Here is a 54,949-nt window from a genome sequence, read left to right as displayed (position 1 = left end):
CCGCTGCTGTTTTGCACCGGCGCGGTGGTCTTCGCGACGCTTTGCATCCTACCGGTCCTCTATCTTCGCGGCGAATTGCCGAATCTCGTGGACCGCCGATTCCGCGGACGGCTCGCGCAGATGTCGCTATCGGGCACCGTCGCGACCAGCCTGACGCTGACCTACGGGCTGACGCAAATCGGCGCAGTCGCCGGCGTCCTGCTGATGCAATCGGAGCCGATCTATTCGCTGGTGCTCGCGACGATATTCGTCGGCGAACGGGCCTCGATCCGCCAGATCCTTGCGACCACGCTGATCTTGGCGGGAATCGGCTCGGTGTTCGAGGCCGGCGGTGCTTTCTCGCCGCTATGGGCCGCGGCGCTGGTCTTCGTCACGCCGCTCTTCTGGCAGATTTCGCATATCGTCGGGCTCACGCTGATGCCGCCGCTGACGCCGCCGTGCGTGGTCGGCGGTAGATTTCTCTACGCCTCGATCTTCTTGAGCGCCCTGCTGCTGATTTTTCGTCCGGCCTCGCTCGCCCAATTGTCCGATCTCAACGCGGTCGGCGTGATCGCGATTACCGGGTTCTTCATCTACTTTTTGAGCGCGCTCAGTTGGTATGGCGCGATCAGCCGATTGTCGCTGGCGTGGACCACGGCGCTCGTCGTTCCCGGCGTTCCGCTGTTATCGATCCTGTTCGCGGTGCTTTTCCTTGGCGAGCACGCCACCACTCGCGAGGCGATCGGAATCCTCATCGCGGTGGGCGGCGTGATCGCGCTGGTGCTCGGCGCCGACGCGCATCGCAAGTTGCCCAACGCCGCAGTGATCGAGGCGGTTCACGAACCGCTGATCTGATCGGTTGATGGCGTGATCGACGATCTTGATTGACTATCTCGATGGCCTGGATTTAAGTGGCGCTAGCGGCGGCAGCACAATGCCGGCGCAAATCAACGCGAGGAATTGCAATGGCGCGAATCGTAAAGCTCGACAAACAATCTCCCTACGAAATTGCCCAAGGAACCGAATTGCCGGTTTACATCTGCGCTTGCGGACTCTCGAAGAACAAACCGTTCTGCGACGGCTCCCACAAGAAAACGCGCGACGAGAATCCGGCCGATACTTACCAGTACGACGACAGCGGCCGCGCGCTGGTCAAAAGCTAAGGCGCGTCCTCGATCGCGACGAGTGCCGCGTTTCACCGGTACGCGATTATTTCCTATCGTAGGTTTTGGCGGCGGCCCATTTACTAACAGCGCGTAGCGCGCATCTTAATGCCCCAGGAAGCCCGAAACGCGTGAGGGGTTTCGGATTCTTCTCTCCTCCGATTACGAGTCTCGCCGAGGGTGGCAAAGCGGCGGCCAACTGTACTAGCTTCGACAGGTAGTAGAGAACCAGCATCGACAGTCCCCACACAAAGACTTGGAACCGAGATGCTGCCTAATCGAAAAGGAGTGCTGATGCGATGAGTGCAGGCGTAACGGAAGCAGAATCGAAAAGAATTCCCACTCCTGAAGAGTTGGGCTTCGACCCGGCCAAACTACGTCGGAAATATGCGGCGGAGCGCGAGAAGCGCCTGCGCGTGGACGGGAACAATCAATACCGGGAGATCACCGGCGCGCTCGAGCATTACAACTCGGATCCTTATGTCGATCCCGGCTTCACTCGCCCCGCTTTGAATGAAGAGCTCGAAGCGGTGATCGTCGGCGGCGGCTTTGGCGGCCTCCTGGCCGCGGCCCGGCTGCAGAAAAAGGGCATCACCAACATTCGCATCATCGAGAAGGCAGGCGATTTCGGCGGCACCTGGTACTGGAATCGCTACCCGGGCGCTCAGTGCGATATCGAGTCCTACGTGTATCTGCCGCTGCTCGAAGAGACCGGATATCTGCCGCAGGAAAAGTATTCCTTCGCGCCGGAAATTTTCGAGCACGCTCAGCGGATCGGAAAGCATTTCAATTTGTATGAGCGGGCCTGCTTCCAGACCCAAGTCAAGGAAGCGCGCTGGGACGATGGGGAAGGGCGCTGGATCGTCAAGACCGATCGCGGCGACGTCTTCAAAGCCCGTTTCGTGATCATGTCCAGCGGCCCTTTGAATCGCCCCAAGCTACCGGCGATTCCGGGAATCGAAAAGTTCAAAGGGCATACGTTCCACACCAGCCGCTGGGACTACAGCTATACCGGGGGTGATACCAACGGCGGATTGCACAAACTGAGCGACAAGCGCGTAGGTATCGTCGGTACCGGCGCGACCGCGATCCAAAGCGTCTCGCATCTCGGCCAGCACGCGAAGCAACTCTACGTGTTCCAGCGCACACCGTCGTCGGTGGACGAGCGCGGCAACAAGCCCACCGATCCGGAATGGGCCAGTACGCTCACCCCCGGATGGCAGGCGTATCGCAACCACAACTTCTGCTCGATCCTGTCGGGAATCCCGATCGAGGAAGATCTCGTCGGCGACAAGTGGACGAGCCTGTTCAAGAATCTGGCCAAACTGATGTCGGGTAAGGATGCAAACGTTTCCGGCGAAGAGATGGCGCTGATGTCGGAAATCGCCGACTACCAGAAGATGAACGAGATTCGCGATCGCGTCTCCTCGACGGTCAGCGATCCGCAGACCGCCGATGCGCTCAAGCCGTGGTACGGTCAATGGTGCAAGCGCCCCACCTTCAACGACGAATACCTGCCCACCTTCAACCGGCCCAACGTTAAGCTGGTGGACACCAAAGGCAAGGGCGTCGAGCGCGTGACCGAGAACGCGGTGATCGTGGACGGCGTCGAGTACGAAGTGGACTGTCTGATCTTCGCCACCGGCTTTGAGGTCGGCACGGCCTACACCCGCCGCTCTGAATTTGAAGTGTACGGCCGCGGCGGCCTGCCGCTATCCGACTATTGGGCGAATGGAATGAAGACTCATCACGGCTTTATGAGTCATGGCTTCCCGAACTGTTTTCATATGGGTCTCACCCAGACCGGCCTCGCGCCGAACTTCACTTACATGCTGGAAGGACAGGCGACTCACATCGCCCACGTCATCAAGGCAGTGAAGGATCGTGAAGGAAGGTCAGTGGAACCGACCCCCGAGGCCGAGGCTGAATGGGTAAAGATAGTGACGGCCCCGAGCATGATCACTGAATACCAGAACACCTGCACGCCGGGTTACTACAATGGCGAGGGGAAAAGCGCGAAGCAGGGTTTCCTCGGCAGCCAGTATCCGGACGGCGCGGTGCGCTTTTACGAGATGCTTGCGCGATGGCGCGAGCAGGGTGACTTCGAAGGCCTCTTGGTCGAGTAGAAAGAACCATGGGCGGGCTCTGCCTGAGTCCGCCCATGATTTAGTCTCGAACTTGGAACGCGAATCCTATCGGGAATCCATTTTCTAACAGCGCGTAGCGCGCATCTTGATGCCCCAGGAAGCGGCCCCTTCGAGGCTCAGGGTAAACTCCACCCGTGAGGGGTTTCGGAAAATTTTCTCTTCTCTGCTCTCCGCCCTCGCTTTCGCTTCCGCGCCGCGAGCGCTAGTGCACTTCGACGCCGCCGCAGATATTCAGCGCCTGTCCTGTCATGTAGCCGCCGTCCGCCGACGCCAAAAACGCGACCACGTTCGCGACGTCGTCGCCGCTCTCCATGCGCCCCATCGGCACCTGCGCGATAAACGTCTCCAGCACTGCCTCGCGATTCAGGTTGCGCGTCGAGCCGACCATGTTGATCAAGCCCTCGAACAGTTGCGTCTCGACAAAGCCGGGGCATACCGCGTTGACGGTGATATTGTATGCGCCGAGTTCGAGCGCGAGGCTCCGCGTGAGTCCGATCACGCCGTGCTTGGCCGCGCAGTAGGCCGCCATCATCGGACCGCCGCGCTTGCCGGCAATTGACGCGGTATTGATGATGCGCCCGCCGTGCTTGCCTTCAATGATTTTAGGCGCGACGTGCTTGGCGCATAGAAACGTGCCGGTCAGATTTATCGCGACGGTGCGATTCCACGAATCGAGCGTTTGATCGACGACGAATCCGCCGCCGACGCCGCCGCCTGCGTTGTTGCACAGGATGTCGATATGCCCGAATTCCCTCATCGCCGTCGCCGCCATCACCGCCACTTCGGCCTCGTCGGTTACATCGACCTTGACCGCGATAGCGCGGCGGCCGAGTTTGCGCAGCTCGGCGGTGACGCCCTCGAGTTCTTCCATCTGGCCGAACTTCACGTCTGGATAGCCGGGCATCGAGCGGCAGTAATCCGCCGCGACGATATCGGCGCCGTCATTCGCGAGACGCATCGCGATCGCGCGTCCGATTCCCCGTTCGCGGCCGCATCCTGTAACGATTGCCACTTTGCCTTCGAGTTTCATATTTTCGCGGGGACCCCCTGCTTATTTCGATTTGGTGCCGGTATGTTAGTCCGAGACCGTCGCGAGACAAAGCGCGCGGCCCCAACAAAGTTTGCAGATGCCAGAGCGCGGCGAGAATACAGAGACGGTTGAAGTGCCGGCGATCGATCCTTCGATCACGCATACGATCGCGAGCGAAGATGCACGTCCGAGTTCAATCGACGCGCCGCGATGGCTCAGCTTCATCGCCGACCGCCGCCACGCAATTTCGATCCTGCTAATCGTCGGCGTCGCGCTCTATCTCGTTAATCTCGGCGGCTACCCGCTCTACACCAAGGGCGAGCCGCGCGAGGCGGTGACCGTCTTCAACATTGTGCACGGCGGCGGCGTGATCCTGCCGCAGCGCGCGGGTATCGAGGTGCCGTCGAAGCCGCTGCTGATGCATTGGCTGGCGGCGCTCGCATCGTTCGTCGCGGGCGGGGTCAATGAATTCGCGGTGCGGCTGCCGTCCGCGGCGCTCGCGATCGCCGGCGTGATCGTTTGCTACCTGTACGTGCGCCGGCTGTTCGACGACATCGTCGCGTTACTCGCGGCGCTGATGATGGCGACCACGTTTCAATATTTGCAGGCAGCCACCGGCGCGCGCGTCGATATGACATTGACCTTCTTCATGGAGGTCGCGTTCTTCGAGTTCATCCTGTTCGCCGAGGGACTCACGACTCGCACGACCCTGATGTACGTCGCGCTCGCGCTCGCGGTCCTGACCAAGGGACCGATCGGATTGATGCTGCCGGCACTGGTCGCGTTCATCTGGATCGCGCTGGAGCGGCGATGGAGTCTCATCACGCAGATGAATCTGATTCGCGGCGCGATCATCGTGCTCGCGATCGCGGGCAGTTGGTACGTCGCGGCCTTGATCGAAGGTGGCCCGGCATTTTTCCGCAAACAGATCCTCTCGGAAAATTTGCTGCGGCTCGCGGGCGGCCAGGATTTCCACGAAGGCCATATCCATCGCTTCTACTACACCGAGTTGGCGCTGCTGGCCGGCTTTATGCCGTGGACGATCCTGCTGCCGATCGTCGCGATTCAGGCGACGTGGCAGCCGCGCGCCGTCGATTCGCGCCTGCGTTACATGATGGTGTGGTTCGCCGCGGTGCTGGTCTTTTACAACATCCCGCAGAGCAAGCGCGGCGTTTACCTGCTCTGCATGTATCCGGCATTCGCGACATTGATCGCGCTTTACCTCCGCGACGCGATCGCGCACCGCGAACTATCCGAGCGATGGGTGCGGCGCCTGACGCGGGCCTCGGGCGCGGCATTTGTGACGATAGGGACCGCAGCGTTGATATCGCTCGCGATGCTTATCGCAAGGCCGGATGCTCTCGACTCGATTCTGCACCCGATGCAGATTCGCGCGACCGGATTCAACGCCGCGCTGATTGCCGCGATCAGGGAGCATTGGCTCGCGGCGGCGATTCTGCCGGTGGCCCTCGAACTGACCGGCGTTTTTTTGCTCCGCACGCGCGCTCGAATCGAGCGCCTGGTGGTCGCGGGCGCAGCCGGCATGGTGTTCATCGCGATGGCGGTCAACATCGTGGTGGTGCCAGCGATCGCGAACACGCTCTCGCTCGCGAACTTCACCGACCATGCGATGAAGGCGATCGATGGCAGGCGGGCCGGCTACCTCGGCGCGATCAATTACGGCATCGCATTCTACAGCCAGCGAACGATTCCGATCGTTTCGCTGAAAGAGCCGAACTTGCCTGAGTACCTGTTCACGTGGCGCGCCAACTACGACATCCTTTCGCGAGCGCAGCGCAGCCGCTTCGACGTGGTGATGATCAGCAACCCGACCTCGCTCGACGGCAGCGATCGGATGATGCTGTTGCATCTGCGCGAGCCCGGCGCCGCGCCGCCGCCGAATCCGGATTATATCGATCCGAAGAATCTGATCCCGGCGCGATACTTACGACAGTGACGCTTTGCGAATCGCGCCAATCGCGCTGACCAATCGCGGCAGCACCTCGGCGGCGCCGCCGCGCAGGCTCACATCGCAGATGCGCGTGATTTCCGAATCGTAAAGATTGACTTCGATCAGCGTTCCGCCGCGCTGCTTCACCTCGAGCGCAAAGCCCGCCGCCGGATAGACCGTCGCCGACGTTCCCGCCACGATCACCAGGTCGGCGCGTGCGGAATGCTCGGCGCATTGATTGAGCACGTCGGTCGGAATCGGCTCGCCGAACGATACCGTGTCGGCCTTCAGCATCCCGCCGCATCGCGGACACACCGGCGGCAGCACTTCGAGGCTGATCGCGTCGGCGTGAAAACGCTTGGTGCAATCGAGGCATCGGATCAGCGTCCAGTTGCCGTGAATCTCCGCGAGCGATTGCTGCCCGGCCTGCCGATGCAAGTCATCGACGTTCTGCGTAATCACGAATCGCAGTATGCCGAGTTGCTCGAGTTCCGCCAGCGCGTGATGACCGGGGTTCGGCCGCGCGACGCTGAGCGGTTTGAACAGTTCGTCGTTGCGCTTGCTGAGCCGCTCTTCCCACGCCTTTTTCGGATCCGCGAGGAAGCGCTGAAATCCATTCATCGGCGGCTCGCCGTACTTGGTCCAGAGTCCGCCCGGCCCGCGAAACGGCGGAATCCCGCTCTCGACCGACATCCCCGCGCCCGTCAGCGCGATCGGATAGCGAGCCTCGAGAACCATTTCCGCAGCGATCCGTATTTCCTCGTCGGTTGCGCGCTGCTCTTGCTCGGCCATCGTCAGTCCCCTCTCCGTTTTCGCTCGATCTCACGCCACCGCGCACGAAATAAAAGTGAACGCGTACACCGAAAGGCCCGCCTGCTCCGCGCGCAGCACGATCGATCCCGACACGACCGAGTCGTTGGCGACCAGGCTGTACATCCGCGGCCGATCGACCGTGACCAATCCGCGATTGCCTTCGAACTTCACGTCCTCGCCCGGTTTCTGTGAGCCTTCAACCTTGATCTCGACGCGAACGCTCGCGTCGGCCGGCGGCGCCATCACCAGGTTCACATCTTTGGCTGTGTATCTGAGCGAAATCGCGGCACCGGCAATCTCGGCAATCGCCGCCTCGCTTTCGACGCGCCATCGGCCTGCAAGATAAGTCATGCCCTCGACGTGCGGACCGATATCGCGATAATCGTGGGGACGATCGCGCGTCACGCCTTCGGGATTTCCGAACTGTCCGCGCGCGTGTCCGAGGTAAAGCTCTGGCGTCACGCGGTAACAGACCACGCCCGGCCGGTCCATGTCGCGCATCGGTTCGATCGGCGGCGGCAGGCTGGCCGTGGGATTCAACTCGCGGAGCGCAGTTTGAATCGCGACTTCGCTCTCCTGATACGAGCCCTCGCCAAAGTGGTAGTAGCGGATGCGCCCTTTCGAATCGACGAGATACTTGGCCGGCCAGCAGCGATTCGAGTACGCGCGCCAGATTGCATATTCATTGTCGAGCACGATTGGATACTCGAGGCCGAAACGTTTGGCCGCCTCGGCGACGTGCGATCCTTCACGCGCGAAACTGAACTCGGGCGCGTGCACGCCGACCACGACCAGCCCGCGGTCGGCGTATCGCCGATGCCATCCCGCGACGTACGGCAGCGTCCTGATGCAATTGACGCAGGTGTAATCCCAAAAATCGACCAGCACGACCGCCTTGCCGCGCAGCGCTTTCAGGCCGACCGGTCCGTGCTGAATCCATTGGCCGCGCTCCAACTCAGGCGCGTAGATGGTTTCCGAAATCTGCGGCATCGTGGTCTCCCGGCGGCATCGCGAAGGCCGATGGACAGTCGCTCGCTGGCAGCCTACCACAGGCTCGCGATTTGGCACCAAGCCGATTTGACGAATCGTCGATGCGCGCGATACTCCAATTTTTGTGGCAGAGAACTGGCGCATAAAAGTGATCGCGATCGAATCACCTGACGACCTGCAACGGGCGTTCGCTATTCGGCGTCGGGTATTTATCGAAGAGCAGCAGGTGCCCGGGGAAATCGAACTCGATGCCGACGACGCGCACGCGTTCCACGCGCTCGCGCTTATCGACGGCGAGGCGGTGGGAACCGGCCGGATGCTCGAGCACGGTGCCGATGAAGTAAAGATTGGCCGGATGGCGGTGCTGAAGAATCTGCGCGAGCGCGGGATCGGCCAACGCATCCTGCGCTTCCTGATGGAGCATGCGCGATCCCGCGGGCGTACCAAGGCGGTGCTGCACGCGCAGATTTCCGCCGAGGGCTTCTACCTCAAGGAAGGCTACGTTCCGATTGGCGAGGTGTTCGACGAAGCCGGCATCCCGCATCGCACGATGGAGCGCGCACTTTAGGCCCAACCAACATTTTTGGCGAAGGTTTCGAGCACCTGCGCCACCGCGGCCGGATTCTCGAGTAGCACGTGATGATGCGCACCGAGAATCGTCACCAACTCCGCCAATGGATTCGAGGCCTCTGCCTCGCGCGCCGCTTCGTCGGTCATGATCCGGCTATGTTCCGCGCGCACCAACAATGTCGGAACTTGAATTTTCTTCATCGCCTCCAGCACCGCGAGGCCGTCACTGCCGAAAAAACTCTCGCGATCAAATTTAAGCGTCCAGCGGCCGTCTTCGGTGCGCGCGATACTCTTCTCGGCGATCTCGCGCAAAATGCCCGCGTCGATGCTGCCTTCGTCGGGCATCAGGCGAAAGCGCGCCGTCGCAGTCTCGAGATCGGGATACGTCACGACTGGCAGCGACTTGAGCCGCCGCAGATAGCGATCGCGCCCGCGGCTCGACGTGACTGCCACATCGATCGCGACGATCGCTCGCGCGCGCGCCGGATGCCGCTCCGCAAACGCGAGCACGCTGAGCCCGCCCATGCTGTGTCCTGCGACCATCGGTGTTTCATCACCGCGGCTCGCGTGATCGAGCAACCGCGCGATGTCGCCGGCGTAGTCGGCCGGCGTGTAGGACGGCGGACGCACCCATTCGCTGTCGCCGTGCCCGCGTTGATCGAGCGCCAGTATTCGAAACTCCGGCGAGATCGCGCGCGCGACCGGCTCCCACCACCAAGCGTTGGCGGAGTTGCCGTGCAGCAGCACGATCGTTCTCCGCGCTTCGGGATTCCACTCGAGGTAATGCAAGCGCGGCGATCCTTCGAGCAGATGGCTGTGCGGGGGCGGATGGCTCTCCGGCTGCGTCATTTGAAATCTGTGACGAAATCCTTGAGCGCCGCGATCAGCGCCGCCGGATTGTCGAGCATCACGTGATGGTACGAATCGTCGATTAGCGCCAGGCGAGCATCGGGAATCTTCGCGATCATCTTTTTCGCGTCTTTAAGTTCGAGCACCGGACTCTGCGTTATCTTGATGATCAACGACGGGCATTTGATATTCGAGAGCGAGTGCCACACCTTCGACGGCCGCCGTATCATCGTGCGCCGATCCACTTTGTGAATCCACGAACCGTCGTCGCGCCGCTTGTAGCTGAGGCGCGCGATATGATCGAGGATTTCCTTCTTCGCCATCGTCTCGCGCGGCATCACCTTGAAATTCTCGACCGCCTCTTCCAGCGAGCCGAACACCCGCGGCGGCTTGTCGGCATAAGTGCGCATGAACACCACCGACTCGTCGGTGTAGTCGGCGGGACTATCGACGGCGACCATCGCGCGCAGCCGATCGCTGTGCTCGACCGCGTACGCCAGCACGTTGTGCGCGCCCATCGAATGCCCAATCAAAATCGGCGCGCCGAAGCCCCACTGATCGAGCACCGCGTCGATATCCGCAACGTAATGAGCCGAGCTGAACGACCAATCCGCGGGCCATTCGCTCTCGCCGTGGCCGCGCTGATCGAGTGCGAGCACGTGGAAGTCGCCGATAAACGCCGGCGCGATAAAATCCCACCAGCGCGCGTGCGCCCCGCCACCGTGGATGAACAGCATCGACTGTTTGCCTTCGCCGCCGTAATCGACGCAGTTAAGCGTCAAGCCATTGACTTTGTATCGATGCTCTTTCATCGGCTATTTCTAATCTTGTGGGTGCCGCGTCCTCTCGCACCGCCGCCGTACTTTGCAGCGCAACTCTTTCGTGCCACCATCCTAGTACTATTATCCGCGATCAACCTGAAGCCATGCGCGATCGAATTGTTCTGAAACTTGTCCGGATCGCTCTGCTGTTCGCTCTCCTCACGCCTCAGATTCTCCCGGCAGCGACAACTGCGTTCGCGCAGGATTCAAACTCGGCCAAGGCGCGGGCGCTGGTCGATGCCGCGATCAAGATGACCGACAGTAACGCCGCCGTAAAGCTTTTGTGGCAGGCGACCGAAATCGATCCGGACTATGACGCCTCCTACGTTTACCTCGGCCTCTATTACAACTCGCGCTCGGATTTCGAAAACGTGATCAAGGTCTATCAAAAACTGGTGAAGCACGACCCCAAGCAGGTCAGCGCCTACCTGAATATCGGCGAGGCGTACATGTCGTTCACGCCGCCAAAAACGCAGGACGCGCTGGTCTATTATCGCAAGGCGTACGAAATCGATTCGGGAAATTCGTTCGCGGCGCTGCGGATCGGCCAGTTGCTCGCGGAGAAAGGCAGCCGCGATGAAGCGATGAAATATCTGAAGATCGCGCTCGCCGACACCAAGAATCCCGCGGCGTCGTCCGAAGCAGAGAAAGTGCTGCGCCAGATGGGCGCGCTATAGAGGTTATCGCGGCGGCGGCGGCGCAGGCGGATCGCCCGGGCCGTGCATCGGCCCGTGATGATGCCCGAAATCGTCGTCAGGTCCGTCGTGTCCCGCCCACGGACGCGCAAATTCGTGGTCGAATTTCTGCTGCTGCTGAGCGGTGAGCACCCCTCGAACTTCGGTGAGCGCCTTCCAAAAGAGCTGGTGACGCTGATGCTCGTAGTCGCGGCGCGCCTGGATCACCTTGAACCGGGAGTCGCGCATGATGTCGCCGATCTTGTCCCGTTGTGCCGGCGTCAAATTGAGATCGCGCCCCATCCGTTCAATAATCGAGCCGCCGGGCGGCCGCAGGTAGTGATACCGGTATGCTAGGTTGGTTCCCGCAAAACCAATTAGCAGGCAGGAAACCCCAACGAGCGCAAGCATCCAGATATTCGATCTAGCTGGCAAGATCGCTCTCGATTGATGGCAATTCGGGCGCGAACGGATCGGCCGCAGCCTCGGAAGTCGCGCTGATCTCCGGCTTCGACAGTAGGTCGTTCAAAGTGTCGCTCGACGAGCGCGCCGATAGATAGGCGGCGCCGCTGGCAAACACGAAAATCGCCGCCGCGGCTGACATCGCGAGCCATCGACGCGGGCCTTGTTCGACGCGTGGAATCGAAGCGAACCGAAGTGGACGATCGAACGCCGAAAAATCGCGGCGGTCTCCCGGCGATCGCGCCGATGCGGCAGGCGGCTCGGAGTCCGAGTGCAGCACCGGCGCCGTGAGTGCGAAGGCGCGAAAAGCGCGATCGCATTTCGCGCATCCCGCCAGATGCGCCAACAATTCCGCGCGCCGCTCGGCGCTGGCGGTCTTGCGCCACAACGCCGGGAACTCATTTCTCGTTTCAAAACAGTTCATCATTGTTCTCTACTGCGTCCCGCCGCGAAAATCCGCTCGGCCTGCTTGCGCAGCGCCTGGCGCGCCCGGAACGCTCGAATTTTGACTTTGGCTTCGCTCCAGCCGAGCGTCGCCGCGATCTCGCTGATACTCAGTTCTTCGCTTTCCTTCAGCACCATCACCATCCGATCCTCGGGCTTCAGCGTGTCGAGCAGGCGATGCGCCAAATCGTGCGCCTCGCGGCGCTCTTCGCTCTCGCCGACAATCTCCTCCGGCGTCGCGTGATTTACCAGTTGCATCCACTGCACTTCCGGTGCGCTGAAATCGCCGACCAATTCCTCGGGACGCCGCCGCCGGCGCCGCAGTTCGTCGTAGCACAGGTTCACCACGATCGCCCGCAGCCATCCGCGAAAGGGCATCTCGGCGCGATACGTCCCGAGCGCCGTGTACGCCCGAATCAAGCTCTCCTGCGCGATATCGCGCGCCATCTCGCCGTCCGAGAAAAATCGCTTGCATAGCCGCTCGATACGTGGCCGATGACGCGCGGCAAGCTCGCCGAACGACTCCGTATTTCCGCCAAGGACCTCGGCGACTAAATCCTGATCGGGTTTGTCGTCCAAGCTCCACCAGGAAGTTGCGTGCCGCGCCAGCCCGAACATAACTGAACATTAATACGCATCAGGTCAGCCGAGGTTACAAGCATTCGCCAGCCTGTTGCTGTGGCCGGTCAGCAATCCGATTCTATCATTTAGAGCGCGGCGGCGGCGCAAGCCCGGCGCGCTTCAGGTCGGCGGGAGTATCGAGGTCGAGGTTGATCCCCGGATCGTCGAGGTCAACGTACATGACGCGTGCGGGATCGCGATTGACGACGTAGCGGGCGCCCTCGTCCTCGGGCGCGTCGAGCAGTTCGGCAAATAGCGCGCGCGCGAAAATCAGCGGATGCCCGCGGCGACCGGCATGGCGCGCGATCGCAATCGGGACGCCGGATTTTTCGTAGGCGTCGGCAAGCCGCCTGAATGAATCGGCGCGCACCAGCGGATGATCGCCGAGCTGAACCATCGCCGCGGCGGCTTGCGCGCCGATCGCTGCGAGTCCCACCTTGAGCGACGAAAGCTGGCCGCGCGAATAGTTCGGATTTTCGACAATCGCGATCCGCTCGTCGCGCGGAATCGCCGGACGAATCCGCTCGGCATGAGCGCCCAGCACGATCACGAGGCGCGGCACGACCTCGAGCATGCTCGCCGAAATTTTTTCGATAAACGTAACGCCGTCGATCTTCAGCAGCGGCTTGGGATAGCCCATCCGGCGCGACTCGCCCGCCGCCAGAATGATTCCCTCGACGCGAATCACGTCGAGTTGCGTTTGAGACGGCCGAAGCGCGCACCGAGCGTGAAATCGTCGCGGATACCGGTTCGCCGCTCGCGAATAATTTCCGCGATGATCGAAATCGCGATCTCCTCGGGCGTCTCCGCGCCGATCGCCATGCCGAGCGGCGCGTGCACCTCGTCGAGGCGCTCCTGCGGGATACCCGCCTCGCCGAGGCGCTCGAGCGTCGCCTTCACCCGCCGCCGCGAGCCGATCATGCCGACGAATCCGCACGGCTGCAGCAGCGCCGCGGTCACCGCCTCTTCGTCGAAAGCATGTCCGCGCGTCACCGAAATCAGGTAGCAGTGGCCGTCGAGCGCGAGCGATTCGATTGCCGCCTTGAAGGGCTTCACGATGATCGCGTCGGCTTGCGGGAAGCGCTCCCTATTTGCGAAAGACGCGCGATCGTCGATCACGGTGACATGAAAGCCGAGCATCGCGCCCATCGCGCAGAGCGGAATCGCGATATGGCCGGCGCCTACGATGATCAGCCGCTGCGCACCGACGATCGGATCGACGAACAACCGCGGCGCGCCCGACGCGTCGAGATGCGTGATCGGTTTCAACGATCCCGTGCTGTCGAATTCGAACAGGGAGGGAATCGCATCGGTGGTGCAGGCGGTAATTTGTGCGCGCGCCGCTTCCGGCAGCTCGATCGTCGCGCCGCCGCCGTTCTCAACCGCAGCCGGATCGATAAACGAGCGCGCACCCGGCGGCAGTTCGGCGCGCGCGCCCGGATCGACCACCGTGAGCAGCGCGACGGGAGCGCTGCGGCCCGCGGCGTCGGCAAGCTGCCGCGCAATCGGCAGATCGCGCGCGGGCGACCAGATATCGACGAAGACATCCATGATGCCCCCGCAGGTGCCGATCTCCTTCTGATCGAAGTCGCCGGTCAGGTCCACTTCGGCGAGCCGCGCTCCGCTCCCTTCCTCAAGTAGTATTCGAGCTTTCCGAAAGACTTCCGCTTCGCCGCATCCGCCACCGATCGTGCCGAATTGACCGTCGTCGCGGACGATCATCTTGGCGCCGACTTCGCGCGGCGTCGAGCCGCGCACATTTACCACCGTCGCGAGCGCGAACGGCTTGCCGCTCTCGAGCGTACGGACCGCCTCCGGCCAGATTTGATCGGGACCATTCATGCTTCGGTATCCAAACTTAGAACTTAACAGAACGACGCGCCGCAAAAAATCCATCAGGCGCGAAGTTGCGTCAATCGCAATCGCAAGTTTTGAAATCGCGCGCTATTCTGAGATCAACGCGAGCTAACGCCTCGCGACGCCGTGCTGCGGAGTGATGAAATATCGATGGCATCCAGACTGGTTATTTTGGTTGTGATCGCGCTGCTCATTGGCGCGTGCAAAGTCGCGCCGCCCTGCCCGCCAGGCAGCAGGCTGATGGGCGAAGGTCCGCCCGAAGGATCGGAAACGTGGTGCGTCAAAACCGTCGATGGCAAAGACGTCAAGGAAGGACCGTTCACGATTTATGGCCCCGACGGCTCGCTCATGATGAAAGGCGAGTATCACGACGGCAAACAGAACGGCGAGTGGACGCGCTGGCACGACAATGGCCAAAAGGCGTCGATCGATCACTACAAGGACGGCATCCAGGACGGCGAACATGTCGGCTGGTACACGAACGGCAAAATCGCGGCGACCGGGCAATACAGGAACGGCAAACGCGAAGGCGTCTGGAAGCGATGGGATCCGCAGGGCTTCAAAAATTGGGAAGAGACCTACAAGAACGATCAGAAGGTCTCATAAGCGCGGCTCGAAGCTCGATCGAACACTTTATGGATAACATCGAAATCGTCAGCGCCGATCTGGATCGGATCGAGCACCAGAATGCATTGCTCAGCTTGATGGATCTCTACGCGCGCGATCCGATGCAAGGCGGCGAACCGCTCCCCGCTAACGTCCTCGACGAATTGATTCCCGAACTTCGCAAGCACCCCGCGAAAATGATCTGGCTCGCGTATCGAGGCGCGGAAGCCGTCGGCTTCACAGTCTGCTTTCTCGGATTTTCGACGTTCGCGGCGCGTCCGTTGATCAACATTCACGACATCAGCGTGCGCGCAGATTGCCGCGGCCTCGGAGTCGGCAAGCTGCTGATGGAAACGATCGAAGCGAAGGCGCGCGAACTCCGATGCTGCAAGATCACGCTCGAAGTGCGCGAGGACAACGACGTCGCGCGCGGCCTCTATCGAAAACTTGGCTTCGATCGCTCGAACCTCGGCGCGCAAAAAATCCCGATGGAATTCTGGCAAAAGAAATTGTGACTTCCGCTACGCCGTGACGCCAACTTCGGCGAGATCGATTTCATCCGCGGCGATCGCGGGAACGTAGTACGCCTCTGGCGATCCCCAAACCGTCGCGGGCCGCGAGCGCGCGCCCACCGCGATCGGCTTCTCGAACACCTGCGCGATGTTCGCGTTTATCCTCAAACAATTCGGCGCGAGCGGCACCGCGATTTCGCCGTTGCGAATCACGTACGAATCGCCGGTTACGGTGCAGGTGAAATCGCCCGCGCGCTGCCCATTGATCGGATAGGTGTACCAGATGCGCCCGATGTAGACGCCGTCGCCAACCGCGCGCATCAACTCGCGATCGGAGAGGCCGCGCCCCGCCCGCATCACGACATTGGTCCCCGCCGACCCCGGATGCGCATCGAAGCGGCGTCCGCCGCCCTCGCCCAATCGGTAGCCGCTGAGCGGCGGAAAATCAGGATTCGCGCCGGCGGCGGCGCCCAGCTTTTCACTGCGATGCTCATCCGTCAGCAATCGATGCGTATCGTAAAAATTCGACAGCAACCCGACAAGCTTGCCGTCGCGGATCAATTCGACGCGGCTCGCGGGAATTCCCTCGCAGGTGATTCGACGGCGCATCGCGCCAGCGGCGTGCGCCGGGTCGTCGGCGAGGCTGAGCCGCGCATCCATCACCTGCTCGCCGAAGCGGGCGTGATACGCCGAACTCGCCGCGTGAAACGCTCCGCTCGTGAGCGAGCCCATCACCATGTAGTTGAGAATTTCGGCGATCGGCTGCGGTCCCAGCACGACGCGAAATTTCCCCGACGCCGGGCGCACGCCATGAGCGAGCGCGAGCGCTCGTTTCACCGCGTCGCGGCCGAGCACGCTAGCGGCGTCGCGCATCGACGCAGCGTTCGCGCCGATCGCGACCGCAGTTCCCTTGGCATCGAGCGATTCGATGATCGATGTAGCCGACGCGTTGAAATACGCGCTCTGGTCGATGCGGATGTCGCTGAAATTCGAATTGAACACCGCGATTCGGTCGCGAATCACGGACACATCTCCGCCGATGATCAGTCCCGGATGTTCGTTCCTCGATGCCTTCGATCTTCGAAACGCGGACAACGCGCCTTCGAGCACCGCCCACGCCGCATTTGCGATCGCGCGATCGCCGACGCGCGCCAGATCGCTCTTGTCACTCGCGCGGTGCGCGATTTTCTTCGGCTCATCGGGAAAGCCCGGGAAGTGCGGATCGACGATTGCCGCGCTGCGCGCACGATCGAGCGCATCGCGCAGCGCCTCGCGGCTCAAATCACGCGCTTCGAACGCGATGCCGACTTCATGCGGATTCGCGAGCATCGCAATCCGCACCTGGAAGCCATCGGCGTGAATCGATTTGAATTCCTCGAGACCGCGGCACGGGATGTCCGACGTGTAATTGATCCGCGCGATGCGATTCTCAGCGGTCGCGGCGTAAACTTCGAAGCTTGCGATGTCTTTCTCGCGCGCGATTTCCCGCGCCGCATCGTGCACGAATTTTTTCAGCTCCTCCAATTCGAGCATCAGCCGCCACCGAGCCTCGCCCGCGAGCGCAGCGTCGGCCCGCCGTTCGACATCCGCTTCACCTGCATCGGCTGGCCCTTGCCGCAATTCGGAATCGCGATCAAACGCAAGTCGTTGCCGACCGCATCGACGTTCATGAAGAAACTCTTTGAATCCGCGATCACGCTGCCCGATCGATAGAGGCGGCCGATTCGTCCGTGCTCGATTTCATACACGCGGCGCGCCGAAATCCGGAAATTCTCGCGCGACTCCGAGATCGACGGCGTCTGATGCCCGCAGACGTAGTAACCGTGTTCGACGTCCGCGATGATCTGCTCGGGCGCCGTCTCACCCGGTATGAAAAACGTGTTCGACATTCTGATCAGCGGCACGTGATAACCTTCGCTCGCACGCGCCGATCCGTTCGGCATGGCGTTCAGAGCCGCCGCGGTTGCGCGCGAGTTGAGGAACCCGCTGAACACGCCGCGATCGATATGCATCACGCGGCGTCCGCGCGTGCCCTCATGATCGTAGCGATATTGCCCATAACCATCGAGCGTCGGATCGGAGCACGCCGACAAAATCGGAGCGCCCACGACCTTGCCAAGCTGGTTCTCCGCGATCGATCGAAGAAACCAGCTTCGGCCCGCGTACGCGGCTTCCATCTTGAGCGCGCGATCCGCTTCGCACGGGTGGCCTATCACTTCGTGCGCAACCAGCGCGTTGAAATGCGGATCGGTCACGACCACAACTTCGTTGTCCGGCGGCTTGAACACCGGCGCCGCCGCTAGATCGCGCGCCTCGCTCGCGAGATCAAAGCAAAATGTCGCGAGGTCCGGATTAGGCATCAACTCGCCGCGCCATCCGTCGCTCAGGCATTCGAGACCGCGTTGCTGCCCGATCGTGTCGTAACTTTCCTGATGGCCGTCGCCGTCTTGCGCGACGACGTAACAGTCGCCCTGAGAAAACGCGAAGCCCTGCGAGATGACGCTGCCCGCGCTGTCGATGAAAATTTCGCGGCGCAATTCGGTCATCGCCGCGACGACCTGGTACGCGATCGCATCGCCGAGCGCCGCAACCTCGCGCGACGCATCGAGCGAAAGTTTCTTCAGCTCGTCGGTCGAGAGCGCGCGCGGATCGCGCTGAAAGATCGCCTCGACCTCGTCGCGCACCGGCTCGCGAGGCGCGAGCGGCGGCATCGCAAGGCCCTTCGCGGCATCGCCGAGATTTTTGACTAGGTCCGCTTTCTCGCGGGCGCTGAATCGTGCGCGATCGTATGCCTCTGATAGTCCGCGCCTCAGTTCCGCGACCAGCTTGCTTCGATTCATCGCCAGCCCGCCGATCTCTGCGCCGGTCTGCCCGTGTCCGATCGCTCCGCCTTGCCCGGCGACGTGCACCGATACCGAATAACTCGCACTCTCGCTCTCAGAGCTGTCGCGCGGCTCGCCGTTCACCGCCGCGCCTGCGCGATTCATGCCGACCTCGAATCGCAGATCGGCGTACGCGACGCCGCGATTGGCGCGAGCGAAACGCGCGAGGAGGCCCTCCCCATCGCGCTTCAAATACTCGATTGTTTCGAACAGGTCGCCGCGCGCCATCAAGCGATCGTCGCCGCGGTCTAGATGATTCCTTCGCGCTTGAGATCGTCGAGCTGCCCCGCGCCGAGGCCCAGCATGTCTCCGTAAACTTCGCTGTTATGCTGGCCAAGCAGCGGCGCCGACTTCACCTCGACCGGCGAATGTTCGAGACGCACCGGACATCCGGGCATCGTGAATTCGCCGCGCACCGGGTGATTGATCGTCACGATCATCCCGCGTTCCTTCATGTGCGGATCGTTCAGCAACTCGACGCTGTCCAGCACCGCGCCGCACGGCACACCGGCCTCGCCGAGCATCCGCATCACCTCATGCTTGGTGTGCTTGCCGGTCCATCCAGTGATGATCGCCGTCAGTTCCTCGACGTGCTTGGCGCGTTCCTTCGGTTCCTTGAAGCGCTCGTCCTGCGCGATTTCTGGCTGGCCCATCGCCTTGCACAAATTTTCGAACATCTCGAAATTGGTGCACAGCACGTAGCAGTAATCGTTGTCGCCGCCTGGCGCGCATTTGTAGAGGTCGCCCGGACCCGCACCCCCGAGACGATTTCCCACTCGCGGCGTCGGTTTTTTCGTGACGTAGGTTCCCATCATCGGCACCCGCACGAAATTCAGCACCGCTTCCTGCATCGAAAGCTCGACCTTCTGCCCCTTGCCAGTGCGCTCGCGCTGGATGTAGGCGGCGAGCACCCCGATTGCCGCATGCATTCCGGTGCCGGTATCGCCGATCGTCGGGCCGGGTTTGAGCGGCGGCGAACCGGGAAATCCCGTGAGCGACATCGCGCCGCCCGACGCCTGCGCAATCATGTCGAAGCTCTTGTATTTGCTGTACGGCCCGTGCGTGCCGAAGCCCTTGATCGTCAGATAGATGAGCCGCGGATTTATTTCGCGCAGCTTGTCGTAGCCGAGGCCGAGGCCCTCGAGCGTGCCGAGCGAATAATTTTCTGAGAGAATATCGACTTGCTTTATCAGGTCGATAAAAATCGCTTTTCCCTTCTCGGTCTTGAGGTTCAGCGTGATCGATCTTTTGTTCGCGTTGAGCAGGATGAAGTAGTACGAATCGACGCCCTGCTTTTCCGTCAGCATCCAGCGCCCCTGCTCGCCCAGCTTCGGCGATTCGACCTTGATCACGTCGGCGCCCAGCCACGCCAGCATCTCGGTGCACGAGGTGCCTGCTTCGAACTGGGTCATGTCGAGAACTTTGACGCCGGACAACGCCTTTTCCATCGCCACCCTCCTGAGATGCGCGCGGGAACGATTCGATCAGTTCGGCCGCACGCTTTGAATTGATCTAGCGCCCGCAATGGCGCGGGGGCAAGCGCGACGGTCGCGCGATGCTCCAGTTTTCTCGCGACCGGCTTAAGTCTCCGCGCTTCCTCTGGTAAAGATCATACAAACGCCGCGGCGCGGCGATTTTCCATCGACGATGCCAGACCCAGCGATCGCCAAACTCGCGAAAATCCGCGAGGAACTGAATCGGATGTTCCTCGAGCGCGCCGATCTGATCGACGGCGCTATCGTGGCGATGCTCTCGGCAAACCACCTGCTGATCATCGGACCGCCCGGCACCGCCAAATCGATGCTCGCCGACGAGCTTTGCAATCGCATCGACGGCGCGGCTTATTTTCAGTGGCTGCTCACGAAATTCAGCACGCCGGAAGAAATTTTCGGCGCGGTCAGTTTGAAGGGACTCGAGGAAGACGACTATCGGCGCGTCACTTCGCTCAAACTGCCTGAGGCGCACATCGCGTTTCTCGACGAAATCTTCACGGCGAACTCTTCGATCCTGAACGCGCTGTTGACGATCATCAACGAACGAATTTTTCACAACGGCCGCGCGCGAATCAAAGTGCCGCTCATCACGATGTTCGGCGCGTCCAATGAACTGCCCGATGAAGACGAACTGACGGCGCTCTACGATCGCTTCATGCTGCGCTTCATGGCGGATTACATCACCGAGGAGCACGGTTTCATCCGGATGCTCGCGGGCGGCGCGGAACGCTCGCGCACCACGATCACCTTCGACGAACTGCGCGCATTGCAGGAAAGGGCCGCAGCCGTGGATGTTCCCGGCGCGATTCTCCAATCGATCGTGCAAATCCGCCGCGAACTCGCGCGCGAGCAAATCGTCGTTTCGGATCGGCGCTGGAAAAACTCGCTCTCAGTTCTGCGCGCGCACGCGCTGCTGCGCGGCCGCGAAGCAGTGATCGAAGACGACCTGATGTTTCTCGCGCACGTGCTGTGGAAGGATCCGGAAGAGCGGCCCAAAGTCGTCGATACGCTCAAGCGAATCGTGCGCGGCTACCAGGACAAACTGCAGGAGCTGGTATTCGAGAGCCGCGAGCTGCGCGAATACGCAGAGGGCGTGTGGGAAAGCGAGGAACTGCGGCAGCGCGCGATGACCGAGGCGAACGCCAAGCTCGCGAGTATCGTCAATCGGTTCGATACGCTGCTGAAAGAGGCTTCCGACAGCGGCCGCGCGATCGCCGACGCCGACACGATGCGCACCGAGGTCAAAAGTATTCAGCAGGCACTGTTCCGCCGCAGCGTCGGCGACTAGAAAATGCCCGCGGAAGAATCCACGCCCGCGATCGTGCTGCGCGCGCGCGACTACGCCGACTCCGATCGAATCGTCACGCTGCTCACGCTGCAATTCGGCAAGCTGAGCGGAATCGCCAAGGGCGCCAAGTCCTCGCGTTATCGCTTCGAGCGCAAGCTCGAACCATTCTCGCACGTCAATTTGCATTTCCGGCGGCGTCCGCATGGACAACTCGTATTCATCACGCGCGCCGAAGCCGCCGACCTCGCGCAGCACGTGCTCGATGACGACCTCGGGAAAATTGCGCTCGGCAGCTACATGCTGGAACTCACCGAAGCGTTGACCGCCGAGGAAGGCGAAGCGGCAGAGGCTTATCACATCCTGCTTGGCGCCATGGCCGCGCTCAGCGTTGGCGTCGCTCAATCATCTTTGCGCCAGGCGTTCGAGATGCGGCTGATGCGATGGGCTGGATTCGGACTCGAGTTCGCGCGATGCCGCGTGTGCGCGAACGTCAGCCTCGACGACGGCGCCGCGGTTTACTTCGTCGTGTCGCGCGGCGGGATCGTATGCGCGCGATGCCGCGATCGAGTCCCCGAAGGCGCGATCAAAGTCAGTGCGAAGAGCGCCGCGATTCTCGCACGCCTGGGCAATCTGCCGATTGAAGATTCTCCTACCGCCGCTGCGACCGGTCCCGACGGCGCACTCGCGCTCGCGCGTTTCATCTCGTCGATACTCGACCGCCGATTGCGCTCGCAGGATTTTCTCGATTCGATCTTGCCGCTGAAATCCTGAATCATCCGCCGGTTTCGCGCGCCGGCCCTTCGCCATGGACAACTCGCGGCGACAAGTACTCGCCCTCGCGATGCTCGATCAGCACGATTCCGCAATTCGGCGGCACGTGCGCATCTTCCCATTTGCCGGTCACGTGCGCCCACGTGCATCGCATCACCCCGCCGTGACTCACGATCACAAGTTCGTCGTGCGGATGCTTCGCGACGATTCGATCGAGCACCGGCGCAACGCGCGCGCGCACTTCGATATGGCTCTCGCCGCCCGCTGGACGCCATAGCCACGACTGCTTCGGATCGAAAGTCGGATCCTCCTGCACCGATTCGTACGGCCGCCCCGCGAGTTCGCCGAGACTCTGCTCGCGCAGTTCGTGTTCGAGTTCGATCGGGATTTGCAGTTCCTCCGCAATGATCCTGCCGGTCTCGCGCGCGCGCAGATACGTGCTTGCGATCACCAGCGTCGGCCGAAACATCAGCTTGATTTTCTGCGCCGCTTCATGCGCCTGCCGCCGTCCAAGTTCCGTGATTTGCGCCTCGCCCGACGTCGTGAAACGGCGAATCGCGTTGCCCTCGCTCTCGCCGTGACGAACCATGATCAGCTTGCCCATCGTTGAATGCCCATGACTCCAGAATTTTCTCTCATCGTTAAATTATAGCGGCGCAAATGTTGCGGCATCGTTAACTCAGACCTCGCCACCGCGTGATCAAATCTTGTCTTTTTCGTCGCGCGCGGCGGCGGCCTTCGCGAATGCGCGGAATGGCTCGAACAAATCGATCGGCAGCGGAAACACCGTCGTCGAATTGTGATCCGTCGCGATCTCCTTGAGCGTCTGCAAATACCGCAGTTGCAGCGTGATCGGACTCTTGCTCATGATTTCCGCCGCGTCCGACAACCGTTGTGCCGCCTGAAATTCGCCCTCCGCCGCGATCACTTTCGCGCGCCGCTCGCGCTCGGCTTCCGCCTGCGCCGCAATCGCACGCTGCATGTCCTGCGGCAAATCGATGTTCTTCAACTCGACCAGCGTCACCTTGACTCCCCACGGCTCGGTTTGCGCATCGACGATCTCCTGGATCCGCGCGTTCAGCTTGTCGCGCTGGCTGAGCAGTTCGTCGAGCTCCGTCTGGCCGCCCACCGAGCGCAATGTCGTTTGTGCAAGCTGCATCGTCGCAAACAAATAGTTCGCCACTTCGGTGACCGCGCGCGACGGATCGACGACGCGAAAATACAACACCGCGCTGACTTTGACGGTCACGTTGTCCTTGGTGATCACGTCCTGCGGCGGAATGTCGAGCGTCACCGTGCGCAGATCGATTCGCACCAGCCGCTCGATTATCGGCAAAATGAAAACCATGCCCGGCCCGCGATAGGGCGTCAGCCGCCCAAGACGAAACACCACGCCGCGTTCATATTCGTTGAGAATCTTGATGCTCGCGAGGAGAAACATCACGAAGATGAAAACGATTACGCCAATTCCAGACACCATCGCGTTTCTCCTTTCGCACTCGCGCTCGTAGCGGACCGAGCGCCGCGCAACTCGACTTCAAGCTATTCGCTGCACTTCCAACTCCAGACCTTTAATCGCCTTGATGCGCGCGCGAGCGCCGGCGCCGAGCGGCTCGCTGCTGATGGCGCGCCAGATTTCTCCGTGTACGAAAACTTTGCCCGGCACACCCGGCGCGATCGCCTCGCGTACTTCGCCAACTTCGCCAAGTAGTCCTTCGGGTCCGGTTTTTACCGGCCTGCCGCGCTCGCGCGTCACGATATAGCCAAGGCCAAGAATGATCATCGTCAGCGCCGCCGCGGTGCCATAAATAATTCCGTGGCTCACCGCCAAATCGGTCTTCGAAGTATCGATCAGAAACAGCGATCCGATCACCAGCGCGACCACGCCACCGACGCCGAGAATCCCGTAGCTGGTGACGAATGCCTCCGCGATCAAAAGTCCGACGCCGAGAAAAATCAGCAACAGCCCGGCCAGGTTGATCGGCAAAATCTGAAAAGACGCGAGCGCCAGCAAGAGACAAATCGCGCCGGCGACGCCGGGAAAAATCACCCCCGGATGCGCAAATTCGAAGTACAGCCCGATCAGCCCGCCCATCAGCAGCAAGTACACGATGTTGGGATCGGAAAGCGTGTTAAGGAACCGCTGGCCGAGCGTCATCCGCACGCGGCGCACCGCGGCGTCCGCGATTGCCAGCGTTCGCGATTCGCCCGCCACTTCGATTTTGCGCCCGCTCGCCTGCGTCAGCAGGCTCCGAAGATCCGGCGCGACGATATCGACGACGTTCTTCGCCAACGCCTCGCGCTCGCCAATCGCGATACTGTGCCGCACCGCCTGCTCGATCCAATCCTGATTGCGCCCGCGCTGCTGCGCGATCGATCGCGCAAAGCTCGCAGTGAAATTTTCGATCTTCTGCCCCATCACGCCCTTGATGTCCGCGCCGCCTTCTTCCACCGGATGCGCCGCGCCAATCGTCGTGCCGGGCGCCATCGCCGCGATGTTCGCAGCTTCGACGATGAATGTTCCCGCCGACGCGGCGCCCGCTCCCGAAGGTGCGACATAAACGATCACCGGTATCGGCGCGGCGAGCAGATGCTTCACGATTATTTCCGCCGAAGTCAGTAGGCCGCCGGGAGTATCGAGCTCGATTATCAGCGCCGCGGCGCCGCCCTTGTCCGCCGACGCGATCGCATCGTCGATGTACGACGCCGTCGCCGGATTGATCGATCCGTCGATCGCGATCAGCTCGACCCACGGATGCTCCGGCGCCGCGGCGGCCAAAGAATTCGCTACGCTGATATGCGCCGCGACAATCAACATGATCGCGATGCTCGCGCCGGCAATCGCGCTTCGTCGCAGCTTCACGAACTGGAACCGCCGCGCCGCGGAATCGGCATCCCGAGGTACTTCATCACTTCCTGGATATCGGCCCACACCAGCCGCTTGTCGCCCGGATTGCGCAGCAGATACGCGGGATGAAACGTCGGCATCATGCGGATGCCGCGCAGCTCGTGCCAGTTGCCGCGCAGCTTGCTGATCGGCGTTTTGATTTTCAGAATCGCGTGAACCGCGAACGTGCCGAGTCCGACGATCGCGCGCGGCCGCACGAGATCGATCTGCCGCATCAGAAACGGCTCGCACGACGCGACTTCATCCGGTTCGGGATTGCGATTGTCCGGCGGCCGGCACTTGATCACGTTGCAGATATAAACGTCGCTGCGGCTGATACCCATGCCACGCTCGATAATGTCGGTGAGCAATTGTCCTGCGCGCCCGACGAACGGCTCGCCGCGCGCATCTTCGTCGGCGCCCGGCGCCTCGCCCACGAACATCAACTGCGCGCTCGGATTGCCGACGCCGAACACCAGGTTGGTCCGGCACGGCGCGAGTTTGCATCGCGTGCAATCGCCGATAAATTCGCGAAGTTCGTCCAGCGTCGATGCTTTTTCGAGTCCCGGATATTTCGAGATCAGCTCGACCGCCGGTCCCGGCGCGATATCAGGCTTCGACGCTTCGACGGCCTGCGTTCGCGCAGTCTGCGGAGGCGCGCTTGCCTTCGCGATGGCTCCTGGAGCCACCGTGCTCGACGCGGGCAATCCCTCCAGCCCTTCCTCTCGAATCTGCTCGACGTAATCGCGCAGCGATTCGACCAGCGTGCGGCGATCCAGCGGCGATTCGGCGCTGCCCATTAGCGTACGGCGCGGAGCCGCGCCGGTTTCGATTTCGCCGCGCGCAACGCCGCGATTCGATCGAGGATCAGATCAGCGACCGCGTCTTTCGACAACTGCGGATGACTTTCGGCGCGGCCATCCGCCCCAATCAACGTCACGATATTGGTATCGACGCCGAAGCCCGCGCCCTCCTGCGTCACGTCGTTGGCGACGATCAGGTCGAGGCGCTTGCGCCTCAGTTTGTCGCGCGCGTTCGCGTCCAAATCGTTCGTCTCCGCCGCGAAACCGATTAGCAATCGCGATCCCTTCTTCGCTGCGAGTTGCGGCATCGCATCCGCGATCGGTTCCATCGCGATCTGAATTCCGCGCGCATCTTTCTTGATTTTTCGATCTGCCGGATTGGAGGGTCTGAAATCCGCGATCGCCGCCGCCATCACCAGCGTCGTGCACCACGGAAAATTCTGCGCCGTCGCATTCAACAGTTCCTGTGCGCTGATCGATTCGATTCGCTCGATCCCGTATGGCGTCGCGAGCGACGACGGCCCTGCGACGATCTTCACTTCAGCGCCGCGCCGCCGCGCCGCGCGCGCGATCGCAAAGCCCATCTTGCCCGACGATCGATTCGACACGAACCGCACCGGATCGATCGCCTCCTGCGTCGGTCCCGCCGTAACCAGTATTTTTTCGTCCGCCAAGTCCTGCACCGAGAGCATCCGTTCGACTTCCGCGACCACGATTGCCGGCTCCGGCAGACGCCCCTTGCCTTCGTAGCCGCACGCCAGCGCGCCCTCCGCAGGATCGATTATCACCGCACCGCGCTCGCTCAATTTGGCGAGATTCTCAGCGACCGTCGGATGCTCGTACATGTGCACGTTCATCGCCGGCGCGAATGCGATTTTGGCTCGCGTCGCGAGCAGCACCGTCGTCACGATATCGTCCGCGATTCCCACTGCGGCCTTCGCGATCACGTCCGCCGTCGCCGGCGCGATCACGATCGCGTCGGCACTGTCCGCGAGGCGTATGTGCCCGATCTGGGATTCCTGCGTGAGCGAGAAGGTGTCGGTGGCGACCGGGTTCTGGCTGAGCGTCTGCAACGTGAGCGGCGTGATGAACTCCGTCGCGTTGCGCGTCATCATCACCCGGACATTGGCGCCGGCGGTGACGAGCAGACGCACGATCTCCGCCGCTTTGTAAGCGGCAATTCCGCCGCTTACGCCGAGAACGATCGTTTTGCCCGCCAGCACGCTCATCGCGCAACAATTCTAGAGCGCAACGAGTGCTTTATGAAATAGGACGCGATCAATCGTAGTATTCGAGCCCGAGATGCGTGATCAAATCCTCACCGCGCATCCAGCGCAGCGTGTTCTTGAGCTTCATCAACTGAATGAAAATATCGTGCTCGGGATACAGGTTCGGCGCGTGCAGCGGCGCCTTGAAATAAAATGACAGCCACTCCTGGATTCCGCGCATCTCCGCGCGCTGCGCCAAGTCCATGAACAGCACGAGGTCGAGCACCAGCGGCGCCGCAAGAATCGAATCGCGGCACAAAAAATTAATCTTGATCTGCATCGGATAGCCGAGCCATCCGAAAATATCGATGTTGTCCCAGCCCTCTTTCGCGTCGCCGCGCGGCGGGTAGTAATTGATTTTCACCGAATGAAACAAATTGCCGTAGAGCTGGGGATACAGCTTCGGCTGCAGAATTTCGTCGAGCACCGAGAGCTTGGTTTCTTCCTTCGATTTGAACGACCCCGGATCGTCGAGCACCTCGCCGTCGCGATTGCCCAGGATGTTCGTCGAGAACCATCCCGACAGGCCGAGCATCCGCGCCTTCAGCCCCGGCGCGATTATCGTCTTCATCAACGTCTGCCCGGTCTTGAAATCCTTGCCGCAGATCGGAACGTTGCGCTCGCGCGCCAGCCCGAGCAGCGCCGGCGTATCGGTGCTGAGATTCGGCGCGCCGTTCGCATACGGGATGTTCATCTTGAGCGCGGCGTACGCGTAAATCTGGCTCGGCGCGATCTCCGGATCGTTGTTCGCGAGCCCCGCCTCGAACGCCTTCAGCGTCTGATGAACTTCCGCGGGCCGATGAAACACCTCCGTCGAACCGCACCACACCATCACCGTGCGCGCGACACCCGTGCGCTCGCGAAAACCCCGGATGTCGTCCATCAACATCTCGGCCTTGTCCATCTTGGTGCGCGCTTCCTTGACGTTCGGCCCGTGAATTCGGCGCACGTATTCCTGATCGAACACCGCTTCCATCGGATGAAGTTTTTCGAGCGGCTCGCGCACCTTCTCCAGCAGCGCCGGATCGAGCACCGCCGCATTGCGCGCGGCCTCATACGCAGTGTCTTCGTAGATGTCCCAGCCGCCGAACTCGAGATCGTTCAAGCTCGCCAGCGGTACGAAATCCTTGATCAGCGGCGTGCGTCCTTCGGTGCGCTTGCCGAGACGGACGGTCGCAAGTTGCGTGAGCGATCCGATCGGCGCGCCGATTCCGCGCTTGACCGCCTCGACGCCCGCGATGAAAGTAGTACTGACCGCGCCCATCCCGGGCAGCAGCACGCCGAGTTTGCCGTTCGCCGGAGCGATTCGGACCGGCTCTTTTATCGCCAACTGAAACTCCTTATTTTTTCGGACCCAGAATCCGCGCGCTGACTCGGCGCGATCATCTGCCGTGCCCCGAGAAAAACGCCGCGGCGGGATTTTCAAGTATCAGGATTTGCGGAACCGCGACGGATAGTCGGCGCCGAAAGTCTGCTCAGGATGAAGCTTGCGCGCGCGCTCGATCAAAACTTCCTCGGTCTCCGGAATGTTTGGATCCGGGATACAGCAATCGACCGGGCATACCGCCGCGCATTGTTCCTGATCGAAAAAACCGACGCACTCGGTGCACTTGTCGGGAACAATATAATAGATGTCTTCCTTGATCGCGGGATTCGTCGCGCCATCCTGCTCCCATTGCGCGCCGCCTTCGTAAATCGCAGTGTTCGGGCACTCCGGCTCGCACGCACCGCAATTGATGCATTCCTCTGTGATCAACGTGGACATTTTCGAACTCCGGGACCATCTCCCCGCGTATGATTCGCCGCGTTTCCACGGCCCGCCACCAGCTTCAATTGAACCGCAACACTAACGGTGCGCGAAAGGGGGGGCAAGTATGCAGCCTTCGAATCGCGTGGCACAGGCTTTAGCCTGCGGAGGTTGCCTCGACGATTTGCCGCGCCAGCTCGATAAATGCCGCGCTCGCCGGATGCTTCGGATTCGCGATCACGATCGGCATCCCCGCGTCGCCCGCTTCGCGCACCTCGGGATAAATCGGCAGCCGTCCGAGCACCCGCGTGCCTTCTTCCCTGGCCATCCGCTCGCCGCCGCCCTCGCCGAACAATTCGTCGCGCTCGCCGCAATCGGGACAAACGAAATAGCTCATGTTCTCGACCACGCCGAGAATCGGGCAATGCACCTGCCGGAACATCTTCACCGCGCGATTCGCGTCGAGCAGCGCCACGTCCTGCGGCGTCGTGACGATCACCACGCCGTCGATCGACACCTGCTGCGCAAGCGTCAATTGCGCGTCGCCGGTCCCCGGCGGCAAATCGACGATCAGAAAATCCTGCGAGCCCCAGAGCGTGTCTTTCAGAAACTGCCGCACCGCGCCCATCACCATCGGACCGCGCCAGATGATTGGCGCCTTCTCGCCCAGAAAAAATCCAATCGAGATCATCTTCACGCCGTACTTCTCGATCGGATAAAAATTCTGCCCGCCCGCGGATTTCGGCCGCTCGGCGCCGACGCCAAACATCATCGGTATCGACGGCCCGTAGATATCCGCGTCGAGCAGCCCGACGCTAAGCCCCAGGCTCGCCAGCGCCAGCGCGAGATTCGCCGCCACCGTCGATTTGCCGACGCCGCCCTTCCCGCTGCCCACCGCGACGATATGCTTGATGCCCTCGAGCCGGACGCGGCCAGTCTTCTCGCCGAGTTCCGCCTCGATGCGATGCGCCCTCAGTTCGACTTTGGGTATTCCGAGATCGTGCGTGAGCGCCTGATGGATCCTCGCGGCAAGCTCGCGAATGACTTCTTCGCGCTCGGTCGCCTGCCGCAGCGTGATCGCGTAGCCGCCGGTCGGAATTGCTTCGGCTGCCTCGACGATCCCAAGCGCGACGATATCCGCCGAGTAGCCCGGGTACTTTACGCTGCCCAGTGCCTCGAAAACCGCCTCGATTGGAACTTGTCGCGCCACTAATGCGATTATCTCAGATGCATTAGCCAGCCGAAAGCATCGCCCGACTCAGCGCCCTCTTTAGCGCGCGAGTACTAAGCGTGATAAGGTGCTCGCTAGGCTCCGATGAAAACTCTGCAAAAAACCGAGTGTACCTGATTAAGGCTTCATGGGACGCTGAGGCTCGGGTTTGGGTCGCTACCAGCAACGACGTCCGAGACTCGCAACCGAAGCTCGCGACTTGAATGGGCTGATCAAGAAACTTCGCGTCATGTTACCCGAACTGCTGGAAGCCAACGGGCAGTTGCCACAGAAGCATCGCGAGTCCGATCGTGACGTTCGATTCGAAGTTCGAGCCGAATACCGCGAACGCCTCCGGCTGCAAGCCTGACGCGCCGCGATGGCTCAGAGCTTCACTCCGGCCGTTAAGAAGCTTCCCAAAAGTGGAGGGTGCAAGTTTATCCGTAACGGCAAAGTGATCACGAAATCTAGTTTCGTCCGAAATCGAGAAGACACTTCACTGTCGACAACAAGATTCTGTCTCGGCACACGGCTAACGCAGTCCTCAAGCAGGCGGGATTACCTAAAGCATTCTGACTTCGTGTGTTCAGCTAGCGCGCGAGCGGCGCGAGGCGCGACGCGATCACGTCGCGCGCTTCATTCGCAATCTGTCGCACAATCTCGCCAGCCGGCGCGATCTCATGCACGTAACTCACCGATTGACCCGCGTAGAACGCCAGACCGCTGATATCGCCCTCAATGTAATCCGAAGGCGCCATCACTGAATATCTGACCAGCGGCACCTCGATATCCGGGCGCTTGATCCGCGCGTTCGATTCGCCCTCGCCAGGACGCTTGCCGGATTCGGGGCGGCCGGCGCGCTCCCAAGCGTCGAACAGCGGCGTCCGGATCACGCGATGCGCCGCGTCGGGCCATCCGACATCGTAAAGCTTCGTATGCACGGTGTCCGATGCGTGCGCCGCAATCAACGCCTGCTTGAATAGCGGATGCGCCGCCGATTCGCGCGATGCGAGAAATCGCGTGCCGAATACCGCGCCGTCGGCGCCCAGCGCTAGTGCGGCCGCGAGTCCGCGTCCGTCCGCGATTCCGCCCGCCGCAAGCATCGGCAGATCGCCGATCGCGTCGCGCACTTCGGGAATCAGCGCAAACGTCGTGACCACGCCGCGAACATGCCCGCCTGCCTCGAAGCCCTGGGCGATTATCGCGTCGGCGCCGGCGCGTTTTGCTGCGAGCGCTTCAGCCGCGGAGCCGCATTGCCAGATCACTTTTAGCCCGAGTCGTTTGCACGGCGGGATCTGTTCCGCGGGATCGCCCCAGAAAAGCGTCACGGCCGCGATTGGCTCGTTGGCGAGCGCCTCGAAGATGCCGGGGCGCAAAAATGGAATCAGAAGATTCACCGCGATTGGCTTGCGCGTGAGCTTGCGCGCTGCCGCGATTTCGTCGTGTATGCCGCTGGGCGAGATACCGGCCAGCGCGATTGTCCCGAGTCCGTCCGCTTCGGAAACCGCCGCCGCCAGCTTCGCGAGCGCGACACCGCCCATTCCCGCCGACACAATCGGATACTCGATTCCGAACAGTTCGCAGAATCTGGTCTTCAGCATGCTCGGGTTTTTGCACCGCAGCCTTCGCAGATTTCAGAGCGCGCGGATCACTTCGCGTGACGACGCACGCCCTTGCTCCGCGCACGACTGACCACTTTTGATTTCGCGCCGGCGCTTTTGCGCTGACTGCGGGACTTCGCCGTCTTCGACGCCTTGCGTGTTTTTGTTTTGGATTGCGCCGCAACGTAGGCGCGCAACACTGCATGCATCCGCGAGAGATAACCGCGGCCCGCGCGCTTGAACCAATCCAGCACCTCGCGATCGATTCGCATCGAGACCGGCACCTTGCGCTCGGGCATCACCAGTTTTGCGGTGCGGAACCACTCTTCGTCGAGCAGCGGCGCCGCGTCGGGGTCGGACGCAATCGCTTCCTCGATCTCCCGATCGGTCAGCGCATCTACCCGCTTCCAATCAGTCTTCCCGCTGTCGATCAGCGGTCGCAAACGCCTGACGATATGCTCTTCGCTCAATCGCATGTGCCCTCCGCGCGGTTATTATTCTTCGATTCGGTCCGCGCCAGGTATAGACCAGTGAAATTTCGCGCCCAGAGGCGAGCCCAATTGCTAAAATGCGCGTCTCGCCGTAATCGCGCCTCGCATCAACTATCTCGAGCACCGGTCCGTCGAAGATATGGATTGCTTCGTCGAAGTCGATTCCATGCTTGGCCAGATTGGTGCGATCTTTGGCCTCGTCCCACTCGAACGGCATCTGCTAGTGTATATACGAATCGTATGCGCCGCAACGCCGCGCTCACGGACTCTCCTTGCCGTAGTCCCACGACACCGTATGCTCCGGCTTGAAGCTCACGACGATCACCTTCTGCCCCTTGAGCCCCTTGGCGTAGGCCTTGCCCTGCTTCTTGCCGAGGTACGCATGCGCCATCCGCTCGAGCCGCTTGTCGTCGGTCTTTTCCTCGAGCGTCGCGCTGCCCTTCAGGATCACCGACTTGTAGGGCGGTTTCCTGGTATCGACCACCAGCGTGACGCGCGGATCGGCCTGCAAACACTTGGTCTTGAATGCTTCCGCGCCGGTGTGAAAAAAAATCTGCCCCTTGTCGTATTCGTACCAGGTCGGCACCGCGTGCGGCGCGCCGCCGGGCGCGGTCACTGCGACCACCGCGACGTTGGGCTTCTTGAGCAGCTTCTCGATGTCCTTTTTCTTCATCGGCATGCGGATGAGGCCTCCATCGGCAGAGAGATTCGAAGTTAGCGGCCCTTGAATGCGGGCTTGCGTTTCTCGCGAAAAGCGCGAGTGCCTTCCCTCACGTCCTCGGACGGATTGGTGATCATCACGTTGAGCGCGGCGTCTTCGAGCGCGTTCTCGAGCGTCATCTCGCGCTGCTTGTACATCATGCGCTTCGCGAGCCTGATCGCCAGCGGCGGACCGTCGGCCAGCTTGCGCGCAAAGTCGTTCACCCGCGCGTCGAGTTCCGCGTGCGGGACCACCTCGGTCACGAGTCCCAATTCGAGCGCCGTCTTCGCGTCGTACACTTCCGAGAGCAGCGTCATTTTGAGCGCGCGATCGAGCCCCATGAAGCGCGGGAACAGGTACGCGCCGCCCTCGTCGCAGAGCAGCGCGAACTTGAGCGCGGTGTCGCCGAGCCGGGCCTGGTCCGATGCGATCCTGAAATCGCACGAGAGCGCCAGCGTCAGTCCGCCCGCGACCGCGGCGCCGTTAATCGCGGCGATCACCGGCTTGTCGAAGCGATGCAACGACAGCACGATCTGATGGAACCCCTCGCGCATCTCGAGCATGTGTCCCATCGGATGCCCGTGGAATCGCGACCTGCTGTCCGGCGCGCCGCTGATATCGCCGCCGGCGCAGAACGCACGCCCGCTGCCGGTGATCACCAGCACGCGCACGTCGTCGGATTGCCGCGCGAGATCGATCGCCGCGACCATCTCCTTGATCATCGTCTCGTTGTAGCCGTTCATCCGCTCGGGACGATTGATCGTGATCTTCGCGACGCCGTCGCGCGCCCCGTACAGGATTGTGTTGAAGTCCATGAGTCTGCCTCCTGATCGTTTCCCAAAAGAGTCAATTACCACCAGGACACAAAGACACCAAGAAAATGTTTGGAAATGGATGCGCACTGGCTGCGCGCGCGAATATTGCTTCGTGTCTTCGTGACTTGGTGGTTTCAGACCTACTGGCCCTTGAACATCGGATTGCGCTTCTCGAGGAACGCCTTCACCGCCTCGCGATGATCTTCCGTGCGGGCGGTCATCGTCTGTCCCCACGCTTCGCGATCGAGCAGTTCCTTGAATTCGTGCGTGATCGCGGCGTTGAGATTCGCCTTCATGTACGAGTACGCAATCGTCGGTCCGTTCGCGATTCTCGACGCAAGCGCATGCACTTCGTCGCGGAACGACGCCGCCGGATAGACGCGGTTCGCGAGCCCGAGCTTGAGCGCTTCTTCGGCGCTGATCATGTCGCCGAGAAAATACAGTTCGCGCGCCTTGGCCGAGCCGACCAGCCGCGTGAGCGACCACGTGCCGCCGTAATCGCCCGAGAATCCGACCTTGGCGAATGCCGTGCCAAAGCGCGCCGTGTCCGACGCGATTCTAAGATCGCACGCCATCGCGACGCTCAGTCCCGCGCCCGCCGCCGGCCCGTTGACCGCCGCGATCGTCACCTTCGGCATCTCGTGCAGCAGCAGCGACGCCTCTTCGCCGCGGCGCAGCGAGGCGACCCGCTCCTCGATTGTCTGCGCCGCGCCATCGCGCCCGCTTTCGTTGCGCTCGCGCATCGCACCGATATCTCCGCCCGCGCAAAAGCCGCGTCCCGCGCCGGTCACCACCACCGCGCCGACCTCGGGATTGGTCGCGGCGCGGTTCAGGTTGTCGAGCAACCCGCCCATCATCTCGGCGCTCATCGCGTTCAGCTTGTCGGGTCGGTTGAGCGTCAGGTAAAGGACGCGATCCTTCAGTTCGACGAGTAAATCCGGCATTTTCCGCGCCTCCAAAAAATCCGATCCGCCTCTGGTACTACTTCACATCCGCCAATCTGTCGAGTACGGCCGCCACCGCCTGCGTCCCGTCGAGGTCGTGGCCGAGCGCGGCCGCGCTGTTGAACATCGAGGCCATCATCGCGAGTCCCGGCAGCGCTACTTTCGATTCGCGCGCGGCGTCGGCGACCAGCCTGAGATCCTTGCGAATCAGCTTGATAAAAAACCCGGGGCGATAATCGCCCGCGATTATTTTCGGACCGAGGTTCGCGAGCTGCCACGAACCCGCCGCGCCCGCGCCGATCGCCTCGAGCACGCGCGACGGCTCGAGTCCGCCCGCCTGTGCAAACCTGATCGCTTCGGACGCCGCCTCGAGCGCGAGCGCCACCGCGATCTGATTCGCGAGCTTCGTCATCTGCCCGGCGCCCGACGCGCCCATGTAGGTCGCGCGACGCCCCAGATGCTCGAACAGCGGACGCGCGCGCTCGAATGCATTCTCCTCGCCGCCGGCCATGATCGTGAGCGTGCCCTCTTTCGCGCCGACGTCGCCGCCGGAAACCGGCGCGTCGAGATAATCGACGCCGAGTCGCTTGAGCCGCGCCGCGAGCGCGCGCTCGGCGCGCGGCGAAATCGTACTCATGTCAATCACGAGTTGTCCCGCTTTCAGCGCCGGCTCAGCCTTCGTGACAACCGCCTCGACATCCGGCGTATCGGACACCATGATAAACACGACTTCCGCGCCGGCGACTGCCGCCGCCGCGTCTGCCGCGACGATCGCGCCGTCGTTCGCGAGCGCCCGCGCTTTTTCGGGCGTGCGATTGAAGACGCGTACTCGATGCCCCACACGCAGCAGCCGAAGCGCCATCGGCGCGCCCATGATACCGGTTCCGATCCATGCAATTTCCATGATGACTTCCTCTCTGTCGCACGAATCCGCACACCGTCCTATACCTCGCCCGCTTTTTTGCGGGAGAGGTCGGCAGCGGCGAAGTATCGAGCCGTTGGCGGGTGAGGGTGCAGACGGTGCGATCGACTTGCCCGACTCGATCAGCGCTGGCCGGTCCAGTCCGCGCCTGCGACCGACTTCCACCGCGCGCGGATCGCCTCGTACTCCGCCGCCGCGAGCGGTCCCGCCGCGGCATAGCCGATATTCTGCGCAATTCGCTCCGGCCGGGTCGTCCCCACGATCGCGGTGCTGACGCCCGGCGACCCGAGCGTGAACCTGAGCGCAGTCGCGATCGACGCTTCGATCTCGCCGCGCAGAAAATCGTAGCCGAGCATCCGCAGGCGATCCCAATACGGCCGCGCGTACGGATCGACCGGCGCCTTGCCGGTGCGCCACGCCGCGTTGGCGATCGGCCGCTTCACGATCACGCCCATCCCGCGCGCCGCCGCTTTGGGCAACACGCGCTCGAGCCCTTCCTGGTCCGCGATACTCACCGAAATCTGCAGCGTGTCGAAAATCCCCATCTCGACCGCGTGCAGCGCATCGCTCGAATCGCCGCTATAGCCGATAAACCGCGTCTTGCCCGCGGCGCGCGCGGGTCAGCACCTCGACCACCTCGGGCTTGGCCAGCGTCTCGGCGTCGCAACTGTGGAATTGCATCACATCGACGTGATCGGTGCGGAGCCGCTTGAGACTGCGATCGATACTCTTCGCGAGCATCTTCGGATCCCAATCCGATCGCATGAAGCCGAGCGCATGCCCACACTTGGTCATCAGCACGACATGCGCGCGCTTGCTCGTGATCGCCTTGCCGATCAGTTGCTCGCTGTTGGCGTAGCATTCGGCGGTATCGATCACGTTGATGCCGGCATCGAGCGCGGTATTCAAAATTTTATCGACGGTCTTCTGCGCGACTCCCTGGTAGCCGACCTCCGATCCGCCGAAGCCGAGCGTGCTGACGCGCAGCCCGGTCTTGCCAAGCGCGCGATATTCAATCGTCATGCAGATGACTTATGCAAATCCGCCCGAGCAGGCAAAAGAAATCGGCGGGATCATCCCGAGGAAGGCGAATTCCGAAACCTCGCACAGGAATGACAGAAGGTCGCACGGACCAAAAATTGACAGCCCTCGAACGGAGGCTGCTCTCTCCGTCATTCTTGAGAGCTGGTGAATTTTTCTGCACCGAGCGAGCTTGACCAACTTTGTCATTCTGAGGCTAAGGCTGCGACGCCGAAGAATCCCGGATCTTTTATTCTGCGCGCATCGCTCCGGGATTCCTCGCGCGGCAGCCACGCGCGGGAATGACAGAAGGTTACACTGACAAAATCTTCACAAACTCTGAGCGCGACCGCCGTCCTTCTCTTCGTCTTTTACTAACAGGGCGAAGCCCGCATCTCTATCATAGTGCGATTCGGCCCTGCGGCCCGAAGTCGGCTTCGCGTCGCCCCAGGGAGTCTGAAACCCGTGAGGGGTTTCAGACTCCTGAAATCCTCCGCCGCGGCTATGGCAGTTCGCTCTTGCGCGGATGCTCCCCGGGCATGTCGGCCAGTTCGTCGTAGAACTCGGTGGTCTCCGGCAGCGGCCCCGGCAGTTTCAATCCGATAATAATCGGTTGCGCGGCTTTCCACGCCTCCCTGCTTTCCCAGCGCGCGACCCCGAAATACTGCGCAGGATTTTTCCGGCTGTGAATCAGGAAGCTGCCGTACGCGCCCTCGCAGTGCGATTGAATCTGATGCGTCCCTCCCTTCCAGTGCTCGATGAACTGTTCCTCGTCGCCCGGATTGATCGTCCATCGATACATCACGCGGATCATATTTGCTGACCTCGACTCGATTGTTGGAGATGCCGATGACGCAGGCTTCGAGCCCGCCATCCGCGATGCTAGCCTCTCTTCAATGTACCTCAATGACACGATTGTCGCCCCCGCCACGCCAGTCGGCGCCGGCGCGGTCGCGATCGTGCGGATGTCCGGGCCGCGCGCCTTCGAAATCCTCGCGAAGATTTGGCATCCCATTCGCCCACGCGCCGGCGCACGCGAACCGCGCAAACTCTACCTCGGCGACGTGATCGATCCGGCCACCGGCGCGCTCATCGATCGCGCGCTCGCGGTCGCGATGCCGCATCCGGCGAGCCTCACCGGCGAGGACGTCGCCGAGTTGCAATGCCACGGCGGACCGCTGGTGGTGCGGCGCGTCGTCGCGCTCGCGATCGCGGCGGGCGCGGCGGGCGCGCGGATGGCCGAGCCGGGCGAATTTACCCGCCGCGCTTTTCTGAACGGGCGCATCGATTTGGCCGAGGCCGAAGCGATTGCCGATATCGTCGCCGCGCGCAGCGATTCTGCTCTCGCGCAGGCGCTATCTCATCTGTCAGGCGCGCTCTCGGAACGCGTCGCGCATCTGCGCGCCCAGGTGATCGCGATTCGGGCGCATCTCGAAGTCGAGATCGATTTCTCCGACGAAGATATCGCGATGCCATCGCGGCGCACGGTCGCCGCCGACATCGAACGGCTGATCGCCGACGTCGCGCTCCTGCACGACAGCTTCGCCCGCGGCCGCCTGATTCGCGACGGCGTGCGCGCGACCATCGTCGGCAAGCCCAACGCCGGCAAATCCAGCATCCTCAACCTGATGCTCGGTACCGACCGCGCGATCGTCACCGCCGTGCCGGGCACCACGCGCGACGTGATCGAAGACAGCATCCAGCTTGGCCCGTATGCACTCGTGCTCAGCGATACCGCAGGCGTGCGCGAATCCGGCGACGAAGTCGAGCGAATCGGTATCGAGCGCACGCTTCGCTCGGCGCGCGACGCCGACTTCATCATCGCGGTGTTCGATTCGTCGCGGCCGTTCGAAGCCGAAGATGCGGACGTGATCGCGCTAATCCACGATCATCGCACTCGCGACGGCGCCGCGCTCGCGATCCTCAACAAACAAGACCTGCCCTCAAAATTGTCCGCCGACGAGTTGCGCGAACGCGGCGTGCGCGTTCCGATCCTCGCGATCTCGGCGATTCATGCTGAGCAGGCGCCGCCGCTGCGCTCCGAGCTTGCGCAAATGGTCGATGCGCTCGTCGCAGTGCCTGCGCCGGAAGGAATCGCGATCTCGCGCGCGCGTCATCGCGAAGCACTCGCGACGGCTCTGGGAGCCCTCAAGAATGCGCGCGACGCAGCGCTCGCCGCGATCCCGCCGGAGATAGTTGCAGTCGAAGTGATGGCTGCGGCCGACGCACTCGGCGCGATCACCGGCGACGTCAGCAGCGAAGACGTGCTCGACGCGATCTTCCGCGAATTCTGCATCGGCAAGTGATCCGACTCCGGCGCGAATGATTGCGCAGCGCGACTCACTGGTGATGGTCGAAGTGATCGAGCATCTGGCGGAGCCTGCCCCCTCTTCCGTCATCTTGAGCCGAAGCCCTGAGCGTAGTCGAATGGGGAAGGCTGCCGGAGTCGAAAGATCCCGATCTGGCTTCGCCGGCAGCGCTAGAGCATCCCGGTTTGGCGGAGCGCCTCGTACACGACGATCGAGACCGCGTTCGACAGATTGAGACTTCTGACTCCCGGCTCGAAGATCGGAATCCGGTAACAGCGCTCGATTCTCTCCGCGATAAACTCAGCCCCGAGGCCGCGCGTCTCGCTGCCGAAGAACACGAAATCGCCGCGCGCGAAATCAGCCTCGAGGTGCGTCTTCGATGCGTGCGCCGAGAAAAATTTGGCCGGCGGATTCGGATGCTCCGCGGCAAATTCGTCCCATCCTGGATAGGTTCGCAAATCGACCAGCGGCCAGTAATCGAGTCCCGCGCGCTTCAGGTAACGATCTTCGAGCGAGAAACCGAGCGGCCCCACGAGATGGAGCCGGGTTCTGGTAGCCGCCGCGAGCCGCGCGATTGAGCCGGTGTTCTGCGGAATCTCCGGGCGCACCAATACGATGTGCAGATTAGGCTCAACGAGATGCATCGAGGAGAGCCGTCAGTTACCTGATACGCCGGCGTTGGGTGCGGACTTCAACGGATAGCGCTTGCCTCTGAGATTCACGTAGAAGCGACCGGCCTCGTCGGATTCGAAGCGTTCGCTCAGATGATAATAGGCCGAGCGCAGGAACCGCGCGCGATCGATGCCGCCCTTGACGCGCGCATACAGCACATTGTCGTCGCCGATTTCCAGCGCCGCCGGATCGAGCGGTTCGCGCGTGTCGTCGTTGAGGATCATCGCGAACCCGCCCAACTCGTCGTCCTCGAGCGCCCGCACGACGTATGGCGTATCCTCGACTGCGATCGACGCGCGCTCTTCGGCGACCTGCAGATAGTAGCTGCCGTCGGGATTGCGCTTGATGCTCTGGCTGAAGAGCAGCGCGATGCGCGGATTGTCGATCCGTTCGTCGTCGCTGTACCAGTTGCCGTCGCGCCGAAACGAAATCTTCCCCGACTCGACGGTATAAAATCCCGCGCGTGGCATCGATGCTAGCCGTTCCTCCCTTTCGAACTCGCCGTATCGAGAATAATCGTGACCGGGCCGTCGTTCACCAGTTCGACTTCCATCATCGCGCCGAACTCGCCTTGCTCGACTTTAACATCGGACTTCCGCACGAGCGAGAGAAAGTATTCATAGAGGCGGCGCGCAAGTTCCGGCGGCGCGGAGGGCGTGAACGACGGACGCCGTCCAGAGTCGGTATCGGCGAGCAGCGTGAATTGCGACACGACCAGCATTGCGCCATTGACCGCGCTGAGCGCGAGGTTCATCTTTTGATTATCATCGGCAAACACGCGCATCCCGAGCACTCGATCGGCCATGAAATCGGCGTCCGCCTCCGTATCGTCGCGGGCTACGCCGAGCAACACTACAAAGCCGCGGCCTATCGCGCCAATCACCCGGCCATCTACCCTAACTTCGGCGCGACTGACGCGTTGTAGCACTATGCGCACGTTTGCATCTTATAGGTACTTATAACTAGAATTCTTCTGTGAGACCGCGAGCTTCGCCACGGCCCGTCAAATCGTATAATCATAACTAGTCATGTATCCAATCCTGTTCCACTTAGGCCCCCTGACGGTTTATGCGTTCGGCCTGATGATGGCGCTCGGCTTTTTGGCCGCCGACTACGTCATCCGGATCGACTGCACGCGGCGCGGACTCAATCCCGAGTATTCATCGTCGATGGTAATCGTCGCGGCGCTCGCAGGAATCCTGGGCTCGCGCATCTACGCGATCCTCGACGATCTGCCCGGCTACCTCGACGATCCGATGTCGATGATTTTTTCGGGCGCCGGTTTCGTCTTTTATGGTGGACTGATCGGAGGGCTCGCTGGCGTTTTCCTGGTATCGCGATGGTATCGAATTCCTTTCACGGTGACGATGGACCTGTCTGCGCCGGCGCTGGCGATAGGCCAGGCGATCGGGCGTATCGGATGCCTGCTCTCGGGCGACGGCGATTGGGGGATGCCCTCGACGGTGCCGTGGGCGATGTCATTTCCGAACGCGATTATCGGATGGAATTCCTCGACGGTGCTGAAGCTTGATGAGCACAACCGCCTGGTCTCGGGATTTTTCCCCGGCGTGCGAGTGCATCCCGCGCCGATTTACGAAACAATCCTCTATATCGGCGTGTTCATGATTTTGTGGTCGATGCGCAAGACGTCTCATCCGGCAGGCAGGTTGCTCTACTGGTATTTCGTGCTGGCCGGCGCGGCGCGCTTCATCGTGGAATTTATCCGGGTCAATCCGCGGGTCCTCTTTGGATTGAGCGAGGCGCAACTGATCGCGATCGTGATGATGCTCGGCGGCGGAATCGCGCTGTGGATGACCGCGGACAATGAGCCCGGCGCGATCAGTCAACCGAAAGAGGCGCTGCGGGCCTGAGCCATGAGCATCAGCAACCGGACATTGTACATCGTCGCGGCCTTCGTGATTGTCGCGGGCTTGATGCTGGTGTGGCTGAGCGGCCCGCGCGTAAATCGAGTTGCGGGACTCGGCTCGGAGGCGCCGGTGGCGGCGGGAAACAAGGCGGCGGACTTCAAGCTCGAAGCGCTGGACGGCCGATCGGTGTCGCTGGAATCGCTGCGCGGCAAAGTTGTTTTTCTGAACCTGTGGGCCACCTGGTGCGGGCCGTGCCGGCAGGAAATGCCCTCGATGGAAACGCTCTACGACGGCTTCAAAAACAATCATGACTTTGTGATGCTCGCCGTCAGCCAGGACACCCGCGGCCGCGCCGCGGTGGCGCCGTACGTCGAGAAGAACGGCTATCACTTCACGATTCTGCTCGATCCCGAGAACAAGGTCGGCGAGAGTTACGATCTGGCGGGCGTGCCCGAGACTTTCATTATCGATCGCGGCGGCCGGATCGTGGCGCATCACATGGGCGCTTTCGATTGGTCGCGGCCTGACGTGAAGGATGCGCTGCAACAACTGCTGGATTCAAAGGATGCGAAAACCGTAAACAAGCAGCAGGCCGCGCCGCATGGGGTGCAATCGACCGCGCCTTCTGCTTAAATGACGTAACCCACAAAAATAAACGCGGAATATCAGAGGGAAATGTCAGTAACTACACGACATCGATGGTCCATCACTCTGGCTGTCTGCCTGATCGCGAGCTTCATGGTAATCCAGGCCGTCGCGGTGCGCCGCGCGCAGGCGTTGCCGAACGACACCTACGAGGAGCTTGAAACCTTCGCAAAGGTGCTCGCGATCGTGCAGAAAAACTACGTCGAGCCGGTCTCGACCAAACGCCTGATCGACGGCGCGATCACAGGCATGCTCGCGTCGCTCGATCCGCATAGCGCCTACCTGACGCCCGACCTGTATCGCGACCTCGAAGTGGAAACGCGCGGCAGCTTCGGCGGTCTCGGTATCGAGATCACGATCAAGAACGGCACTTTGACCGTGGTCGCTCCGATCGAAGATACGCCTGCCTATCGGGCGGGACTCAAGGCCGGCGATCAGATCATCAAGATCAACGACGACTTCACCAAGGACATGTCGCTGACCGAAGCCGTGAAGCAGATGCGCGGGCCCAAGGGCAGCAAGATCAAGCTGCTGTTGCATCGCAACGGGCTGCCGGAACTGTTCACGGTCACGATGGCGCGCGACGTGATCAAGATTCAGTCAGTCAAGTCGAAGACCCTCGACGGCGGCTACGGCTACGTGCGCGTGACGACCTTCCAGGAGAGCACCAACGACACGCTCGAAAAAGCAATCGACGATTTTCAGAGCAAGGATCACGGCAAGGTCAAGGGACTGGTGCTCGACCTGCGCGACAATCCGGGCGGCCTGCTGAACCAGGCGGTCAAAGTATCGGATGATTTCCTCGACGGCGGCCTGATCGTTTACACGCAAGGCCGGCAGGACAATCAGCAGCAGAAGTACTTCTCGCACAAAAAGAAAGGCTTCGACGACTATCCGATGGTCGTGCTGGTTAATGGCGGCAGCGCCAGCGCGAGCGAAATCGTGGCCGGCGCGCTGCAGGATCAAAAGCGCGCGGTGATCGTCGGCACGCAGACCTTCGGCAAAGGCTCGGTGCAGACGATCCTGCCGCTCGACGATCATTCGGCGCTGAGACTCACCACCGCGCGCTACTACACGCCGACCGGGCGCTCGATCCAGGCTGTCGGTATCACGCCTGACGTCGATGTAGAACCGCCCAAGGCGACGCTCGCGTCATTGCAGTTGCAGGGCGCGCAAATCAATGAAGGCGCAGAAATTCACGAGGCCGATTTGCCGCATCACTTCAAGAACGGCAAGGATACCTCGAAGAGCCCCGACGCCAAGCCCGGCGATCAAAGCGCTGCGCCAGGTGACGATCGGAAGGGCGACGCGAAGGCCGATGAGCAAAAGGGCGACGGGAAGGACGCCAAGAAGGCCAAGGGCGACGACAAAAAGCCCAAGGAAGAAAAGGACGTGCAACTCGATCGCGCGATCGAGATTCTGAAGCACTGGAACACCTTCAAGCTGCAGTTGGCCAAGGGCGAGACGCAGCACGAAGCGGCGGCTGAATCGAGCACCAAACCACAATAGTACCAAGTCGCGAGCATGACGAAAAACGCGCCGGACATCTCGTCGATGCCCGGCGCGTTTGCTTTTCCGCAATCCGCGGCGGCGAGGATCACGCCTGCGGCGAGTTGCCATCCGGCGGCGTGGCGTCGAGTCGTCCCATGATTGTCTGATGCTGCGCTTCGATCCGCCGCAGGATGTCGATCATGACTTCGTCCTGCTGCTCGAGATGCGCCATGATTGACTTCACTTCGTCCTCCGCCTTGATATTGACGACGTAGTCCTGCTCCGCCATCAGGCGATCCTTCGTGGCTTGCCGGTTCTGCGACATCATGATGATCGGCGCGGCGTACGCGGCCTGAAAACTCAGCGTGAGATTCAGCAGAATGAACGGGTAAGGATCCCAATGGTTGATGTAAGCGATGACGTTCAGGCTGATCCAGAACGCGAGCATGACCGACTGGACAACGATGAAGGGCCAACTGCCCATCACTGCCGCCAGCCGGTCGGCGATCTGCTGGCCGCGGGTGAACTCCTCTTCGTGCAGCTTGTTGATGTTCCGAACTGGCGAGTGTCGATGGCTGTGGCGGATGCGCGCCTTTTCCCATTTTTCTATGATGCTGTTTGCGGTCATCGATAATCCTCCGCGACTTCGGATGCGGCGATTGCGCGCGCATCGAAAAGGGGGCTCAATTGGGACGTTTCGCGAGCATCATTGTGCTCGCTAGTACGATTTTTTCCTAATTTGCGCTCCAGGTGAAGAAGATGGGCCGGCGATTTCTAATCACGGGCACGGAGGGTGGCGTCGGCAAAACGACGATCGGATGCGCGCTCGGGTTCGCATTTAGAGCGCGCGGGATGCGAGTCGGCGTGATGAAGCCGGTCGACACTGGATGTATCGACCGTGACGGAGAATTGTACTCGGCCGACGCGCAATCGCTGGCGCTGGCGGCTTCGTGCGCGATACCGCTCGAGACGATTTGTCCTTATCGCTATCGCTCGCGGCTCGCGCCGGCCGTCGCCGCCGAAGTCGAGCAATCGCCGCCACCCGATATCGCAACTATCTCGCGATATTTTCGCGAAATCGCCAATCAGAGCGACGCACTGCTGGTCGAAGGCGCCGGCGGGCTTGCCGATCCGGTGGCATGGGGAACCGACTTTGCCGATCTCGCCGCGATGCTCGATTTGGAAGTCGTCGCGGTGGCCGCGAATCGTCCCGGATGCATCAACGCTGCGACGCTTGCACTGAGCTACATGGAGGCGAAGTCGCTCAAGGTGGCAGGCCTTATCCTTTGCGATGTCGATCAGGAGGAATCGCCCGCTACGCGGACCAACGAGCGATCGTTACAACGAATTGCGGGACCGCTCTATCTCGGCCGGATGCGATATCGCGAACCGCTCGCCAAGTCGATTGTCGAAAGCCTGCTCTAGTTCATTCACAACCAGGACCGAAAAACATGACAAAGGCGGATTTACCGCCGCTCGCAGATCGCGGTACCGACGTCGGCATCATGGTACTTCAACTGGGATCAATGCAGCGGACGGTCGATTCGGCCGCTTCACTGAGGGATTTTCTGTCCGGCGCTCACATAATGGATCGTTACAGTTCATTGCCTCCATTAGACTATGGGGCTGGAGATTGCGGGAACAGAGCTAGCAAGGAACCCACGTTGGCCGCGGCCGAAGCCGCAGTAGCGACCTTGTTGCCGGTCGCACCGCTGGTCGATAGAGGTAGATCGGCTGCAGCGACTCCGATGCCAAAGCCTTTAGCGTCGTTGCCGGCCGAGAACGCAAAGGTGTAAGTGGTGGGCTCGGGCGGCGAGCTTGGAACCAGCCGGCGATAGACCGCTTGTGCGACACTCGAGCCTGAGTTATCGCGCCGTACCAGTGTCCATCCGGTAGGCGGGGTAATTATCGTGCCGGTTCCGCCGCGCACCGCGATTTCAGCAATCATCAGATCGTTAGGTTGCAAGTTGGCCGGCCTGGTAATCACAACCTGACTGCCGCCGCCGATATTTGTGCTGCCAGTACCGATGCTGCGGAGCGTGACCCTCGTCGGCGTGCCGGTCGGAGTCGGGGTTGCCGTCCGAGATGCGGTCGGTGTTGCGACAACTGTTGAAGTTGGCTTCACCGTCGGAGTCGCAGCGATCGTCGGAGTCGCCGTTCGACTGGAAGTTCGAGTCGAGGTCGGCGTCTTTGATGGGGTGGGTGTCGCACCGGTGTCCGTTACAAATTGATTCAGCAGGTTGCGAGTCATCTGTTGTGCGGGCGCGCTGACCCGCGACGAAGAAGGTCCCCAAGGAGAGATGTCGCTGAGACCCCAGTCCCAGTGGATACTGCCTGCTCCAAACACCCATGCTCCACTTGATGCCCGATAGATGGTCATGTCCGCAAACTGGGTGCTGCCCGATTTTGTTGTATATGGAGAGTGCGCCAGCACGACCGTGTTGGCCGGCTGATTGCCGAACTCGCGATCGACCTCGTAGCCGAGCAATCCAGTCAATTTGCTTCCGTTCTGTAGCCCAGTGTTGGCAAAGATCCAATGAGCCGCGTTAACCACGACGATATCGGTGTCAACTGGCCCATAGTCGTACATAACACCCACAAGCGCGTCCTCAGGTTGACCAGGCAAGTTGCCGTGCGGCGAACGGAATCGAGTGGTGATCTGTGGATAGGTAGCGGGATTCTGGGCCGCCGGGTCTTTGGCGGCATCTTGCTTGTAGCCCACGAGGGTGCGGTTGGGAGCACCGTTGATGGGGCTAGGCTCATATCGAACTTGCCAGTAAATCGAGTTGGCGCCAAAAAAAGCCAGGTTGATGCCGTGATCGCGGGCACTCGTGACGTTCTGCCTCATTTCCAGCGTCCAGTATTCGTCGTGTGCGACGGACATGTATCCCTTATGCCGGGTTAACGAAGCGGGGTTCAAATGCGTGTCGACATCGGCCTGATAGGCGACGTCGTACCCTTCCTTTTCCAAAAACCCGATCATGTCGAAGTCGAAATTCAATAACTGTCCGGCTCCCCAACTACCGTCGTAAGGACGGCTGAAAGAAACTTTGACCGCGGAATTCAGGCCGGCGCCCCCCCTGCTGGGCTTGAGGAATGCTTGCGGTACTGTTGTAAGTGTAAAGCGATTTGCCACCCCATGCGTTGTAGGCCTCGTAGGTATTCATGCTTACGTTGAACAGGAGATCGGAATTCCTGGTATCGTCGCGCACTACGAATGTACCGCTGCTGGCCGGCAGAGCCGGTGAGCTTGACCAGATAGAAGCCGCTAACCCACTGAGTCGGGTCAAGATTGGAGGTGGCTATCGTATATGGAAATTGCCAGTCACATTCCGTCATCCCGGTTACTGGGTCGGGGGTGGGAATCGTTTGGACGTGACCCGTAAGAGTGATCGGCTGGGTGATGCGCCTGCCGCCAATCCCGCCGTACCATCCCATGCGAAAGACTTCGAGAGTAAAGGTGGGATCCGCGGTGTTGGCGAAAAAGCTGATCGAATCGCCACGGTTGATGCTGTTAGCAGAAGCATAGCCTTCGATCTGCCGAGTTGTCGCGGGATTGCTCAATCGCCATGCGGTGGTGCCCGTTTTGGCATTTTCGAGCTGAATCGGATTCTGTGATTGCGCAAGCGTCACCTGTTGGAAGTAAAGGACAATGACGCAGACCAGCAGCGATGCGTAGATTACATGCCCCCCAACTGTTCGCCGAAGTTTCATTACCGACCGCCTTTCTTGTCCTTTGGACATTGGAGCGGAGAAGATTTCTTACCAACCGGCTAGCGGCACTCGCGAGCTTACGGCAGATACCAATTCGGCAAGTGATGCTACCGGTGATGAGCACAGGACCGATGAGCAGCAAAGCGCGCAGACCGATCATCCGTTGAAACAAACGAAAGCCGCAAAGCTCTAAAGGTTAGCTGCGTTCCCCGAAGTCCCGGTTTTGGTCGCATAACCCCACATTCCTGCGGAGACACTCGTTTTGCGTCCGTTGGGGTTCTCTCGATTGTATGCGAAAAGAATACGGCGTGAATCGGTTGGAGTCAAGAGAAACATGTTTAAAGTGGCTCATGAAAAGAAATGACCGGCGAACAGGATTCCAATTGATACAGGTCCACTCAAGTGTAGGGGCAGTTTACCCAAAAATACGAAGAGCAAGCCAAGTTGGACAACTCTGGACGATTCGGGTCGCCGCGAATTTGACGAGATGCTATCCGGCCGACGCCGCCCGGACTGAGATCGCCTAGCTAGGATGCGCGAATCGTTAATCGATCGACGCCGCGTTGTAGGAGAGCCCAGAGCGATTCTGATAGGTTAGAGCAATGGACGGGCAGCTCGATCTCGTGCTGCGCGGCCGCCGCTCCGGCCTGATCAGTGTATCGGACCTGTTGCGGCGGGTCCGCGACGCGCTGGAATCCAACCTCGATGAATACTGGGTGGTGGGCGAGATCTCGAATGCTCGCCTGGCGCCGTCCAATCATTTCTACTTCACGCTGAAAGACCAGCGCGGCGCGATCAGCGCGGTGATGTTCAAGTCGGCGTTCACGCGGCTGCGCTTCAAGATCACCGACGGCATGGAAGTGATCGTGCGCGGGCGCGTGAGCATCTTCGATTCGCGCGGCGCGTTGCAACTCTATGCCGAAGAGATGGAGCCGCGCGGCGTCGGCGCGCTGCAAGTCGCGTTCGAGCAACTGAAGCGCCGCCTCGAAGCTGAAGGGCTGTTCGAACAGGCTCGCAAACGCCCCCTGCCCTACCTGCCGCGCGTGGTCGGGATCGTCACGGCGCGTGGCGGCGCCGGACTCGCGGACATGCTGCGCGTGATGCTCGATAGGTTCCCCAACCTGCGCGTGCTGTTCAGGCCCGCGAAGGTGCAAGGCGCTGGTGCGGCCGACGAAATCGCTGCGGCGATCGCCGATCTGAATCGCGACGGCCGCGCCGAGGTGCTGATAGTTGGGCGCGGCGGCGGTTCGCTCGAGGATCTGTGGGCTTTCAACGAAGAAAAAGTCGCGCGCGCGATCGCGCGTTCGGCGATTCCAGTAATCTCGGCGGTTGGCCATGAAGTCGATTTCACGATCGCCGATTTCGTCGCCGACCTGCGCGCGCCTACGCCGACCGCGGCGGCGCATCTGGTGGTGCCAAATCACGCCGAGCTCAAGGAGCGCATCGCCAATATCGAGGCTGCGATGCGCGCCGTGATGGAGCGCGAAATCTCGAGTTTGCGCGAGACGGTGGACGATTTCGCCGGCCGCTTGAGGCATCCGCGGGGCCTGCTGCTCGAAGCGCGCGAAAGGATTGCCGGTCTCGACGCGGAACTCGCGGGCGCGATCACGTCGCGAATCGCGGGCGAGTATCGCGTCGTGCAGAATCTATCGCAGCGGCTTCGCGGTCCCGCCGCGATGATTCGTGAATTGCGAGCGGCAATCGAGCGCATCAATGATCGCCTGACGCGCGGCGCGCAAAGCGCACTCGAGAGCCGCCGCCGTGCGGTCGGCGCGATGGCCGGCAAGCTCGACGCGCTGTCGCCGCTCAAGGTGCTCGAGCGCGGCTACAGTGTGGTGATCAATTCGCGCGACGGTCGCGCCGTGCTCGACGCGGCTACGGTTCAGATCGGCGACTCGCTCGATATCACGCTCGCGAAAGGACGGCTCGGCGCACGCGCGACGGCGAGGTCGAGCTAGCAATGCCGATGGCGGCCAAGGCGAAAAAATTCGAAGACGAATTGAAGGATCTCGAAGCGATCGTCAATCGAATCGATTCGGGCGAACTCACGCTCGAGGAATCGATCGAGGCATTCGAGCGCGGCGTCGTGCTCGTCAAATTGCTCAATCAGAAACTCGACGACGTCGAGCGCAAGGTCGAATTGCTGACGCGGAGCGCCGGCGGCGACCTGCGCACGCTGCCGTTTGAGGAAAATCTCGAGGAAATCAAGTCTGCCGGCGCAAAGGACGACGACGAAACCCCCTTCTAACAATGGTCCGGGCATCCGCGCGCGGCGCGCTGCAAAGCCGCTGCCGCGCTTCCGACTCGACGCCGAAATCGCGCGCCGAGGCCTTGCCGACAGCCGCGAAATCGCGCAACGCCTAATCATGGCGGGCCGGGTGCGCGTCAATTCACAGCCCGCCTACAAGGCCGATCTCAAAGTCGATTCGGCGACGCAGATTTCGCTGACAGCCGGGACCCCCGAATACGCATCGCGCGGCGCGTACAAATTGATCGCCGCGCTCGAGCATTTCGGTCTCTCGGTGGAAGATCGGCTCGCGATGGACGTCGGCGCTTCGACCGGCGGATTCACCGACGTACTGCTGCGGCGCGGCGTCAAGGGCGTAATCGCGATCGACGTCGGCTACGGCCAGCTCGCGATGAAGCTGCGCGAAGATCCGCGCGTCACGATCATGGATCGGATGAATATCCGGCTGGTGACCAAGGCGGAACTTCCCTACACGCCGAACCTGGTGGCGATCGACACCAGCTTTATTTCGCTGCGATTGGTCATCCCGGCGGTGCTGCCGCTGATCAAGGCGCCCGCCGATATCGTCGCGTTGATCAAGCCGCAGTTCGAAGTCGGCAGAGGCAGGGTCGGCAAATCGGGCGTGGTGCGTGATGAAAATCTGCGCCGCGAAACGGTGGCCGGGATCATCAAGTTCGCCGAGGAAATCGGACTCGAAGTTGCCGGCGCGATCGAGTCGCCGATCGAGGGCGCCGCCGGCAATCGCGAATACCTCGCGTTGATGAAGTATTCCGGCGCCATCCCGCGATGACGCGCGCGTTCACGGTCGGCCTCGACATGGGCGGCACCAATATCCGGTGCGCCGCCGTGTCGGTTGACGGCGAAGTCCTGCTGATGAATCGCGGGCCGGCGCACGCATCGCGCGCCGCCATCGCGGTCGCAGTAAATATCGGTGATCAACTGATCGCGTTGCTCGAGAGCGCTCGCCTCCGCGGCCTCGGCTCGCCGAAAGCGATCGGCGTCGCGGTGCCGGGACCGCTCGACGTTTACTCCGGAATCGTGAGGGCAGCGCCGCACGTCGCGGCATGGCACGGGTTCCCGCTCAGAAGAATGCTCGAGGCGCGAATCGGCCGCCGGGTGATCGTCGAGAACGACGCTAACGCGTGGGCGCTCGGCGAGTTCTGGCGCGGCGCCGCTCGAGGCCGCAGCGACGTAGTGCTGTTGACGCTCGGCACCGGCGTGGGCGGCGGGCTGATCGTCGGCGGCAAGCTGGTGCACGGGCGGAGCGGGATGGCCGGCGAATTGGGGCATATCACGGTGAATCCCGACGGCCCGCCCTGCGATTGCGGCTCGCACGGATGCCTCGAATCGTACGCCTCCGCCTCAGGCCTTCGAGGCTTGCTGGTGCATCGCCTGGACTTGTCGCCCGATGCGCCGCTGCCGGAGAACATCGTCGATGACGGCGGCAATTTCTCGGTGCGCAGGATGTCGGCGCTGGCGCGCGCCGGCGATGCGCTCTCGCTCGAACTGTTCGCGATCGCGGGCAGCTATCTTGGAATCGCGGTCGCGTCGCTGCTCAACGCTTTCAATCCGGAACTGGTGGTGATTGGCGGCGGAGTCGCCGGCGCCCTGCCCTATATGCGCAACGCCATGAACGCGCAAATCAAGGTGCGGGCGTTTGCGGCGATCGCCTCGCAGGCGAAGATTGTGCGCGCGGCGCTGGGGCCAGCGAGCGGCGTGGTTGGGGCCGCTTACGCCGCACTTCATCCGCCGGAGCGGAAATGATAGGCGAATTGACGTCGAATCCGCCGCTCGTTCCATCCTTAGGGCCATCGACTGGCGTGAATATTTCACGTTTCTTTATTCCGGGAATCCGCACTAGCCGTATTCAAATACGACGAAGTTTGGCATACGCTGATAGTTAAGGGGGGCGCCCCACAATGGACGCGCAGTGGATGTCGTTATCGAGAATCATACTGGCGCTTGCGATCGCCGTTATCGTCGCCAGCGCGCAGAGTGGTTTTGCGCAATCGGACTTTTCCGAGCGAACGATTCCCCCTTCGGCGCCCGCGCCGCGACCTGTCCGTCCGCGACCGGCGCCTGCGACGCGGCTTGCGCCCGTCGATCCCGAAGCTGCCGACGAGCCTGCTGAAGACGCGCCGCCCAAGCCGATCGCCAAGCCCGTGCCCGCCGGCATGATTCCTTACACGGTGCGCCCCGGCGACACTCTGGGGACGATCGCGCAGATGTTCGGTATCACGCCGGATGACCTGGCGAAGGCAAACCGGCTGCACCCCGACAGCGAATTGATGGCCGACGCGGTGCTGAAAGTGCCCAAGCCGTTCGCCGCGGAAGTATCGACGCTGAAGAACCAGGTCGAATCGCTCAACGCGCAGTCGCAGGCGGCGCAACAGAAGGCCGACGCCGCCGAAGAGCAAGTCAAAACTCTGCAGGCGCAAACGCAGGAACTGACCGGCGACAACCAGGAATTGCAGCGCGGCCTCAAGCTGCTGCCGTGGTGGCGCGCGACGGCGGTTAGTATCGGAATCGCGGCGCTGATCATGTTCGGCGTGATGGCGCTCACGCTGTTCGAATGGTGGCGGATGCGGCGCCGATTCGTCGCGCTGGCGGAGATGACTGACGCGCTCAGCCGCCTCGATCACAAGTACAAGGCGATGCTCGCGAAGGCGGAGTTGCGGCTGCAGCAGCTCTATGGACGCCGCCGGCAGGGAATCACCGAAGGACAGCCGCGTCCGAAGATGCCGGAAGAGATCGAAATCGAGCGGCTGAACGAAGAGCTGAAGGAAATCTTGCAACTCCATCTGCAGCGGATGGGCGCGCGCCTGCAAGGATCGCGTCGGCGCAAGGGATGGCGCGAGATGTTCGGCGGTGGCGACGTAAGCTCGGCGGTCGAAGCCCGCTCCGCGCGCCGCTAGCATCCTCTCTATGGCCCGTTCGGGCCCGCGTGCGATAACGTATCCTCAACTATACGGCGTACGTGATGCGCACGCGCAGATCGGCGCAGATCGCATCGATGCAACATTCGCGCAAAATTTGCGGAGGTGAATCGTGAACAGGCTCGCAACTTATGCAATCTCAGTTTCGATCGCGCTCACAGCAGCCGGCGTCGCCCTCGCTGCCGATGCACCCGCCAAATCCGTCACCGGCAATCTCGAAGACAGCTACTGCTACGGCACGATGGGTGCGAAAGGCGCGAGCCACAAGATGTGTGCGATCAGATGCGCCGCCAAAGGCATCCCGGTCGCGCTGGTCGAAAAAGGCACCGACAAGATTTATGTTCTGCTGCCGAACAAGGATGAATCGCCGCTGCCCGACGACGTGACGCATCGCATGGAAGACGAAGTCACTGTCACCGGCAAGGAATACAGCAAGGGTGGCGCGAACTTCCTGGTCGTCGAATCCGTAAAGTAGCGCGGTGATCGAGCGCGTGCTGCCGGGCGTCGGCGGCCTGCAGAATATTCACCCGCTGGTCGTCCACTTCCCGATCGCGTTTCTGTACGGCGCGGCGCTGGTTTATGCGATCGCGTGGTTTCGCGGCAGCGAGGGGCTTCAGTGGACCGCGCTCTGGATCCTGATTCTCGGCGCGATCGGCGCGGCGGTATCGCTCGCGACGGGCCTCTACGCCGATTCGGGCGTGATGATTGCTGAATCGGTGCGGCGTCAATTGCTCGATCATCATAAGCATCTGATGATCGCCGCATCGATCCTGACGGGATTACTGACCGTGTGGGCGCTGATCGCGCGGCCGATGCCCTCGCGCGGCCGCTATGTTTTTCTGGCCGGCTTGCTCGCGCTGCTGTGGCTGATCGCGTCGGGCGCCGATCTCGGCGGGCAGTTGGTGTACGGCTACAACGCGGGCGGCGACGCCTGTTCGCAACCAATCGATTTGCGCAGGTAAAAGCGTATCGAAACCGCCGTGGCGAACCGCTCGAATCTGTTCCGCGAAGCGTTACTGCTGATGGCGCTGTCGCTGATCGGCGCGTTGCTCGAGTACCCGCTCGCGCTCATGCTGAAATCGATCGATCGCTCGGAAGTCGCGCGCACGATTCCATTCCTGATTGTCGCGTCGGCGCTGACCGGCCTGATTCCCGCAGTGCTCAAGTCCAACGCCGGCTTGGGCTTACCCGGCGCGCCGATTATTTCCGCGCGAATCGCCGGCGCACGATCCGCCGAATCGCTCCGTAGCCTCGGCTGGATCGCACTCCGCTACGCATTCTTCGCGGCAATTCTCGGCGCGCTCGCGCTGTTCATCGTGATCGTGCCGATGATGGTTCTGCATCCGGCGGGCGAGCAGATTTCGCTCCCCAAATCGCCGATCCTCGGCACCGCGCCCGGCAGGCTCGCAGGCGTCGGCGCGATGGTGGCGATCGCGGCGGCGTTCAGCGAAGAGATCCAGTTCCGGCTGGTGCTGACGGCGGTGTTCGCGTGGATAATTTCGCGGCTGTCGCGCGCCGAGCGCCCGGGCAAAGCCGCGCTCTGGATTGCGACGATTTTGCAGGCGTACGCATTCGGCATGATCCATCTGGTGCCCGTCGCCGGACCGTTGCTTCACAACAAACTCGGGTTGCTGATCGGTGGCCTGATGATGCCGCAAACGTGGGAGGGCGTGGTGTTCGGGCGTCTGTATATCAAGCGCGGACTCGAGGCCGCGATCCTCGCGCACGGACTGATGGACGCGGGATTGTTTGCGCTCGCGGCGCTCGGCATGTGGCAATCGCATCTCGGCGCGGGTTGATCTATCGTCGGCGCGCGCGCGCCTATCTTGATTTTCGATGCGGCGCGCGTGACCACAGGAGGCAGGCATCATGGCTGAGATGGGAGCTTACGAAGCGATGAGCACGTTGCGCGCGGTGCGGCGCTTGCGGCCCGATCCAATTCCCGACGCGGTGCTGCATCGCGTGCTCGAAGCGGCCACCTTTGCGCCGACCGGAGGCAACGTGCAGCCGTGGAGAATCGTGGCGGTGAAGGATCAGGCGCTCAAGGGACCGATCGGGCGTCTCTACAACGAGCGATGGATCAACTACTCGAAAATTTACCGCGCCGCGATTCCTGCGACCGCGTCAGCCGAGGCGCGGGCGCGCGCCGAACGCACGCTCAAAGCGGGCGACTACCTTGGCGAGCATTTTCACCAGGCGCCGGTGATCGCGATCTTCTGCTTCAATCCGAAGAACATGGCGATCACCGATGCGAAACAGGATCGGGTTTCCGTCGTGGGCGGCGGATCGGTGTACACCGCAGTCGAGAACCTGCTGATCGCGTGCCGCGTCGAGGGTCTCGGCTGCGTGCTCACGACACTGCTCTGCGAGTGCGAGCCGGAGGTGCGCCAGGTGCTGTCGATTCCCGATCCGTGGTACACCGCGGCGGCGATTCCGATCGGCTATCCAGTCGGGCGCGGCCACGGCCCGCTGATTCGTAAACCGGTCGAACAACTCGCGTACCTGGATTCCTGGGGCAACCCGATTTGAGGGAGTGGTCTTTCGACGGCGAAATCGAAGCTAGAGATCAAGGTAAAAGATCTCACCCCGACTCCCTAGCAGGCTGTTGAAAAATACAAATTGTTGGATTTAGCTACACACTTACTGATCTCGAATGATCTCAAGAGGCTTGTACGCTTCGCGATTGGAGGCGAATTTTCCAAATTCACCCTTTAATCAACATCCTGCTAAGGGAT

60 protein-coding genes and 3 pseudogenes (1 of these 63 cut by a window edge) are annotated in these 54,949 nt (G+C 61.7%); 26 read left to right on the top strand and 37 right to left on the bottom strand.

Annotation, left to right across the window (positions count from 1 at the left end; translation table 11 throughout):
- The 3 genes from Q7S58_RS11160 to Q7S58_RS11150 all read left to right on the top strand — a co-directional run.
- Positions 1-834: the 3' portion of a DMT family transporter gene (locus Q7S58_RS11160; RefSeq protein WP_304825084.1), read on the top strand. 159 nt of this gene lie to the left of the window's left edge; the window shows 834 of its 993 coding nt (coding positions 160-993); its start codon lies off the left edge, out of view; the stop codon is at positions 832-834.
- A gap of 110 nt (positions 835-944) precedes the next feature.
- Positions 945-1,142: a CDGSH iron-sulfur domain-containing protein gene (locus Q7S58_RS11155; protein ID WP_304825081.1), complete on the top strand. Its 198-nt coding sequence runs from the start codon at positions 945-947 to the stop codon at positions 1,140-1,142.
- Positions 1,143-1,441: 299 nt separating this feature from the next.
- The gene (locus tag Q7S58_RS11150) at positions 1,442-3,268 is read left to right on the top strand and encodes an NAD(P)/FAD-dependent oxidoreductase (RefSeq protein ID WP_304825077.1); all 1,827 of its coding nucleotides are present in this window, start codon (positions 1,442-1,444) and stop codon (positions 3,266-3,268) included.
- Positions 3,269-3,491: 223 nt separating this feature from the next.
- Here the strand turns inward: Q7S58_RS11150 and Q7S58_RS11145 are convergent, their stop codons facing one another.
- Positions 3,492-4,319 carry an SDR family NAD(P)-dependent oxidoreductase gene (locus tag Q7S58_RS11145; protein WP_304825074.1) on the bottom strand — a complete coding sequence of 276 codons (828 nt, stop codon included), beginning with the start codon at positions 4,317-4,319 and terminating at the stop codon, positions 3,492-3,494.
- 97 nt (positions 4,320-4,416) lie between these two features.
- Between Q7S58_RS11145 and Q7S58_RS11140 the strand changes: the two genes are divergently transcribed.
- Positions 4,417-6,276: a glycosyltransferase family 39 protein gene (locus tag Q7S58_RS11140; protein WP_304825072.1), complete on the top strand. Its 1,860-nt coding sequence runs from the start codon at positions 4,417-4,419 to the stop codon at positions 6,274-6,276.
- Here the strand turns inward: Q7S58_RS11140 and Q7S58_RS11135 are convergent.
- Positions 6,265-7,062: an NAD-dependent deacylase gene (locus Q7S58_RS11135; RefSeq protein ID WP_304825068.1), complete on the bottom strand. Its 798-nt coding sequence runs from the start codon at positions 7,060-7,062 to the stop codon at positions 6,265-6,267. The genes Q7S58_RS11140 and Q7S58_RS11135 overlap by 12 nt on opposite strands.
- A 30-nt stretch (positions 7,063-7,092) precedes the next feature.
- A complete protein-coding gene (locus Q7S58_RS11130) occupies positions 7,093-8,073 on the bottom strand; it encodes a redoxin family protein (protein ID WP_304825065.1) in 981 nt (326 codons plus the stop codon).
- Positions 8,074-8,221: 148 nt separating this feature from the next.
- Between Q7S58_RS11130 and Q7S58_RS11125 the strand changes: the two genes are divergently transcribed.
- A complete protein-coding gene (locus tag Q7S58_RS11125) occupies positions 8,222-8,641 on the top strand; it encodes a GNAT family N-acetyltransferase (RefSeq protein WP_304825063.1) in 420 nt (139 codons plus the stop codon).
- Here Q7S58_RS11125 and Q7S58_RS11120 read toward each other — a convergent pair.
- Together Q7S58_RS11120 and Q7S58_RS11115 are read right to left on the bottom strand one after the other, a co-directional pair.
- On the bottom strand, positions 8,638-9,492 hold the full coding sequence (locus Q7S58_RS11120) for an alpha/beta fold hydrolase (protein ID WP_304825060.1): 855 nt from the start codon (positions 9,490-9,492) through the stop codon (positions 8,638-8,640). The genes Q7S58_RS11125 and Q7S58_RS11120 overlap by 4 nt on opposite strands.
- Positions 9,489-10,304, bottom strand: coding sequence for an alpha/beta fold hydrolase (locus tag Q7S58_RS11115; protein ID WP_304825058.1), 816 nt, complete (start codon positions 10,302-10,304; stop codon positions 9,489-9,491). The genes Q7S58_RS11120 and Q7S58_RS11115 overlap by 4 nt, the downstream gene beginning before the upstream one ends.
- A gap of 113 nt (positions 10,305-10,417) precedes the next feature.
- Between Q7S58_RS11115 and Q7S58_RS11110 the strand changes: the two genes are divergently transcribed.
- Positions 10,418-10,990, top strand: coding sequence for a tetratricopeptide repeat protein (locus Q7S58_RS11110; protein WP_304825056.1), 573 nt, complete (start codon positions 10,418-10,420; stop codon positions 10,988-10,990).
- 3 nt (positions 10,991-10,993) lie between these two features.
- On the opposite strand, the gene Q7S58_RS11105 is transcribed toward Q7S58_RS11110, so the two are convergent.
- From Q7S58_RS11105 to Q7S58_RS11085, 5 genes are all read right to left on the bottom strand, one after another.
- The gene (locus Q7S58_RS11105; RefSeq protein ID WP_304825054.1) at positions 10,994-11,422 is read right to left on the bottom strand and encodes a Spy/CpxP family protein refolding chaperone; all 429 of its coding nucleotides are present in this window, start codon (positions 11,420-11,422) and stop codon (positions 10,994-10,996) included.
- Positions 11,412-11,873, bottom strand: a complete 462-nt coding sequence (locus Q7S58_RS11100) for a hypothetical protein (protein WP_304825052.1) — start codon at positions 11,871-11,873, stop codon at positions 11,412-11,414. The genes Q7S58_RS11105 and Q7S58_RS11100 overlap by 11 nt, the downstream gene beginning before the upstream one ends.
- The gene (locus tag Q7S58_RS11095) at positions 11,873-12,472 is read right to left on the bottom strand and encodes an RNA polymerase sigma factor (RefSeq protein ID WP_304825050.1); all 600 of its coding nucleotides are present in this window, start codon (positions 12,470-12,472) and stop codon (positions 11,873-11,875) included. Before Q7S58_RS11095 ends, Q7S58_RS11100 begins: the two co-directional genes overlap by 1 nt.
- Before the next feature lie 124 nt (positions 12,473-12,596).
- Positions 12,597-13,202, bottom strand: a complete 606-nt coding sequence (locus Q7S58_RS11090; RefSeq protein ID WP_304825048.1) for a nucleotidyltransferase family protein — start codon at positions 13,200-13,202, stop codon at positions 12,597-12,599.
- Positions 13,199-14,356 carry an XdhC family protein gene (locus tag Q7S58_RS11085; RefSeq protein ID WP_304825046.1) on the bottom strand — a complete coding sequence of 386 codons (1,158 nt, stop codon included), beginning with the start codon at positions 14,354-14,356 and terminating at the stop codon, positions 13,199-13,201. The genes Q7S58_RS11090 and Q7S58_RS11085 overlap by 4 nt, the downstream gene beginning before the upstream one ends.
- A 165-nt stretch (positions 14,357-14,521) precedes the next feature.
- Between Q7S58_RS11085 and Q7S58_RS11080 the strand changes: the two genes are divergently transcribed.
- Complete coding sequence (locus tag Q7S58_RS11080) at positions 14,522-14,977, top strand: toxin-antitoxin system YwqK family antitoxin (RefSeq protein WP_304825043.1); 456 nt, start codon at positions 14,522-14,524, stop codon at positions 14,975-14,977.
- Between the two features lie 29 nt (positions 14,978-15,006).
- A complete protein-coding gene (locus Q7S58_RS11075; RefSeq protein ID WP_304825040.1) occupies positions 15,007-15,492 on the top strand; it encodes an N-acetyltransferase in 486 nt (161 codons plus the stop codon).
- A 6-nt stretch (positions 15,493-15,498) separates the two neighbouring features.
- On the opposite strand, the gene Q7S58_RS11070 is transcribed toward Q7S58_RS11075, so the two are convergent.
- From Q7S58_RS11070 to Q7S58_RS11060, 3 genes are read right to left on the bottom strand one after another with little or no spacing between them, the layout of a single operon-like run.
- Positions 15,499-17,022 carry a metallopeptidase TldD-related protein gene (locus Q7S58_RS11070; RefSeq protein ID WP_304825036.1) on the bottom strand — a complete coding sequence of 508 codons (1,524 nt, stop codon included), beginning with the start codon at positions 17,020-17,022 and terminating at the stop codon, positions 15,499-15,501.
- Positions 17,022-18,599, bottom strand: a complete 1,578-nt coding sequence (locus Q7S58_RS11065; protein WP_304825033.1) for a TldD/PmbA family protein — start codon at positions 18,597-18,599, stop codon at positions 17,022-17,024. The genes Q7S58_RS11070 and Q7S58_RS11065 overlap by 1 nt, the downstream gene beginning before the upstream one ends.
- A 20-nt stretch (positions 18,600-18,619) precedes the next feature.
- On the bottom strand, positions 18,620-19,819 hold the full coding sequence (locus Q7S58_RS11060; protein ID WP_304825030.1) for a CaiB/BaiF CoA-transferase family protein: 1,200 nt from the start codon (positions 19,817-19,819) through the stop codon (positions 18,620-18,622).
- Positions 19,820-20,018: 199 nt separating this feature from the next.
- Here Q7S58_RS11060 and Q7S58_RS11055 point away from each other — a divergent pair, with 199 nt between their 5' ends.
- Both Q7S58_RS11055 and recO read left to right on the top strand, forming a co-directional pair.
- A complete protein-coding gene (locus Q7S58_RS11055; RefSeq protein ID WP_304825027.1) occupies positions 20,019-21,152 on the top strand; it encodes an AAA family ATPase in 1,134 nt (377 codons plus the stop codon).
- A 3-nt stretch (positions 21,153-21,155) separates the two neighbouring features.
- Positions 21,156-21,923, top strand: a complete 768-nt coding sequence (gene recO / locus Q7S58_RS11050; protein WP_304825024.1) for a DNA repair protein RecO — start codon at positions 21,156-21,158, stop codon at positions 21,921-21,923.
- A gap of 1 nt (position 21,924) precedes the next feature.
- Here the strand turns inward: recO and Q7S58_RS11045 are convergent, their stop codons facing one another.
- The 8 genes from Q7S58_RS11045 to Q7S58_RS11010 all read right to left on the bottom strand — a co-directional run bounded on the left by Q7S58_RS11045 (position 21,925) and on the right by Q7S58_RS11010 (position 29,838).
- Entirely contained in the window at positions 21,925-22,527 is a 603-nt protein-coding gene (locus Q7S58_RS11045) for a histidine phosphatase family protein (RefSeq protein ID WP_304825022.1), read from the bottom strand.
- A 96-nt stretch (positions 22,528-22,623) separates the two neighbouring features.
- Positions 22,624-23,403, bottom strand: coding sequence for a slipin family protein (locus Q7S58_RS11040; protein WP_304825019.1), 780 nt, complete (start codon positions 23,401-23,403; stop codon positions 22,624-22,626).
- Positions 23,404-23,460: 57 nt separating this feature from the next.
- Positions 23,461-24,786, bottom strand: a complete 1,326-nt coding sequence (locus Q7S58_RS11035) for a nodulation protein NfeD (protein ID WP_304825016.1) — start codon at positions 24,784-24,786, stop codon at positions 23,461-23,463.
- Complete coding sequence (locus Q7S58_RS11030) at positions 24,783-25,610, bottom strand: uracil-DNA glycosylase family protein (protein WP_304825014.1); 828 nt, start codon at positions 25,608-25,610, stop codon at positions 24,783-24,785. The genes Q7S58_RS11035 and Q7S58_RS11030 overlap by 4 nt, the downstream gene beginning before the upstream one ends.
- The gene (coaBC, locus tag Q7S58_RS11025) at positions 25,610-26,842 is read right to left on the bottom strand and encodes a bifunctional phosphopantothenoylcysteine decarboxylase/phosphopantothenate--cysteine ligase CoaBC (protein ID WP_304825011.1); all 1,233 of its coding nucleotides are present in this window, start codon (positions 26,840-26,842) and stop codon (positions 25,610-25,612) included. Before coaBC ends, Q7S58_RS11030 begins: the two co-directional genes overlap by 1 nt.
- Positions 26,843-26,891: 49 nt before the next feature.
- Entirely contained in the window at positions 26,892-28,205 is a 1,314-nt protein-coding gene (locus Q7S58_RS11020; RefSeq protein WP_370655504.1) for an inositol-3-phosphate synthase, read from the bottom strand.
- Positions 28,206-28,310: 105 nt separating this feature from the next.
- Positions 28,311-28,646: a YfhL family 4Fe-4S dicluster ferredoxin gene (locus Q7S58_RS11015; RefSeq protein ID WP_304825007.1), complete on the bottom strand. Its 336-nt coding sequence runs from the start codon at positions 28,644-28,646 to the stop codon at positions 28,311-28,313.
- 139 nt (positions 28,647-28,785) lie between these two features.
- Entirely contained in the window at positions 28,786-29,838 is a 1,053-nt protein-coding gene (locus Q7S58_RS11010; protein WP_304825004.1) for an Mrp/NBP35 family ATP-binding protein, read from the bottom strand.
- 80 nt (positions 29,839-29,918) lie between these two features.
- On the opposite strand from Q7S58_RS11010, the pseudogene Q7S58_RS22175 reads away from it, so the two are divergent.
- A pseudogene (locus Q7S58_RS22175) lies at positions 29,919-30,208 on the top strand (DUF1902 domain-containing protein).
- Between the two features lie 9 nt (positions 30,209-30,217).
- Positions 30,218-30,414: pseudogene (locus Q7S58_RS22170) on the top strand (type II toxin-antitoxin system HicA family toxin).
- A gap of 14 nt (positions 30,415-30,428) precedes the next feature.
- Here the strand turns inward: Q7S58_RS22170 and Q7S58_RS11005 are convergent.
- The 10 genes from Q7S58_RS11005 to Q7S58_RS10965 all read right to left on the bottom strand — a co-directional run bounded on the left by Q7S58_RS11005 (position 30,429) and on the right by Q7S58_RS10965 (position 37,145).
- Entirely contained in the window at positions 30,429-31,439 is a 1,011-nt protein-coding gene (locus tag Q7S58_RS11005) for a nitronate monooxygenase family protein (protein ID WP_304825000.1), read from the bottom strand.
- A gap of 47 nt (positions 31,440-31,486) precedes the next feature.
- Positions 31,487-31,915 carry a BrnA antitoxin family protein gene (locus Q7S58_RS11000; protein WP_304824998.1) on the bottom strand — a complete coding sequence of 143 codons (429 nt, stop codon included), beginning with the start codon at positions 31,913-31,915 and terminating at the stop codon, positions 31,487-31,489.
- Positions 31,851-32,147, bottom strand: coding sequence for a BrnT family toxin (locus Q7S58_RS22165; protein ID WP_370655502.1), 297 nt, complete (start codon positions 32,145-32,147; stop codon positions 31,851-31,853). Before Q7S58_RS22165 ends, Q7S58_RS11000 begins: the two co-directional genes overlap by 65 nt.
- Before the next feature lie 42 nt (positions 32,148-32,189).
- On the bottom strand, positions 32,190-32,609 hold the full coding sequence (locus Q7S58_RS10995) for a pyridoxamine 5'-phosphate oxidase family protein (protein WP_304824995.1): 420 nt from the start codon (positions 32,607-32,609) through the stop codon (positions 32,190-32,192).
- A 35-nt stretch (positions 32,610-32,644) separates the two neighbouring features.
- Positions 32,645-33,445 carry an enoyl-CoA hydratase/isomerase family protein gene (locus tag Q7S58_RS10990; RefSeq protein ID WP_304824992.1) on the bottom strand — a complete coding sequence of 267 codons (801 nt, stop codon included), beginning with the start codon at positions 33,443-33,445 and terminating at the stop codon, positions 32,645-32,647.
- 140 nt (positions 33,446-33,585) lie between these two features.
- Positions 33,586-34,389 (bottom strand): enoyl-CoA hydratase, encoded by an 804-nt coding sequence (locus Q7S58_RS10985; protein WP_304824988.1) that lies wholly within the window; start codon positions 34,387-34,389, stop codon positions 33,586-33,588.
- Between the two features lie 37 nt (positions 34,390-34,426).
- Positions 34,427-35,293 (bottom strand): NAD(P)-dependent oxidoreductase, encoded by an 867-nt coding sequence (locus tag Q7S58_RS10980; protein WP_304824985.1) that lies wholly within the window; start codon positions 35,291-35,293, stop codon positions 34,427-34,429.
- Positions 35,294-35,433: 140 nt separating this feature from the next.
- Positions 35,434-35,871 (bottom strand): aldo/keto reductase, encoded by a 438-nt coding sequence (locus Q7S58_RS10975; RefSeq protein ID WP_304825268.1) that lies wholly within the window; start codon positions 35,869-35,871, stop codon positions 35,434-35,436.
- A 19-nt stretch (positions 35,872-35,890) separates the two neighbouring features.
- Positions 35,891-36,334 carry an aldo/keto reductase gene (locus tag Q7S58_RS10970; protein WP_304824982.1) on the bottom strand — a complete coding sequence of 148 codons (444 nt, stop codon included), beginning with the start codon at positions 36,332-36,334 and terminating at the stop codon, positions 35,891-35,893.
- A gap of 499 nt (positions 36,335-36,833) precedes the next feature.
- Positions 36,834-37,145 (bottom strand): antibiotic biosynthesis monooxygenase, encoded by a 312-nt coding sequence (locus Q7S58_RS10965; protein ID WP_304824978.1) that lies wholly within the window; start codon positions 37,143-37,145, stop codon positions 36,834-36,836.
- 82 nt (positions 37,146-37,227) lie between these two features.
- On the opposite strand from Q7S58_RS10965, the gene mnmE reads away from it, so the two are divergent.
- Entirely contained in the window at positions 37,228-38,637 is a 1,410-nt protein-coding gene (mnmE, locus tag Q7S58_RS10960; RefSeq protein ID WP_304824975.1) for a tRNA uridine-5-carboxymethylaminomethyl(34) synthesis GTPase MnmE, read from the top strand.
- A gap of 173 nt (positions 38,638-38,810) precedes the next feature.
- On the opposite strand, the gene Q7S58_RS10955 is transcribed toward mnmE, so the two are convergent.
- The 3 genes from Q7S58_RS10955 to dtd are packed head-to-tail and all read right to left on the bottom strand — an operon-like array spanning position 38,811 to position 40,249.
- Entirely contained in the window at positions 38,811-39,284 is a 474-nt protein-coding gene (locus tag Q7S58_RS10955) for a tRNA (cytidine(34)-2'-O)-methyltransferase (RefSeq protein WP_304824972.1), read from the bottom strand.
- Between the two features lie 12 nt (positions 39,285-39,296).
- The gene (locus tag Q7S58_RS10950; RefSeq protein ID WP_304824969.1) at positions 39,297-39,782 is read right to left on the bottom strand and encodes a DUF1285 domain-containing protein; all 486 of its coding nucleotides are present in this window, start codon (positions 39,780-39,782) and stop codon (positions 39,297-39,299) included.
- Positions 39,783-39,787: 5 nt separating this feature from the next.
- The gene (dtd, locus tag Q7S58_RS10945; protein WP_370655501.1) at positions 39,788-40,249 is read right to left on the bottom strand and encodes a D-aminoacyl-tRNA deacylase; all 462 of its coding nucleotides are present in this window, start codon (positions 40,247-40,249) and stop codon (positions 39,788-39,790) included.
- Positions 40,250-40,340: 91 nt separating this feature from the next.
- Here dtd and Q7S58_RS10940 point away from each other — a divergent pair, with 91 nt between their 5' ends.
- From Q7S58_RS10940 to Q7S58_RS10930, 3 genes are read left to right on the top strand one after another with little or no spacing between them, the layout of a single operon-like run.
- The gene (locus Q7S58_RS10940) at positions 40,341-41,183 is read left to right on the top strand and encodes a prolipoprotein diacylglyceryl transferase (RefSeq protein ID WP_304824967.1); all 843 of its coding nucleotides are present in this window, start codon (positions 40,341-40,343) and stop codon (positions 41,181-41,183) included.
- Between the two features lie 3 nt (positions 41,184-41,186).
- A complete protein-coding gene (locus tag Q7S58_RS10935; RefSeq protein ID WP_304824965.1) occupies positions 41,187-41,813 on the top strand; it encodes a TlpA disulfide reductase family protein in 627 nt (208 codons plus the stop codon).
- A gap of 42 nt (positions 41,814-41,855) precedes the next feature.
- Positions 41,856-43,334, top strand: coding sequence for a S41 family peptidase (locus Q7S58_RS10930; protein WP_304824962.1), 1,479 nt, complete (start codon positions 41,856-41,858; stop codon positions 43,332-43,334).
- A gap of 88 nt (positions 43,335-43,422) precedes the next feature.
- On the opposite strand, the gene Q7S58_RS10925 is transcribed toward Q7S58_RS10930, so the two are convergent.
- Entirely contained in the window at positions 43,423-43,944 is a 522-nt protein-coding gene (locus Q7S58_RS10925) for a DUF1003 domain-containing protein (RefSeq protein ID WP_304824959.1), read from the bottom strand.
- A gap of 131 nt (positions 43,945-44,075) precedes the next feature.
- On the opposite strand from Q7S58_RS10925, the gene bioD reads away from it, so the two are divergent.
- Positions 44,076-44,741 (top strand): dethiobiotin synthase, encoded by a 666-nt coding sequence (gene bioD, locus Q7S58_RS10920; RefSeq protein WP_304824956.1) that lies wholly within the window; start codon positions 44,076-44,078, stop codon positions 44,739-44,741.
- 193 nt (positions 44,742-44,934) lie between these two features.
- Here bioD and Q7S58_RS10915 read toward each other — a convergent pair whose 3' ends face one another.
- Positions 44,935-46,452 carry a N,N-dimethylformamidase beta subunit family domain-containing protein gene (locus tag Q7S58_RS10915; RefSeq protein WP_370655500.1) on the bottom strand — a complete coding sequence of 506 codons (1,518 nt, stop codon included), beginning with the start codon at positions 46,450-46,452 and terminating at the stop codon, positions 44,935-44,937.
- Positions 46,337-46,754 (bottom strand): annotated as a pseudogene (locus Q7S58_RS22160) (N,N-dimethylformamidase beta subunit family domain-containing protein). Before Q7S58_RS22160 ends, Q7S58_RS10915 begins: the two are co-directional and overlap by 116 nt.
- An 878-nt stretch (positions 46,755-47,632) precedes the next feature.
- Here Q7S58_RS22160 and xseA point away from each other — a divergent pair.
- From xseA to Q7S58_RS10865, 9 genes are all read left to right on the top strand, one after another.
- Complete coding sequence (gene xseA, locus Q7S58_RS10905; protein WP_304824947.1) at positions 47,633-48,988, top strand: exodeoxyribonuclease VII large subunit; 1,356 nt, start codon at positions 47,633-47,635, stop codon at positions 48,986-48,988.
- An 8-nt stretch (positions 48,989-48,996) separates the two neighbouring features.
- Entirely contained in the window at positions 48,997-49,278 is a 282-nt protein-coding gene (locus Q7S58_RS10900) for an exodeoxyribonuclease VII small subunit (protein WP_304824944.1), read from the top strand.
- Positions 49,279-49,291: 13 nt separating this feature from the next.
- Complete coding sequence (locus Q7S58_RS10895) at positions 49,292-50,068, top strand: TlyA family RNA methyltransferase (RefSeq protein WP_370655503.1); 777 nt, start codon at positions 49,292-49,294, stop codon at positions 50,066-50,068.
- Positions 50,065-51,042, top strand: coding sequence for an ROK family protein (locus Q7S58_RS10890; RefSeq protein ID WP_304824938.1), 978 nt, complete (start codon positions 50,065-50,067; stop codon positions 51,040-51,042). The genes Q7S58_RS10895 and Q7S58_RS10890 overlap by 4 nt, the downstream gene beginning before the upstream one ends.
- 155 nt (positions 51,043-51,197) lie before the next feature.
- Positions 51,198-52,193: a LysM peptidoglycan-binding domain-containing protein gene (locus tag Q7S58_RS10885; protein WP_304824936.1), complete on the top strand. Its 996-nt coding sequence runs from the start codon at positions 51,198-51,200 to the stop codon at positions 52,191-52,193.
- A 133-nt stretch (positions 52,194-52,326) separates the two neighbouring features.
- Positions 52,327-52,689, top strand: a complete 363-nt coding sequence (locus Q7S58_RS10880; RefSeq protein ID WP_304824933.1) for a hypothetical protein — start codon at positions 52,327-52,329, stop codon at positions 52,687-52,689.
- Positions 52,690-52,693: 4 nt separating this feature from the next.
- A complete protein-coding gene (locus Q7S58_RS10875; RefSeq protein ID WP_304824931.1) occupies positions 52,694-53,176 on the top strand; it encodes a DUF2231 domain-containing protein in 483 nt (160 codons plus the stop codon).
- Positions 53,177-53,194: 18 nt separating this feature from the next.
- The gene (locus tag Q7S58_RS10870) at positions 53,195-54,013 is read left to right on the top strand and encodes a type II CAAX prenyl endopeptidase Rce1 family protein (protein WP_304824928.1); all 819 of its coding nucleotides are present in this window, start codon (positions 53,195-53,197) and stop codon (positions 54,011-54,013) included.
- A gap of 70 nt (positions 54,014-54,083) precedes the next feature.
- Positions 54,084-54,743, top strand: a complete 660-nt coding sequence (locus Q7S58_RS10865) for a nitroreductase family protein (RefSeq protein ID WP_304824925.1) — start codon at positions 54,084-54,086, stop codon at positions 54,741-54,743.
- Positions 54,744-54,949 lie beyond the last annotated feature (206 nt).

The sequence above is a fragment of the Candidatus Binatus sp. genome, assembly GCF_030646925.1.
GTDB lineage: Bacteria > Desulfobacterota > Binatia > Binatales > Binataceae > Binatus.
The sequence above is the reverse complement of the archived record's forward strand: the minus strand, read 5'-3'. Positions and strand labels throughout refer to the sequence as shown.

Bases quoted from the DNA above. Each gene is read 5' to 3' on its own strand.
- Q7S58_RS11155 (WP_304825081.1), top strand. From the start codon at position 945: ATGGCGCGAATCGTAAAGCTCGACAAACAATCTCCCTACGAAATTGCC.
- Q7S58_RS11150 (WP_304825077.1), top strand. From the start codon at position 1,442: ATGAGTGCAGGCGTAACGGAAGCAGAATCGAAAAGAATTCCCACTCCT.
- Q7S58_RS11145 (WP_304825074.1), bottom strand. From the start codon at position 4,319: ATGAAACTCGAAGGCAAAGTGGCAATCGTTACAGGATGCGGCCGCGAA.
- Q7S58_RS11140 (WP_304825072.1), top strand. From the start codon at position 4,417: ATGCCAGAGCGCGGCGAGAATACAGAGACGGTTGAAGTGCCGGCGATC.
- Q7S58_RS11135 (WP_304825068.1), bottom strand. From the start codon at position 7,062: ATGGCCGAGCAAGAGCAGCGCGCAACCGACGAGGAAATACGGATCGCT.
- Q7S58_RS11130 (WP_304825065.1), bottom strand. From the start codon at position 8,073: ATGCCGCAGATTTCGGAAACCATCTACGCGCCTGAGTTGGAGCGCGGC.
- Q7S58_RS11120 (WP_304825060.1), bottom strand. From the start codon at position 9,492: ATGACGCAGCCGGAGAGCCATCCGCCCCCGCACAGCCATCTGCTCGAA.
- Q7S58_RS11115 (WP_304825058.1), bottom strand. From the start codon at position 10,304: ATGAAAGAGCATCGATACAAAGTCAATGGCTTGACGCTTAACTGCGTC.
- Q7S58_RS11110 (WP_304825056.1), top strand. From the start codon at position 10,418: ATGCGCGATCGAATTGTTCTGAAACTTGTCCGGATCGCTCTGCTGTTC.
- Q7S58_RS11100 (WP_304825052.1), bottom strand. From the start codon at position 11,873: ATGAACTGTTTTGAAACGAGAAATGAGTTCCCGGCGTTGTGGCGCAAG.
- Q7S58_RS11085 (WP_304825046.1), bottom strand. From the start codon at position 14,356: ATGAATGGTCCCGATCAAATCTGGCCGGAGGCGGTCCGTACGCTCGAG.
- Q7S58_RS11080 (WP_304825043.1), top strand. From the start codon at position 14,522: ATGGCATCCAGACTGGTTATTTTGGTTGTGATCGCGCTGCTCATTGGC.
- Q7S58_RS11075 (WP_304825040.1), top strand. From the start codon at position 15,007: ATGGATAACATCGAAATCGTCAGCGCCGATCTGGATCGGATCGAGCAC.
- Q7S58_RS11070 (WP_304825036.1), bottom strand. From the start codon at position 17,022: ATGCTCGAATTGGAGGAGCTGAAAAAATTCGTGCACGATGCGGCGCGG.
- Q7S58_RS11065 (WP_304825033.1), bottom strand. From the start codon at position 18,599: ATGGCGCGCGGCGACCTGTTCGAAACAATCGAGTATTTGAAGCGCGAT.
- Q7S58_RS11060 (WP_304825030.1), bottom strand. From the start codon at position 19,819: ATGGAAAAGGCGTTGTCCGGCGTCAAAGTTCTCGACATGACCCAGTTC.
- Q7S58_RS11055 (WP_304825027.1), top strand. From the start codon at position 20,019: ATGCCAGACCCAGCGATCGCCAAACTCGCGAAAATCCGCGAGGAACTG.
- recO (WP_304825024.1), top strand. From the start codon at position 21,156: ATGCCCGCGGAAGAATCCACGCCCGCGATCGTGCTGCGCGCGCGCGAC.
- Q7S58_RS11045 (WP_304825022.1), bottom strand. From the start codon at position 22,527: ATGGGCAAGCTGATCATGGTTCGTCACGGCGAGAGCGAGGGCAACGCG.
- Q7S58_RS11040 (WP_304825019.1), bottom strand. From the start codon at position 23,403: ATGGTGTCTGGAATTGGCGTAATCGTTTTCATCTTCGTGATGTTTCTC.
- Q7S58_RS11030 (WP_304825014.1), bottom strand. From the start codon at position 25,610: ATGGGCAGCGCCGAATCGCCGCTGGATCGCCGCACGCTGGTCGAATCG.
- coaBC (WP_304825011.1), bottom strand. From the start codon at position 26,842: ATGAGCGTGCTGGCGGGCAAAACGATCGTTCTCGGCGTAAGCGGCGGA.
- Q7S58_RS11015 (WP_304825007.1), bottom strand. From the start codon at position 28,646: ATGTCCACGTTGATCACAGAGGAATGCATCAATTGCGGTGCGTGCGAG.
- Q7S58_RS11005 (WP_304825000.1), bottom strand. From the start codon at position 31,439: ATGCTGAAGACCAGATTCTGCGAACTGTTCGGAATCGAGTATCCGATT.
- Q7S58_RS11000 (WP_304824998.1), bottom strand. From the start codon at position 31,915: ATGCGATTGAGCGAAGAGCATATCGTCAGGCGTTTGCGACCGCTGATC.
- Q7S58_RS22165 (WP_370655502.1), bottom strand. From the start codon at position 32,147: ATGCCGTTCGAGTGGGACGAGGCCAAAGATCGCACCAATCTGGCCAAG.
- Q7S58_RS10995 (WP_304824995.1), bottom strand. From the start codon at position 32,609: ATGCCGATGAAGAAAAAGGACATCGAGAAGCTGCTCAAGAAGCCCAAC.
- Q7S58_RS10990 (WP_304824992.1), bottom strand. From the start codon at position 33,445: ATGGACTTCAACACAATCCTGTACGGGGCGCGCGACGGCGTCGCGAAG.
- Q7S58_RS10985 (WP_304824988.1), bottom strand. From the start codon at position 34,389: ATGCCGGATTTACTCGTCGAACTGAAGGATCGCGTCCTTTACCTGACG.
- Q7S58_RS10980 (WP_304824985.1), bottom strand. From the start codon at position 35,293: ATGGAAATTGCATGGATCGGAACCGGTATCATGGGCGCGCCGATGGCG.
- Q7S58_RS10970 (WP_304824982.1), bottom strand. From the start codon at position 36,334: ATGACGATTGAATATCGCGCGCTTGGCAAGACCGGGCTGCGCGTCAGC.
- Q7S58_RS10965 (WP_304824978.1), bottom strand. From the start codon at position 37,145: ATGATCCGCGTGATGTATCGATGGACGATCAATCCGGGCGACGAGGAA.
- mnmE (WP_304824975.1), top strand. From the start codon at position 37,228: ATGTACCTCAATGACACGATTGTCGCCCCCGCCACGCCAGTCGGCGCC.
- Q7S58_RS10955 (WP_304824972.1), bottom strand. From the start codon at position 39,284: ATGCATCTCGTTGAGCCTAATCTGCACATCGTATTGGTGCGCCCGGAG.
- Q7S58_RS10950 (WP_304824969.1), bottom strand. From the start codon at position 39,782: ATGCCACGCGCGGGATTTTATACCGTCGAGTCGGGGAAGATTTCGTTT.
- Q7S58_RS10940 (WP_304824967.1), top strand. From the start codon at position 40,341: ATGTATCCAATCCTGTTCCACTTAGGCCCCCTGACGGTTTATGCGTTC.
- Q7S58_RS10935 (WP_304824965.1), top strand. From the start codon at position 41,187: ATGAGCATCAGCAACCGGACATTGTACATCGTCGCGGCCTTCGTGATT.
- Q7S58_RS10930 (WP_304824962.1), top strand. From the start codon at position 41,856: ATGTCAGTAACTACACGACATCGATGGTCCATCACTCTGGCTGTCTGC.
- Q7S58_RS10925 (WP_304824959.1), bottom strand. From the start codon at position 43,944: ATGACCGCAAACAGCATCATAGAAAAATGGGAAAAGGCGCGCATCCGC.
- bioD (WP_304824956.1), top strand. From the start codon at position 44,076: ATGGGCCGGCGATTTCTAATCACGGGCACGGAGGGTGGCGTCGGCAAA.
- xseA (WP_304824947.1), top strand. From the start codon at position 47,633: ATGGACGGGCAGCTCGATCTCGTGCTGCGCGGCCGCCGCTCCGGCCTG.
- Q7S58_RS10900 (WP_304824944.1), top strand. From the start codon at position 48,997: ATGGCGGCCAAGGCGAAAAAATTCGAAGACGAATTGAAGGATCTCGAA.
- Q7S58_RS10890 (WP_304824938.1), top strand. From the start codon at position 50,065: ATGACGCGCGCGTTCACGGTCGGCCTCGACATGGGCGGCACCAATATC.
- Q7S58_RS10885 (WP_304824936.1), top strand. From the start codon at position 51,198: ATGGACGCGCAGTGGATGTCGTTATCGAGAATCATACTGGCGCTTGCG.
- Q7S58_RS10865 (WP_304824925.1), top strand. From the start codon at position 54,084: ATGGCTGAGATGGGAGCTTACGAAGCGATGAGCACGTTGCGCGCGGTG.